This window comes from uncultured Paraglaciecola sp., assembly GCF_963977085.1.
In the GTDB taxonomy this organism is placed as follows: domain Bacteria; phylum Pseudomonadota; class Gammaproteobacteria; order Enterobacterales; family Alteromonadaceae; genus Paraglaciecola.
This window is the reverse complement of the sequence record NZ_CAXBNC010000002.1, coordinates 115,344-173,014: the sequence shown is the minus strand read 5'-3', so window position 1 is coordinate 173,014 and position 57,671 is coordinate 115,344. Positions and strand designations below refer to the sequence as shown.

General features: G+C 39.2%; 58 protein-coding genes (2 of these 58 cut by a window edge). 24 read left to right on the top strand and 34 right to left on the bottom strand.

Annotated features, from left to right (window positions below; genetic code table 11):
- The 5 genes from AAC000_RS03285 to AAC000_RS03265 form a co-directional block, all read right to left on the bottom strand.
- Positions 1–1,266, bottom strand: partial view of a hypothetical protein gene (locus AAC000_RS03285; RefSeq protein WP_339720074.1) — the 5' portion only. Its footprint begins 345 nt before the window's first position; 1,266 of the gene's 1,611 nt are visible here — the first part of the coding sequence; the start codon lies at positions 1,264–1,266; its stop codon lies off the left edge, out of view.
- Positions 1,267–1,750: 484 nt separating this feature from the next.
- A complete protein-coding gene (locus tag AAC000_RS03280; protein ID WP_339720072.1) occupies positions 1,751–2,770 on the bottom strand; it encodes a sodium:calcium antiporter in 1,020 nt (339 codons plus the stop codon).
- Between the two features lie 100 nt (positions 2,771–2,870).
- Positions 2,871–4,250, bottom strand: a complete 1,380-nt coding sequence (locus AAC000_RS03275; protein WP_339720070.1) for a class II fumarate hydratase — start codon at positions 4,248–4,250, stop codon at positions 2,871–2,873.
- A 53-nt stretch (positions 4,251–4,303) separates the two neighbouring features.
- The gene (locus AAC000_RS03270) at positions 4,304–5,692 is read right to left on the bottom strand and encodes a CorA family divalent cation transporter (protein ID WP_339720068.1); all 1,389 of its coding nucleotides are present in this window, start codon (positions 5,690–5,692) and stop codon (positions 4,304–4,306) included.
- A gap of 158 nt (positions 5,693–5,850) precedes the next feature.
- Complete coding sequence (locus tag AAC000_RS03265) at positions 5,851–6,999, bottom strand: ATP-dependent 6-phosphofructokinase (protein WP_339720066.1); 1,149 nt, start codon at positions 6,997–6,999, stop codon at positions 5,851–5,853.
- A gap of 217 nt (positions 7,000–7,216) precedes the next feature.
- Between AAC000_RS03265 and AAC000_RS03260 the strand changes: the two genes are divergently transcribed.
- From AAC000_RS03260 to AAC000_RS03250, 3 genes are all read left to right on the top strand, one after another.
- Positions 7,217–8,620, top strand: a complete 1,404-nt coding sequence (locus AAC000_RS03260; protein ID WP_339720064.1) for an MBL fold metallo-hydrolase — start codon at positions 7,217–7,219, stop codon at positions 8,618–8,620.
- A gap of 209 nt (positions 8,621–8,829) precedes the next feature.
- Positions 8,830–9,354, top strand: coding sequence for a GNAT family N-acetyltransferase (locus AAC000_RS03255; RefSeq protein ID WP_339720062.1), 525 nt, complete (start codon positions 8,830–8,832; stop codon positions 9,352–9,354).
- A 20-nt stretch (positions 9,355–9,374) separates the two neighbouring features.
- Positions 9,375–9,653, top strand: coding sequence for a hypothetical protein (locus AAC000_RS03250; RefSeq protein ID WP_339720060.1), 279 nt, complete (start codon positions 9,375–9,377; stop codon positions 9,651–9,653).
- A 90-nt stretch (positions 9,654–9,743) separates the two neighbouring features.
- Here the strand turns inward: AAC000_RS03250 and AAC000_RS03245 are convergent, their stop codons facing one another.
- Positions 9,744–9,935 carry a LapA family protein gene (locus AAC000_RS03245; protein WP_339720058.1) on the bottom strand — a complete coding sequence of 64 codons (192 nt, stop codon included), beginning with the start codon at positions 9,933–9,935 and terminating at the stop codon, positions 9,744–9,746.
- A gap of 146 nt (positions 9,936–10,081) precedes the next feature.
- A complete protein-coding gene (rimK, locus tag AAC000_RS03240) occupies positions 10,082–10,987 on the bottom strand; it encodes a 30S ribosomal protein S6--L-glutamate ligase (RefSeq protein WP_339720056.1) in 906 nt (301 codons plus the stop codon).
- Positions 10,988–11,603: 616 nt separating this feature from the next.
- Between rimK and AAC000_RS03235 the strand changes: the two genes are divergently transcribed.
- Both AAC000_RS03235 and AAC000_RS03230 read left to right on the top strand, forming a co-directional pair.
- On the top strand, positions 11,604–13,058 hold the full coding sequence (locus tag AAC000_RS03235; protein ID WP_339720054.1) for a circularly permuted type 2 ATP-grasp protein: 1,455 nt from the start codon (positions 11,604–11,606) through the stop codon (positions 13,056–13,058).
- A 2-nt stretch (positions 13,059–13,060) separates the two neighbouring features.
- On the top strand, positions 13,061–13,981 hold the full coding sequence (locus AAC000_RS03230) for an alpha-E domain-containing protein (protein WP_339720052.1): 921 nt from the start codon (positions 13,061–13,063) through the stop codon (positions 13,979–13,981).
- A gap of 50 nt (positions 13,982–14,031) precedes the next feature.
- Here AAC000_RS03230 and AAC000_RS03225 read toward each other — a convergent pair whose 3' ends face one another.
- The 3 genes from AAC000_RS03225 to AAC000_RS03215 form a co-directional block, all read right to left on the bottom strand.
- Complete coding sequence (locus AAC000_RS03225) at positions 14,032–15,114, bottom strand: putative zinc-binding metallopeptidase (RefSeq protein WP_339720050.1); 1,083 nt, start codon at positions 15,112–15,114, stop codon at positions 14,032–14,034.
- A 176-nt stretch (positions 15,115–15,290) separates the two neighbouring features.
- On the bottom strand, positions 15,291–16,370 hold the full coding sequence (locus AAC000_RS03220) for a mechanosensitive ion channel family protein (RefSeq protein ID WP_339720048.1): 1,080 nt from the start codon (positions 16,368–16,370) through the stop codon (positions 15,291–15,293).
- A gap of 136 nt (positions 16,371–16,506) precedes the next feature.
- Positions 16,507–17,214 carry a transporter substrate-binding domain-containing protein gene (locus AAC000_RS03215; protein ID WP_339720047.1) on the bottom strand — a complete coding sequence of 236 codons (708 nt, stop codon included), beginning with the start codon at positions 17,212–17,214 and terminating at the stop codon, positions 16,507–16,509.
- Positions 17,215–17,542: 328 nt separating this feature from the next.
- On the opposite strand from AAC000_RS03215, the gene AAC000_RS03210 reads away from it, so the two are divergent.
- On the top strand, positions 17,543–18,508 hold the full coding sequence (locus AAC000_RS03210) for a calcium/sodium antiporter (protein ID WP_339720046.1): 966 nt from the start codon (positions 17,543–17,545) through the stop codon (positions 18,506–18,508).
- A gap of 46 nt (positions 18,509–18,554) precedes the next feature.
- On the opposite strand, the gene corA is transcribed toward AAC000_RS03210, so the two are convergent.
- From corA to tssI, 11 genes are all read right to left on the bottom strand, one after another.
- Entirely contained in the window at positions 18,555–19,622 is a 1,068-nt protein-coding gene (corA, locus tag AAC000_RS03205) for a magnesium/cobalt transporter CorA (protein ID WP_339720044.1), read from the bottom strand.
- 304 nt (positions 19,623–19,926) lie between these two features.
- Positions 19,927–20,946, bottom strand: coding sequence for a DUF2169 domain-containing protein (locus AAC000_RS03200; RefSeq protein WP_339720042.1), 1,020 nt, complete (start codon positions 20,944–20,946; stop codon positions 19,927–19,929).
- A gap of 35 nt (positions 20,947–20,981) precedes the next feature.
- Positions 20,982–22,331, bottom strand: a complete 1,350-nt coding sequence (locus AAC000_RS03195) for a hypothetical protein (RefSeq protein WP_339720040.1) — start codon at positions 22,329–22,331, stop codon at positions 20,982–20,984.
- 12 nt (positions 22,332–22,343) lie between these two features.
- Positions 22,344–22,505, bottom strand: a complete 162-nt coding sequence (locus AAC000_RS03190; protein WP_339720038.1) for a hypothetical protein — start codon at positions 22,503–22,505, stop codon at positions 22,344–22,346.
- Between the two features lie 2 nt (positions 22,506–22,507).
- The gene (locus AAC000_RS03185) at positions 22,508–23,272 is read right to left on the bottom strand and encodes an Imm49 family immunity protein (protein WP_339720037.1); all 765 of its coding nucleotides are present in this window, start codon (positions 23,270–23,272) and stop codon (positions 22,508–22,510) included.
- A 29-nt stretch (positions 23,273–23,301) separates the two neighbouring features.
- Positions 23,302–23,883: a DUF1629 domain-containing protein gene (locus AAC000_RS03180; protein WP_339720036.1), complete on the bottom strand. Its 582-nt coding sequence runs from the start codon at positions 23,881–23,883 to the stop codon at positions 23,302–23,304.
- Positions 23,884–23,911: 28 nt separating this feature from the next.
- On the bottom strand, positions 23,912–24,844 hold the full coding sequence (locus tag AAC000_RS03175; RefSeq protein ID WP_339720035.1) for a hypothetical protein: 933 nt from the start codon (positions 24,842–24,844) through the stop codon (positions 23,912–23,914).
- Positions 24,837–26,021: a hypothetical protein gene (locus tag AAC000_RS03170; protein WP_339720033.1), complete on the bottom strand. Its 1,185-nt coding sequence runs from the start codon at positions 26,019–26,021 to the stop codon at positions 24,837–24,839. Before AAC000_RS03170 ends, AAC000_RS03175 begins: the two co-directional genes overlap by 8 nt.
- A gap of 29 nt (positions 26,022–26,050) precedes the next feature.
- On the bottom strand, positions 26,051–26,509 hold the full coding sequence (locus AAC000_RS03165; RefSeq protein ID WP_339720032.1) for a DUF4150 domain-containing protein: 459 nt from the start codon (positions 26,507–26,509) through the stop codon (positions 26,051–26,053).
- Between the two features lie 65 nt (positions 26,510–26,574).
- Positions 26,575–27,042, bottom strand: a complete 468-nt coding sequence (locus AAC000_RS03160; protein ID WP_339720031.1) for a DUF6484 domain-containing protein — start codon at positions 27,040–27,042, stop codon at positions 26,575–26,577.
- A gap of 1 nt (position 27,043) precedes the next feature.
- On the bottom strand, positions 27,044–29,140 hold the full coding sequence (gene tssI, locus AAC000_RS03155) for a type VI secretion system tip protein TssI/VgrG (RefSeq protein WP_339720030.1): 2,097 nt from the start codon (positions 29,138–29,140) through the stop codon (positions 27,044–27,046).
- A gap of 550 nt (positions 29,141–29,690) precedes the next feature.
- On the opposite strand from tssI, the gene AAC000_RS03150 reads away from it, so the two are divergent.
- The 4 genes from AAC000_RS03150 to bfr (AAC000_RS03135) all read left to right on the top strand — a co-directional run bounded on the left by AAC000_RS03150 (position 29,691) and on the right by bfr (AAC000_RS03135) (position 32,812).
- Positions 29,691–30,056 carry a hypothetical protein gene (locus tag AAC000_RS03150; RefSeq protein ID WP_339720029.1) on the top strand — a complete coding sequence of 122 codons (366 nt, stop codon included), beginning with the start codon at positions 29,691–29,693 and terminating at the stop codon, positions 30,054–30,056.
- 103 nt (positions 30,057–30,159) lie between these two features.
- Positions 30,160–31,737, top strand: a complete 1,578-nt coding sequence (locus tag AAC000_RS03145; RefSeq protein ID WP_339720027.1) for a cation:proton antiporter family protein — start codon at positions 30,160–30,162, stop codon at positions 31,735–31,737.
- A gap of 132 nt (positions 31,738–31,869) precedes the next feature.
- The gene (bfr, locus tag AAC000_RS03140; RefSeq protein WP_339720026.1) at positions 31,870–32,343 is read left to right on the top strand and encodes a bacterioferritin; all 474 of its coding nucleotides are present in this window, start codon (positions 31,870–31,872) and stop codon (positions 32,341–32,343) included.
- 1 nt (position 32,344) lies between these two features.
- The gene (gene bfr / locus AAC000_RS03135) at positions 32,345–32,812 is read left to right on the top strand and encodes a bacterioferritin (protein WP_339720025.1); all 468 of its coding nucleotides are present in this window, start codon (positions 32,345–32,347) and stop codon (positions 32,810–32,812) included.
- 34 nt (positions 32,813–32,846) lie between these two features.
- Here bfr (AAC000_RS03135) and AAC000_RS03130 read toward each other — a convergent pair whose 3' ends face one another.
- Positions 32,847–33,248 (bottom strand): hypothetical protein, encoded by a 402-nt coding sequence (locus tag AAC000_RS03130; RefSeq protein ID WP_339720024.1) that lies wholly within the window; start codon positions 33,246–33,248, stop codon positions 32,847–32,849.
- Positions 33,249–33,552: 304 nt separating this feature from the next.
- Between AAC000_RS03130 and ccoN the strand changes: the two genes are divergently transcribed.
- From ccoN to uspE, 9 genes are all read left to right on the top strand, one after another.
- Entirely contained in the window at positions 33,553–34,986 is a 1,434-nt protein-coding gene (gene ccoN / locus AAC000_RS03125; protein ID WP_339720023.1) for a cytochrome-c oxidase, cbb3-type subunit I, read from the top strand.
- A 12-nt stretch (positions 34,987–34,998) separates the two neighbouring features.
- On the top strand, positions 34,999–35,604 hold the full coding sequence (gene ccoO, locus AAC000_RS03120) for a cytochrome-c oxidase, cbb3-type subunit II (protein WP_339720021.1): 606 nt from the start codon (positions 34,999–35,001) through the stop codon (positions 35,602–35,604).
- Between the two features lies 1 nt (position 35,605).
- On the top strand, positions 35,606–35,779 hold the full coding sequence (locus AAC000_RS03115) for a cbb3-type cytochrome c oxidase subunit 3 (RefSeq protein WP_339720019.1): 174 nt from the start codon (positions 35,606–35,608) through the stop codon (positions 35,777–35,779).
- On the top strand, positions 35,772–36,728 hold the full coding sequence (ccoP, locus tag AAC000_RS03110; RefSeq protein WP_339720017.1) for a cytochrome-c oxidase, cbb3-type subunit III: 957 nt from the start codon (positions 35,772–35,774) through the stop codon (positions 36,726–36,728). The genes AAC000_RS03115 and ccoP overlap by 8 nt, the downstream gene beginning before the upstream one ends.
- Positions 36,729–36,810: 82 nt before the next feature.
- The gene (locus AAC000_RS03105) at positions 36,811–37,302 is read left to right on the top strand and encodes a FixH family protein (RefSeq protein ID WP_339720015.1); all 492 of its coding nucleotides are present in this window, start codon (positions 36,811–36,813) and stop codon (positions 37,300–37,302) included.
- A 5-nt stretch (positions 37,303–37,307) separates the two neighbouring features.
- Positions 37,308–39,677, top strand: a complete 2,370-nt coding sequence (locus AAC000_RS03100; RefSeq protein ID WP_339720014.1) for a heavy metal translocating P-type ATPase — start codon at positions 37,308–37,310, stop codon at positions 39,675–39,677.
- A gap of 12 nt (positions 39,678–39,689) precedes the next feature.
- Positions 39,690–39,881 carry a cbb3-type cytochrome oxidase assembly protein CcoS gene (ccoS, locus tag AAC000_RS03095; protein ID WP_339720013.1) on the top strand — a complete coding sequence of 64 codons (192 nt, stop codon included), beginning with the start codon at positions 39,690–39,692 and terminating at the stop codon, positions 39,879–39,881.
- Positions 39,874–40,545: a sulfite exporter TauE/SafE family protein gene (locus tag AAC000_RS03090; protein WP_339720011.1), complete on the top strand. Its 672-nt coding sequence runs from the start codon at positions 39,874–39,876 to the stop codon at positions 40,543–40,545. Before ccoS ends, AAC000_RS03090 begins: the two co-directional genes overlap by 8 nt.
- A 103-nt stretch (positions 40,546–40,648) precedes the next feature.
- Positions 40,649–41,578, top strand: a complete 930-nt coding sequence (gene uspE / locus AAC000_RS03085) for a universal stress protein UspE (protein ID WP_339720009.1) — start codon at positions 40,649–40,651, stop codon at positions 41,576–41,578.
- A gap of 22 nt (positions 41,579–41,600) precedes the next feature.
- On the opposite strand, the gene AAC000_RS03080 is transcribed toward uspE, so the two are convergent.
- Both AAC000_RS03080 and AAC000_RS03075 read right to left on the bottom strand, forming a co-directional pair.
- The gene (locus AAC000_RS03080) at positions 41,601–42,833 is read right to left on the bottom strand and encodes an ABC transporter permease (protein ID WP_339720007.1); all 1,233 of its coding nucleotides are present in this window, start codon (positions 42,831–42,833) and stop codon (positions 41,601–41,603) included.
- A complete protein-coding gene (locus tag AAC000_RS03075; RefSeq protein WP_339720006.1) occupies positions 42,823–43,506 on the bottom strand; it encodes an ATP-binding cassette domain-containing protein in 684 nt (227 codons plus the stop codon). Before AAC000_RS03075 ends, AAC000_RS03080 begins: the two co-directional genes overlap by 11 nt.
- A 114-nt stretch (positions 43,507–43,620) precedes the next feature.
- Between AAC000_RS03075 and ttcA the strand changes: the two genes are divergently transcribed.
- The 3 genes from ttcA (at position 43,621) to AAC000_RS03060 (ending at position 46,173) form a co-directional block, all read left to right on the top strand.
- Positions 43,621–44,532 carry a tRNA 2-thiocytidine(32) synthetase TtcA gene (gene ttcA / locus AAC000_RS03070; protein WP_339720004.1) on the top strand — a complete coding sequence of 304 codons (912 nt, stop codon included), beginning with the start codon at positions 43,621–43,623 and terminating at the stop codon, positions 44,530–44,532.
- 18 nt (positions 44,533–44,550) lie between these two features.
- On the top strand, positions 44,551–45,561 hold the full coding sequence (locus AAC000_RS03065; protein WP_339720002.1) for a patatin-like phospholipase family protein: 1,011 nt from the start codon (positions 44,551–44,553) through the stop codon (positions 45,559–45,561).
- Positions 45,562–45,642: 81 nt separating this feature from the next.
- Positions 45,643–46,173, top strand: coding sequence for a DUF1232 domain-containing protein (locus AAC000_RS03060; protein WP_339720000.1), 531 nt, complete (start codon positions 45,643–45,645; stop codon positions 46,171–46,173).
- 49 nt (positions 46,174–46,222) lie between these two features.
- Here the strand turns inward: AAC000_RS03060 and AAC000_RS03055 are convergent, their stop codons facing one another.
- From AAC000_RS03055 to cobB, 5 genes are read right to left on the bottom strand one after another with little or no spacing between them, the layout of a single operon-like run.
- A complete protein-coding gene (locus AAC000_RS03055) occupies positions 46,223–46,858 on the bottom strand; it encodes a DUF2987 domain-containing protein (protein WP_339719998.1) in 636 nt (211 codons plus the stop codon).
- Positions 46,855–47,682 (bottom strand): glucosaminidase domain-containing protein, encoded by an 828-nt coding sequence (locus AAC000_RS03050; RefSeq protein ID WP_339719996.1) that lies wholly within the window; start codon positions 47,680–47,682, stop codon positions 46,855–46,857. Before AAC000_RS03050 ends, AAC000_RS03055 begins: the two co-directional genes overlap by 4 nt.
- Positions 47,675–48,442, bottom strand: coding sequence for a hypothetical protein (locus AAC000_RS03045; protein ID WP_339719994.1), 768 nt, complete (start codon positions 48,440–48,442; stop codon positions 47,675–47,677). The genes AAC000_RS03050 and AAC000_RS03045 overlap by 8 nt, the downstream gene beginning before the upstream one ends.
- A gap of 36 nt (positions 48,443–48,478) precedes the next feature.
- Positions 48,479–49,123: a LysE family translocator gene (locus tag AAC000_RS03040; RefSeq protein WP_339719993.1), complete on the bottom strand. Its 645-nt coding sequence runs from the start codon at positions 49,121–49,123 to the stop codon at positions 48,479–48,481.
- Complete coding sequence (gene cobB, locus AAC000_RS03035) at positions 49,116–49,862, bottom strand: Sir2 family NAD+-dependent deacetylase (RefSeq protein WP_339720375.1); 747 nt, start codon at positions 49,860–49,862, stop codon at positions 49,116–49,118. The genes AAC000_RS03040 and cobB overlap by 8 nt, the downstream gene beginning before the upstream one ends.
- Before the next feature lie 309 nt (positions 49,863–50,171).
- Here cobB and AAC000_RS03030 point away from each other — a divergent pair, with 309 nt between their 5' ends.
- Positions 50,172–50,996 (top strand): sulfite exporter TauE/SafE family protein, encoded by an 825-nt coding sequence (locus AAC000_RS03030; protein WP_339719992.1) that lies wholly within the window; start codon positions 50,172–50,174, stop codon positions 50,994–50,996.
- Between the two features lie 4 nt (positions 50,997–51,000).
- Here AAC000_RS03030 and AAC000_RS03025 read toward each other — a convergent pair whose 3' ends face one another.
- From AAC000_RS03025 to AAC000_RS03005, 5 genes are all read right to left on the bottom strand, one after another.
- Positions 51,001–51,648, bottom strand: a complete 648-nt coding sequence (locus tag AAC000_RS03025) for a TetR/AcrR family transcriptional regulator (RefSeq protein ID WP_339719990.1) — start codon at positions 51,646–51,648, stop codon at positions 51,001–51,003.
- Positions 51,648–53,846 (bottom strand): malate synthase G, encoded by a 2,199-nt coding sequence (locus AAC000_RS03020; protein WP_339719988.1) that lies wholly within the window; start codon positions 53,844–53,846, stop codon positions 51,648–51,650. Before AAC000_RS03020 ends, AAC000_RS03025 begins: the two co-directional genes overlap by 1 nt.
- A gap of 77 nt (positions 53,847–53,923) precedes the next feature.
- A complete protein-coding gene (locus AAC000_RS03015; protein WP_339719986.1) occupies positions 53,924–54,427 on the bottom strand; it encodes an ureidoglycolate lyase in 504 nt (167 codons plus the stop codon).
- 20 nt (positions 54,428–54,447) lie between these two features.
- The gene (gene alc / locus AAC000_RS03010; RefSeq protein WP_339719984.1) at positions 54,448–55,506 is read right to left on the bottom strand and encodes an allantoicase; all 1,059 of its coding nucleotides are present in this window, start codon (positions 55,504–55,506) and stop codon (positions 54,448–54,450) included.
- Positions 55,507–55,751: 245 nt separating this feature from the next.
- Positions 55,752–56,735 carry an NAD(P)H-quinone oxidoreductase gene (locus AAC000_RS03005; protein ID WP_339720373.1) on the bottom strand — a complete coding sequence of 328 codons (984 nt, stop codon included), beginning with the start codon at positions 56,733–56,735 and terminating at the stop codon, positions 55,752–55,754.
- 103 nt (positions 56,736–56,838) lie between these two features.
- Between AAC000_RS03005 and AAC000_RS03000 the strand changes: the two genes are divergently transcribed.
- Positions 56,839–57,671, top strand: partial view of a class I SAM-dependent methyltransferase gene (locus AAC000_RS03000; RefSeq protein WP_339719982.1) — the 5' portion only. The gene runs 355 nt beyond the window's last position; 833 of the gene's 1,188 nt are visible here — the first part of the coding sequence; its start codon is at positions 56,839–56,841; its stop codon lies beyond the right edge, outside the window.

The window sequence follows — 57,671 nt, the reverse complement described above, 5'->3', positions numbered from 1 at the left end:
AACGGGAGAGTCTAAAAATTGGTTTTCACTGAATTGATTTGTATTCTTAAAATATGAAGCCCAAGTATCATTAAACTTATAGAAATACTCGCTCTTAATGTTAAGTAGAAGTCTGTTTTTGTTCTCGTTATTAGTATAAAACTCTCCTTCAAATGAGGCATCAAAAAACAAATAGGCGTCATCAAATACGGCATAACCTCTTAATAAATGCGACTGCCAAATTAGTGCGGGTGAAGCCTGTTTGTTGCTGAAGTCAGACCCTATCTCAGCAGCTAGGCTCCAACCAAGGTTAAAGTCTTCAATCTGATTAATGACATTTAGGTTTGTGAGTTTTCTATATTCTTTTTGTATGTACTCTAAGGAAACAAAAGGGTAACTGAAGCTGCGATTTGTCGGTAAAACTGTGCTTGAAGTTATGGGAGTTAACTCAAACTCATCAGAATTAGAAAAAGCGTGTTTTTCTCCTGTATAGCCTATGCCAAATCTTAAGACCGCTGATTCTGAATTTTGATCTAGCCATTCCCAATGAGCAGTGAGGTAATTTTGTAAATGAATATACTGCTTGTTAACAACACCATTGTCATATGCGGTATCGATTTGATTAAAGTTATTAAAACCAATTTTATATGCGTTTTTGGTGTCAAAACTGACAAACTTCTTTTGTAAAAATACCGCTTCAGATGAGCCATCATCATTGTTAGTCAGGCGAATATTGGCATTAATATTATTCTTTAAATACAGTGGAAATTGAGTCTTTAACTTGTATCCAGTGCGTTGTTCGTTACTAAAATATTCGATTTCAGTATCGATGCCTAACCCTAGTAAATTTCTATCTCTGATACCTATGGCGAATCTATTTTTACCCCCCTTTCTGGCGAAATCTGCTGTGGGTAACAATGACCAATTATCCCAAGTTTGCACATCAATTTTGTGACTTTTGTTTGATGAGACTAAAGCGTCTCTTATGTATTTTTCGTTACGCAGATGGCGCTCGAGTTCTTGTAAATCCTCTTCTAGGGTTTGGCATTTTTTTAAGAAAAATGCGGACTCATTTATAAGGGTTTTTTGTTTGGTTTTAATATGCAGTAAGTTAGCCCAATGGTGCAGAAATATAGTGTCGCTATCGGTAAGGTTAAAAATGTCGTGAGTGACAAATTCAACGTTTTCTAGCTGATTACAATTTGGGTCTTGGTCAGCCCGAGCATTAGAAAATATAAACATAAGAACAAGGCTGATAGCAAAAATATAGCTAAAGTTTAATGTCATAAAAACACCTATTAATAAGTGTCTCTATGTTAATAAAGTAAACTTAAGATAGGCTTAGCCCAAACTGGTAGTTATCAGCTTAATATTTCATGATTAAGTATCAATGTTGAGAATACCCAAAAGACAAGCGGTTATTTTAGCGTTGTTATCTTAAGATTATTTATACTGAAACATCGGCGTAGGGGGGGGAGGCAGTTAATACATGCTTTATGTTAAACAGGTTTTTGCTGGTTCTAGGTGAGCTACATTTCATATCAGAATTTTGAAGGTTATTGTTTCGTCTTGCTCCAATTCTATTGATAATACAGCCCCAGTGTTGTCACAATAAAACCTAAATTAGATTACCAAACTTTTAAGCTTCTTCTTTGTGGAATTCAAATCTACAAAAATTAAGATTTGCTGATTTCATAATTTAGATAATGGTCTCACTTAGAAGCCATTATTGAAATAGTCAGCACATTCACTTAGTCATTTTTAAAGGTTATTAACTGGCGCTGATTGGCGTACCAGAGCCTATGTAAGCAATTCCCATCCAAACAATAAATCCACCATAGAGAAACAGTAAAACTTTACCATTATTATTGGTCAACTCGGAACCACTGCGGGCCAACACCAAAAATGCCACAGTAGCGAATAATAGGAACATCATCATTGGCATTATCCTAGGATAATGGAAGCCCACCGCACCAGCAACAATGACACCGGCAGGTAACACCACTAACAAGTCAAAGATATTACTGCCAAAAGCATTGGTAAGACTTGCGGTACTAAGTTTTCGTTTTGCTGCTTTAACACTCACAAAAAGGTCAGGGATGCTGGTCGCTGCGGCCAAGATTGTTGCGCCCCAAAAATAGCTTGGTGTACTGAACATCTCGCCAAGCTTGATAACCATTTGGATCAATACTTCTACTGCAAATGTTACCAACAACATGGAAACTATAAGCTTACCCCAACTCCTAATTACTGTAGTTTCAAGATCTCTATTATCTGATTTGTGGTCGTGGACTTCTTGATATTGGATGTAGATGTACAGTGAATAAAACAATAGCGGCAAAATCATCATTGATATAGTTAAAGTTCCGCTCATAGGATTGCCTGGCACCGGGTGGTAAATCACCGCAAATGACAGCATCAATATCACAATCAGTACACTAATAAGGTAAAACTGCGCTTCTCGAAAAATTACGTCTCGACCAGCGTGAAGAGTACCTTTGCGGAATAGAACGGATGCTGCTGGAATAACCAAAATATTGAATACTGCGGAACCAATAATGGTTGCCAAACCTAGCTCAAAGTCTCTATGAATACCTGCGGCAAGAATAATAGTGACCAATTCTGGAAAACTTGAACTGATCGCCATCACGGTAGAACCTTTAACCGAATCTGGGAGCCCATAATACAGTGAAAGCTCGTGGCACGCGTCTTCTAAGTAGTTGCATGCTTTCCATACTACGGCTGTAGCAATAGCCATGAAAAATATAAGAGTGGCGAGTTCAGCTAACACTGGGCTCCTTATTGATATTGGTTTTTGTGGGTTGCTTTGGTATCGGATACCAAATTGACAGTTGTCAAAAGTTATTCCTTTTAGGGCATAATCAGGGGGTTTAGCTGTTTGAATGGCCTATCATGGTTTTAGGATCTAACTTAGCAATCAGCTCGGTTTCACTCATATTAGTCAATTCTTTGGCAACATCTAGTACGGTTCTACTTTCTGCATAGGCTTTTTTGGCAATCTCTGCACTTTTGTCGTAACCAATGATACTGGTTAATGCCGTGGCTAATATAGGGTTTCGCAGTATATTTTGTTTGATTTTTGCCTGGTTTACTTCCATGCCTTTTATTACTTTATCTGCAAGTGCAGTGCTGCTGTTAGTCAATAATTGAATACTTTGCACTAATGTGTGCCCAATAAGAGGCAACATAGTGTTCAACTGAAAATTTCCTGATTGACCTGCCAAGGTGACAGTGGTGTCATTGCCGATCACTTGGGTACAGGCCATTAATATCGCTTCAGGTATCACAGGATTGACTTTCCCAGGCATGATACTGCTACCTTTTTGAAGTTCGGGTAAGTGTATTTCATTTAGGCCATTTAATGGACCACTACTAAGCCAACGAATATCATTGCTGATTTTACTCAAACTAACCGCCGCAGTTTTAAGGTTCCCACTTACGTTAACGGCTATATCTTGGGCACTAATGCCACGAAAATAATTGTCGGCCGGTGTAAAGGTTAGCTCACTGTTTTCAGATAATAATCGAGTCACAACAGCAGCAAACTTAGGGTGGGTGTTAATTCCAGTTCCTACCGCTGTGCCTCCAATAGCAAGCTTACACAAACCTTGTAAACTGTGTTGGAGTTGGCTGTGGGCGAATTCAATTTGTTCACGCCAAGCACTGACTTCCTGGGAGAAACTTAGCGGCATCGCGTCCATAAGGTGAGTTCTACCTGTTTTGATGGTATTGAGATGTGCTTTAGCTTTCTCATCCAAAGTGTGACTTAGGTGTAGCAGGGCAGGTAACAGTTCTTTGTATATTAAGGTTGCAGCGCTAAAATGAATACATGAAGGTATAACGTCATTAGAGCTTTGCCCCAAATTTACGTCATCCAAAGGATGCACACTAATTTGCCCTTCGGTTTGTAAACTAACAAGGGAGCTGATCACTTCATTGGCGTTCATATTGGTGCTAGTGCCAGAACCTGTTTGAAAAACATCAACTGGAAATTGTTCATCATAAAAGCCATTAGCCACACTTTGTGCGGCATCCTGAATAGCCTTGGCTTTGTTGGCGTCAAGCAATCCAAGCTGCATATTGGCAAGTGCGGCGGCACCTTTTAGCGTGCCTAGTGCCCAAAGAAACGCTCGGGGCATCTTAGTACCGCTAATCGTAAAATTCGCCACAGCTTTGGCGGTTTCAGCACCATATAAAATCTTACGAACAGGTTTTAGGTTATCAGAGTTAGGGGGTTTAATTGTATGCATGAATTTACCTCAATTCTATGTCCTTAAAAATACTGCCGCTAGCCGAAAAAATCTCACCGTAACCAACCTTTGATAGCGAAAATATACAAGCTCAACGACATGCCCACACCTACTCCAAAAGCTATCTGGGCCAAAGTACCCGGCCAAGGAGCATCGGTGATATTCATACCCAGTAAACCACCCACAGTGGCAGGTAGCAACGCCAATGCCGTAAGCAAAGCAAGTAAGCGCATGACACGGTTCATTTGAAATGAGGAAACGTTAAGCCTAAGGTCAACTAAACCTTGCAGTGATTCACGTAACTCATCTATATCTTCATACAGGTCATTGGCATCATCAGCTAGAAAGCGGAAGGGATCTCTATCACTAGCACTTGAACCGGCAATCATCACTTTGCCACTAAATAAATCCCTGATCACACTTTTAAGATGTTTCAGGCTGGCCCGGGCTTTTAAAATATCCGCTCTAAGAGTAAATGTACGGGCTAAAAACACTTCATCACCTAATTTGCTCTGAACCATTTCGAGTTCTGTTAGTGACACTTCGATAGTTTCAGCTACATGAGTATAAGCCGACATGATTTCGCTGACTAAGGCAAGGGTGGCACGCACCATTTTTGGTGTGTTAGCGTCAATGCTAGCGAGTCGCAATTGAACCTTCTTCTCTAAGTCTGTGTGATCGCGACTCAAGACCACAACATTTTCTGCCGTACCAACCAGTAATATTGGAGTGCGCAGCAAGCGTCCTCCAACGGCCATCTGCAAGGGATAACGAACAAAGAAAGTTGAGAAGTGGGCAAGGGTATCAAAGCCTGGACTGGTCGACTGAAACAGTCCTTTAACAGCAGTTTCGGGTACGCGTAACGCTTCAGTGATAGCCGTGAGCCTCGATTCATCTAGGCCTGAAATAAAAAGCCAGTCTGGTTCCCCATTACTTATACGCTTGAGTCCTAGTTCCCAGCTAATCGATTCAAATTGTGTACCTGATGAGCCCAGTATCAGTATTTTTAGATCGACAGTTGCCTTATTAGAGATATCCTCTTTGTTAGTGTTGTCATATTTAAGAGCAAAACTTGATCTTGCGCCTAACAAGGCTATGCGGCCAACTCGCAACAGTCTAAGGACAGGTGAATGTCTAAGAATATCAGGTACAAATGGAATAAAGGCAATCAGTGCACTGACGATAATGAATATATCAATAAGGCGCCTGGGATCGATTAAAAATTCCCGTTTATTATGACTCAACAATAAAGCACTGACATATTCAAATACAAACAACAACACTATGGCGGCTTCTAAAGCCGCTACAAACACATTCGCAAATTCATTAAATTCAAAAACAAGAGGCGCAATAAATAAAAACAGTGACAGCAGAGCGAAAAAACCGAGTACAGCATCATTCAAATAACGTTCAATCAATTGCTTGTAGACTAAATTTTTCAAAATAAGTCCCCCTTGTTGGAAGTCACTGCATTCCATAATAGCCTAAACACATTGGCGTGCTGGCATACCACCAATATATAGAATGGGTTAGCAATTCAACATAGGTTTTTAAAGCTAAACCTATTTAATGTCTTTTTGTGGCGAAGTCAGTCTAAGGCTTATGCTTTGGCCCTTGGCCAATGAGCATCTCCACCGCCACTAACTTTTTGTTTTAGATTGGGTAGCTTTGCGCTCAAGTGAGTATTTCCAAAACATATACCCATTGATAATGCGCTGGCTAATTCAGGGGTTTCAGTGGTCACAAGTTTACTTTTATTGGCCACTTGCTTAAGAGAGGTACAAGATAGTTGATTGTCTTTTAATACCACAACGGTACCAAATTGTTTGTTTGCTACAAGTGAGGCAGCATAACAGCCTAGATTCGTCGCAAAAATGCGATCAAATGCAGATGGAGTGCCGCCCCTTTGTATATACCCTAAGGTGGTGGCGCGGATCTCAGCATCTATTTTGGGTTCAAGTTGCAATTTTAAAATATTAGCAATCCCTCCTAGTCTGATTGGATCTGTACTGAATTCCTTAGTTTCGCGAACGGTTAGTTCTCCCCCTATTGGTTTGGCGCCTTCTGCCACTACAACTATTGAATAGTGCTGGTCACTCATACGCATCATGCAGGCTTTGGCGACAACATCAATATCATAATCAAACTCTGGTATCAGAATAACATCAGCACCACCTGCTATACCGGCATGTAACGCAATCCACCCAGCATATCTTCCCATGGTTTCTAGTATCATCACTCTTTTGTGAGATTGTCCTGTGGTGCGCAGTCTATCAAGTGCGTCAGTCACTATGCCAATAGCGGTATCAAAGCCAAAAGTGCGATCTGTTCCCATAAGGTCATTGTCGATAGTCTTGGGAATACCTACTATATTCATACCCAATTTCGACAATTCATAAGCAATAGAAAGGCTGCCATCACCTCCTATTACAACAATTCCATCTAACTCTAAACTAAAGTAATAATCCATTACCTTGGCGGATAGGTCTTCGCCCTTAAAATTAAAAGGATTAGCACTATTATTGGTACCCAATATTGTTCCACCAGTAGATAAAATACCACTACAATCAGCATAATTTAAGGGCGTCACTCTGGATTCAATCAGCCCTAAAAAACCATCTTGGATCCCAACAATTTGTGCCGAACAATTTATCATCAAACTTTTAGAAACTGCACGAATCGCAGCGTTTAGACCAGGACAATCTCCGCCCCCAGTCATTACACCAATACGTAATGCTTTTGTTTTCATAGAGTGACTCTTACTTTTATTACGAATAATCTAAAACACTATAAGAAAAACTAAGTCCGCTACATTGATAGTGATCAAGCTTGTTCCATTCTGATTCTATGAATAGAGCCTAAAAGTCAATTAAACGAATGTCGCCCTTAGTGTTGACTCAGATCAACTTGAATCACACATTTTTGTGCTGCAATAGGTCTCATACTCACTATTTAGCTAATACACTATGGCGACAGTAAAATTTTTAGGAGCTGCACAAGAAGTCACTGGATCATGTCATATGTTTGAGGCGCCAGCATTTGGGCGTATCTTATTTGATTGTGGAATGCATCAAGGAGGTAATCCAGTAGAAAGGGAGCCAAAAGAAACATTTCTTTTTGATCCCAACACAATCGATGCCGTCATCCTATCCCACGCCCACTTAGATCACAGTGGCATGTTACCCAAACTCGTACATGACGGTTATAACGGTCCAATTCACTGCGCAGACGCTACTGCGGATTTATTAGGTGTCATGTTATTAGATTCCGTGAATATTTATTTAGGTGACTTACAACATGAAAACCGCCGCAGGGCACGTAAAGGAAAACCCACTCTAGAGCCTGAATATACTAAAGAAGACGTTTTAAAAACCCTGTCTTTATGCCAAACCCATAATTACAAAACTGAGTTTGCGATATCCCGCAGCGCCAATGTGAAATTTTACGATGCAGGGCATATTTTAGGCTCAGCGATAATTGAACTTTCATTTAATGATAAAGGTAAACATAAGACAGTCGTTTTTTCTGGAGATTTAGGTAATAAAAATGCCGTGTTAATGAATGCTCCAACCCTACTAACTAAGGCTGATTTGGTTTTAATGGAAGGCACCTATGGTGATCGCAACCATCGCCCTATCGAAGACACTGTAACTCAGTTAAAAGAGATATTAGCTGAGACACAAACCCGCGGGGGAAATATCATGATCCCAGCCTTTGCAGTGGGGCGTACCCAAGAATTACTGTTTTATCTAGGTCAGTTGCATCGGGAAGGTTTGTTAGATAATTGGCAAGTGATACTCGATAGCCCCATGGCAATAGAAGTAACCAAAGTATATGACCGCTGGTTTAAGTCTCTTGATAACCGCGAAATAGAAGAGGTGACACCAGCAGCACATTCTATTATTAGGGATTTTATCCCTCGTTTATTTTTGTCGATTACCACTGAAAATTCCATGGCAATAAACAATATAAGCAAGGGCGCGCTCATTATAGCTGGCAGCGGAATGTGTACTGGTGGTCGTATTCGACATCACTTTAAACAACGCATTTGGGATCGACGTAACACCATTATATTTTGTGGTTTTCAAGCTAAAGGTACCTTAGGTCGCTTATTGGTTGATGGCAAAGAGACGATTAAAATGTTCAATGAGAGTTATTCTGTGAAATCCCAAATTGAAACTTTAGGAGGGTTTTCCGCCCATGCCGGGCAACAAGAGCTCATAGATTGGGTTGCGAACTTTAATTCTTCAGCAAGAGTTGTTTTGGTGCACGGTGATCCAGAAGCATTAGAGGCGCTATCACAAAGGTTATGGAAAGAAAAACAGATTGCCACCGACATTCCAGCGGTAGGTCATTGTATCGCAATTTAGCTTAAACAGCTTACAACAGAAGAGACAAGGTACAGCTCAATGATACCTTTGTTACTGAAGTGTCTTTGCAATGAAAGTTTGATTTAGGTCAACGCTGCTGCATCTGAAAAACTTATACTGGCAAACTACAAAGATACCAAAGTTTAATACTTAAACCCCTTTGTAATAGCGCCATGTATGCGAATCTACAATTTTAGAGGTCTCATCGAATGCAAACAGAAAAAGCGAAGAATGATAGTGAATTTGAATTGGATGGCATACCGATAACCATTCGTCCTATTAACCTTCAAGATATGCCCCTTGAACGCGACTTCATCGATCGCCTATCCCCAGAGACTAAACATTATCGATTTTTTGGTGCGATTAAAAACGTATCAGATAAAGTATTAAAAAGCTTCTGTGATATTGATGGCAAGGATTCAATGGCATTCATTGCCACTGAAGAAGTGAATGGTAAAGAAATTGAAATTGGTGTTTGCCGCTATGCTATAAGTGACGCCCCAGATATTCATGAGATGGCTCTGACAATAGCAGATAAATGGCAACACAAAGGGTTGGGCAAACTGCTCATAAAGCAGTTGATGTCCTACGCCAAAAGTCACGGGATCAAGACTTTATATTCTGTAGAGCTGGCAGAAAATCCACATATGCATGGGTTGTCAAAAGAACTAGGAATGCTGGCAAGGAGGGACCCTGAGGATCCCCATCAAGTTATTTATTCATTGGCTCTGTAACATAAACCTAAGGCAATATTATGAAAAACGAAATAGCGCAAAGTGCAAAAAAAGAAGTCGAAAAAATGCTTGAACAAGCTAAGCAGGAAAGAGACGAGATAGTGCTTAAAGCACATTTACTAAAGGCTGATGCAAAAGACGAATGGCAAAAAGTGGATAAGCAATGGGAGCATTTCAAATCTAAGGCAGGGCAGGTGAGTAAAGAAGCCAAAGGAGCATCAGAGGATGTGTCTGCAGCCGCTAAATTATTGGGCGAAGAATTAATCAAAAGTTTTCAACGAATTCGCAAAACCCTTTAGGATTTTTAAAGGCTAGACAATACCGCATTTAACAATTTGTGCAGTGAAGGAAGCTCAATATCCTTCACTACACAAAAAAATTTTAGTGAGTCATTTATCTGAAGAACGATGTCCTTTGTGGATAATAAATCCAAGTACGATACCAATGAGTAAAGTCAGACTTAATAATACTGCACGGGGCAGTGATATTTCCCAAAAAAGCAAATCAACAGTCACGATTTCCATATTTTGCAGCACAATCACCAGTACCAAAATCACACTGGTTATACTGATATAGGTCATTATTTTCCTGAGTGTGATTTTCATAGCAAGGCCTTGTCTTATTTAGTGCATTTAGGGGGCTTTTGAACGCCAGAAATTTACTGGCGGCTTTGCAAAACTTAGCGCAAGTATTGGCTGCTTAGCTTTGTCTAAGCAGCCCGTGAGTATTAACCTTTGCCTTGTGTACGGTTTTTATTAGGTTTAGCATTTTTTTCAATAAATTGAATAATCATGTCTGCCACATCTTTTTTAGTGGCCGTTTCAATACCTTCTAAACCGGGTGATGAGTTGACTTCCATAACCACAGGTCCTCGCTCGGCCCTTAATAAATCAACACCACAAACATTTAATCCCATGATATTTGCCGCGGCGACAGCCGTCGCTCTTTCTTTTGGCGTTAGCTTAACTAAAACGGCAGAACCGCCTCGGTGTAAGTTTGACCTAAATTCACCTTCAGCACCTTGGCGTTTCATTGCTGCAACAACGCGATCACCTACCACAAAACATCGAATATCTGCTCCACCTGCTTCTTTAATAAATTCTTGAATTAAAATGTCGGCATTTAAGCCCATAAAAGCTTCAACTATTGCTTCTGCAGTTTTTGATGTTTCGGCAAGCACTACGCCTATCCCTTGCGTCCCTTCAAGCAACTTAATGACACAAGGTGCGCCCCCCACGTTTTTGATTAAATCTTTAATATTATCAGGACGATTTGCAAACCCAGTTCGAGGCAAACCAATACCTTTTCTCGACAATAACTGGGTAGAGCGTAATTTGTCTCTAGAGCGACTAATGGCGACTGACTCATTGACACAAAAGCTGCCAGTCATTTCAAACTGCCTGACAACAGCAGTACCGTAAAATGAAATAGAAGCACCTATCCGAGGAATAATTGCATCATATTGAGGGAGTTCATTACCTTTATATCTAACAACAGGCCTGTTACTGGTTATATCCATATAACAGTGCAGGGTATCAATAATATCCACTTCATGGCCTCGCGCTTCACCCGCTTCTTTTAATCGCCGAGTGGAATACAACTTTTTATTTCTAGATAGGATCGCTATTTTCATTTTGAATACCTTTTCGATTGGTTTCTTTAGTGTAGACGACCATGTGCTGGAAAGGTCACGAAGTAAACATATATTTAGCTAAGTGTTGATAGCAGATGATTTATAGCTGCATGCAATTCAGTTAATTGAATTCTCAAGGTTACAATACATCTAAAACTACAGACTAATAAGCTTTGAGCCACGGCCATAAAAAAGCGCACTGGATAACTAGGACTGTTTAATTTAACGATCTATAGTGTCCTTAAACAGAGGCATTTTTAGAAGGGGTAAACTGTATTGCCTTATTCCAGTGCGCTAAAACTTTTAATCAGTCATCCTAACTAAATGGGCTCGATAATTTAGACAACATTGCACACAAAAAGGTCACATCTAAAACTAATATTTATATTGATATAAAAGTGAGGTCTAAAACAAGATTAGTTTTTTAACGCTAATGACTGGATTAAACTGACATGGATGCTCGGTCTGAAGCCTTTAGTAATAATTATTCTTGTGTTGTGACCTAATTCATATTTGCGTAGTCTATAGAACGGCACAAAATTTGAATGTGATCAATTCATGTTTTTATTATTTTGCGGTAGACATCTACTAAAACCTGCAAACAGGAAGGTTCGATATGGCAATACGATGGGGTAGTTACAAAGTTGCAAACTTGTATGATGAACTGCTTGAAAAGGCCGGTAAGCCGCGGGAGCACGCGAGTCATTTATGCGAATATCTTCGAGCGCTGTCTGATAAAGACATTAACGAATTAAAAGCGGCATCCGATTCAGCCATTCATACTATGGGTGTTACCTTTAGGGTATATCATCAAGAAGAGGGTTCCATAGATAGAGCTTGGCCTTTCGACATTGTGCCAAGGCTTATCGACGCAAATGAATGGTCGGGTATAGAAAAAGGCTTAAAACAACGCATCAAAGCCTTGAATATGTTTATTGACGACCTTTATAACGATCAAAATATTATCAAAGACGGCGTGTTTCCTGCCAGCATGCTAAAAAAATCAAAGAATTTTCTAGAAGAATGTCGTGGATTTAGCCCTGCCAATGGTGTGTGGGCGAACATTTGTGGCTCAGATTTAGTGCGAGACAATCAGGGTAAGGTGTATGTACTAGAAGATAACTTAAGGGTCCCTTCAGGTGTTTCTTACATGCTCGAAAATCGTCAGGTAATGAAACGGGTTTTTCCTGAAATGTTTCAAAAATACAACATCTTACCTGTTGATGATTACCCTTCACATCTTTATGACATGCTTGCAGAAATGTCACCTCGCAAAATTGAAGAGCCTGAAATAGTGGTATTGACCCCCGGTATTTACAATTCGGCATACTTTGAACATGCCTACCTTGCCCAACAAATGGGGGCAGAGTTAGTTGAAGGGTCAGATTTGGTGGTCGAAGATGATGATTGTGTGTATATGCGCACCATTAATGGCCTAGCACGAGTTGATGTCATTTATAGACGTATAGACGATTGGTTTATTGATCCTGAGGTGTTTGCCGAAGATTCGTTGTTGGGTGTACCAGGGCTAATCCGAGCTTGGAAAGCTGGAAATGTAGGTTTGGCCAATGCGCCAGGTTCGGGGGTCGCTGATGACAAGGTGGTTTACGCTTACGTACCAAAAATCATAGAGTACTACCTTAAAGAAGAAGCCATACTGGCAAACGTGCCTACCTACAAATGTAACGAGAAATCTGAGCGAGAATACGTACTCGAAAACATTGCAAATATGGTCGTAAAACCAGCCAATGAATCCGGTGGATATGGCATGTTAATTGGGCCACATGCAAGCGAGGCTGAACACGAAAAATTTAGGAAACTCATCAAAGCAGATCCCCGCAACTATGTAGCGCAACCTATGTTGACGCTGTCAACAGCGCCTACTATGGTGAACACACGTGTAGAGCCACGACATTTAGATTTAAGACCTTTCATTTTGTCTGGTAAAGATATCAAAGTCACTATGGGCGGACTCACACGGGTGGCATTAGAAAAAGGCTCTATGGTGGTGAATTCATCACAAGGTGGTGGCAGCAAAGACACCTGGATTGTAGACATGGAGGAGCAATAATTATGTTATCAAGAGTCGCAAATAATCTTTATTGGTTAGCTAGGTATCTTGAACGTGTAGAGAACACAGCTAGATTAATCAATGTTAATTCTCACTTGTTATTGGATTTGCCTTCTAAAGTAAAACTAGGGTGGGAGCCTATTATTGATATTTTGTCTTTTAGGGATAAGTTTTATGAAACCTATAAAGTTGTAGATGAAAAAAGTGTCATTAATTTTATGGTGGTGGATATCAATAACCCAGGTGCCATTCTCACATCTCTAAAATCTGCAAGAGAAAATGCTCGAACCATAAAAGAAATTATCCCTAGAGAAGCATGGGAACAAATAAATGCGCTCTATTTGTTTGTAAATGAAAACCAAAAAGACGCGTTTACACGGCGCTCACGCTACGCCTATTTGAATAAAATAATTTTAGCTAACCAAACCATCACAGGATTATTAGCTGGCACCATGTCTCACGACGAAGCATATGCCTTTGTGCGCCTCGGCAGAAACCTTGAGAGAGCAGATATGTCTACTCGTATCATCGATGTGAGATCTGCCACTTTACTGTCTGAAATTGAGAGTGAGCTACCCGCTTTTAGCAATATTCAATGGATGGGTGTGCTTAAATCGATGACCGCTTACCAAATGTATCGTCGGGAAGTGAGAGTGCGTATTAATCGTGAAGACGTCTTAGCATTTTTATTAACTAATCCGCGCTTTCCTCGTTCACTTGTTCATGCCATTGAACAAATTGAACGTGCGGTCACTGAATTGCCTAACAGTAAAGATACAGTGGAGAAAACCAGTCGCGTTAAGAGTTATATACTCAATGCAAAACCGGCCACCTTAAAACAAGAAAAATTGCATGAGTTTATCGATGATATACAGCTAGGACTTATTGATATAGATAAGCAAATCGAAGAGAGTTATTTTTAAACTATTACCTAATAGGTGTGACTAGCAAGTGACACCCATTAGGTCTGTATTTAAGTTAGATGATCTAAGATTGTATGGTGCACAAATCTTAATTTCTTCAAAGCAGAAAGTGAAATAACAAAAGGGTAGGCGTCATCCATTCCCATACTACGATTGAGTGCATTGAGTACTTGGGTAAGGGCACACCAGTCATCAAATAATTGTGTAAAACTCTTCTCAACGGCCAATACCGAGTGCTCGTCACCAGCCAAATAGGGACTCTTAGTATTTTTGTGAGATATACTCAAATCAAAGTCGTTTGCGGTTTCGAGGGTATCGACCATATGTAAATAATGCGCCCAAGTTTCAGCCCAATCTTCCCATGGATGCATGGAGGCGTAAGCACTAATCCACACCTCTTGCCAAATTTGCGCTGGGCCATTGGCATAATAATTTGCCATGGCAGTTTGGTAATCAAGACGCTCATCTCCAAATATTTCTCTGAACTCCACTAACCTATCAGAATTACGAATTAGTCGATCCCAATAGTAGTGGCCTGATTCATGTCTAAAATGTCCAATTAGGGTCCGATATTTTTCATTCATCTTTTCGCGCATATCGATACGCGAAGAGTCTTTGGCTTCATTAATATTTAGTGTGATAAGCCCGTTACTATGACCTGTAGTGACATAATTTTTAATGAATAATTCATTGCCGTAACTGTCTTCAGTTTGATTTTGCAAAAAGTCAAACCCTAGGCCGTTTTCAGGATCTTGTTTTTTATTGGTAATGGGAAGATTGAGATTCATTGCCGAATACAAGAATCGCCGTTTTGCTTGTTCTAACAAAAACCACAATTTTATATTTTCAGGCTCATCTAAATTTGGCGTGGTTTCCGTTAATCGGCATGAAACACACAACTCATTAGGATCATTTTGTTCCACCATCCAATTACAAACATCGTAAACAGTATAGTTTTTACAAGCTCGATAAAGTTTACCGTTATTTGATGCTAACAAGTCGCCATTAGCAGTATTGGTTAATGCGCTGAGTTGCCGCTCATCTGGGAGAAATCCTACTTTTAATCCACACTTTACGCAGTGCGTATTCGCAAAATGAAGGCTGTTACCGCATTGACAGCTAAATGTTCTCAAACAAAATCCTCTTCCAAACAATAACGAACATAAATCAGCACAATACAAATAACACTACAATCAACATTTGCAACATGCCTTGTTTCCAATTTGTACAGGTACATAATGGGCAAGCATAATAGCTAAGATTCTTACTAATAACACCTGTATTTTTAAGGTGTTTTAGCGATGTGAATTTATCCTTTTGTTGGCATCTCTTTTATATACAAGTCGTGTTTGGAATAGGGGATTTCAATGTTGTTTTCTTTAAATTGTTTGTATATTTGAGAATTCAAAATATCGATAAGGCGGCCTTTCAATTCAGGCTTGTCAATCCAAACCAACAATTCAAAATCCAGTGCGGAACCGCTAAATCTTCGAAACCTAACCCTTGGTTCAGGGTCAACACACACCATTTCTTGCGTCGTTGCGATTCCCATTAATATCGTTCGGACCAAGTCTATATCTGTATTGTAGGACACGCCAATTGGAATACGACAGCGGGATCTTTCATTAGGGCCACCTGATTCATTTATTATCTTGGAATTTCCCATAACTGAATTAGGAATGGTAATCTCAATGTGATCTCGGGTAAACATTCGTGTGCTTCGTATCCCAATATGGGTGATCTCACCACGCTCACCAGAATCTAATACAACATAGTCACCGACTTTATAGGGGGCATCGGCCATAATAAACACACCAGAAAATAAGTTAGCTAAGGTATCCTTTGCCGCAAAACCAACCGCTATACCAATAATTCCAGCTGAGGCCAGCCAAGCCGTCATGTCTACATTCCAAATCGAAAATATTAAATAAACGGCAAAAACAATAATAAAAATATTAAGAATATTCTGAAACAGCGGCAACGTTTTAGTATTAAAAGTAGTAAAACGGGTAGGGTGCAGCACCAAACTATTCAACAGTTCTTTGTTTGCTTTTAGCAAAAATGCGGTCCAGATCAACATGCCAATGGACTTTAATATCGAAGACATAATGAAAAGAGAAAGGGGTTTAGGCATTAATATTAATAACGCGCTTGATAAACCTATCAACAAAACACTGTAATAAATTGGCGCATGCAACAAGTCCAAAAAACCACTTCCAAGCTTAATGTGTGAACGGGTCATTAACCTTTTTAATCCCAAAATAATGATGTATTTGAAGACTGAAGCGATGACAAAAGACACAAGTATTACAATTGACGCTTGCATAATAGGGCTGTCGCCAAACAACTCTAGGAGTGATGTGATATAGGTCTGAAATTGCTCTAACATAAACGTTTTCTGTTGCTAGGAATAATAATGATTGTATCAGGGAATCCCGTTATTCCTATTAGACATTAGATCTTTGTTCTCAAAATAGACTTTGAAACAGGGACAATGAAGCCAACCCAAAGCATTATTGAGGTCGTTAATGGCCAGCTACAATCATTGACATGAATTGGTTTATGTCATGTTTTTCCGCAAATGGACGTGAAAATGCCATAAAAGACGGAGGTGAAACTTCATGCATTGGCAATAAAATAAACCGATTTTCAAGCCTAAGTTGTTTAATGGCACTTAATGCGATATCACCATCACTTGCGACTAAATCAACTTTCCCTTGTAACATCATAAATAAGGCTTGTTCGAGTTTGTTGGTTTCATATATTGATAATTTTCCTTGTTTAACTAACTTATCAAAGTCTTGATCAAGCAACATCGAACGTGTTTTACCAATTATTTTTTGTGCGTTGATAGTGTGTAAGTTAGTAAAAGTAAAATTATCTTCTACTCGCTTGATTAAGACACTTTGACTAAAAGTAAAAAAGGGAAGAGTGGGATACGCCATATATTCTGAGCGCTCTTTTGACCATAATGCGGGCAAGATCGCGTCCATCTTACCTTTTTTTACTTCATTGACGGCACGGGCCCAAGGCATCACAAAAATATGTATTTTGATTTTTGTGTTTTTCTGAAATTCGTTAAGTTTATCAATAAACAAACCTTCAATTTGTTTGTTTTGACTAACGGTAACATAGGGGGGGATTTCAGCAGTAGCAAGAGTGAACTCTTTTGGTAGCTCTTTTGCTTGTTGTGAAAAACCGATTAAAAGAAAAATGTAGAGTAATTTGTGCATTTTGTTTCATTAATTAATGCTTTGCTCCTAAGTGCCGTAAACTAGTCACTTGAAAAACTAAACATGAGTTGTTTAAAACAGATAAGGTCTGTCAGTATCAATTTACCAAACTAAATAGCAGATTTAGCAGTGGATTTTATATGCATTGAATCTAAAAAACAAAACTATCGGAGAATGTGTTTTTTGGATCCAGAAGTAGATTTTTATACCTCTGAATGACTTAAAACCTTACCCTTTGATACTTTAAATCAAAATTATCAAATCTTATAAAGCTAAGTACTTTCAAAGCACCTACTATTAGACAAGATTAAACTGACAGGAGTAGAGAATGATTTGGCCTACTTTAGCCGTTGTAATTGGATTACCTATTCTTATTTGGAGTGCGGAACGTTTTATCCATGGCGCCGCTTTTACCGCTAATTATTATGGTATTTCCCCCTTATTTGTTGGCATGTTTATTATAGGATTTGGTACCTCTGCTCCTGAAATCATAGTCTCAATTTTTGCGGCACTCCAAGGGAGTGGGGGACTTGCCTTAGGAAATGCATTTGGTTCGAACATTACTAATATTACACTAGTAGTGGGCGTTACGGCTTTGCTCAGCCCCATAATGGTAAAGTCTGATATTGTGCGAAAAGAGTTGCCAATTTTACTTGGGGTGACCTTTTTTGTGGTGTGGCAATTATTGGATCTCGAACTTTCACATGACGATGCCTTCGCATTGCTGGGTATATTTGTATTATTAATTTCATGGAGTAGCTGGCAAGCCCTTAAACTTCCAAAAGATCAGCTCGGTGAAGAGGTAGCAAATGAACTTACAAGCAGTCATTCTGAACTCAAACCCCATTTAATTTGGTTAGTAGTTGGGCTAGTGATATTGATAGTGAGTTCCAAAATTTTGGTTTGGGGTGCAGTAGAAGTCGCGCAATATTTTAATGTCAGTGATGTCATTATTGGACTAACAATAGTGGGAATTGGCACATCACTTCCAGAATTAATGTCTTCAATAATTGCGGTTAGGAAAAACGAACATGAGTTGGCCATTGGCAATGTTGTTGGCTCTAATCTTTTTAATAGCCTAGCGGTTATAGGAATTGCAGGTATCATTCAACCAGTTCAGCTTGATGCAACGTTTTTGTATAGAGATGCACTAATAATGTTAGCTGTAACCATTGCATTATTAATATTCTGTTTAGGCATCAAAGGGCCGGGCAAAATTAGTAGATTTGAAGGCTTAGCTTTAGTTTTATGCTTCTTGGGCTACAACTTATATTTGGTTTCCAGCCAATTTTAGCTAGAAACAAAGGCTGTTTAGAATATCCTCAGTTATGAAGTCTATTTCATATCCATTTGTGTTTTTTAAACAGCGCCAACATTCCACTTATTAACAAGACTATGACGCACCACACGGCTATGTAGCCGTACTTCCATTGTAATTCTGGCATATTCAAGGTGCTGAGCTGAGGGTCAAAATTCATTCCATATACTCCCACTATAAAAGTTGGGGGAATAAATAATGTGGCAATAATGGTTAATACTTTCATCACATCATTCAACTTTAAACTCACACTAGTCATATACAGTTCCATTAGGCCAGACGTCATCTCATGATAGGTTTCCAATAATTCCATAATAGAGATCACATGATCATGACAATCCCGAAAATGCAGCTTAGTTTCAGGTGTAATTTGGTTGTTTTCTTCATCTCGTAATATTTCGTTTATTACCTCACGTTGCGGCCACAAACGTCTTCTGAGTAACAATAATTCTCTGCGTAATTTGTGAACTTGGTTTAATACATTTTTGTCTGCTGTGTTTAGCAGTTCATCTTCGATTTCTTGAATACGCTCAGAATAAGATTCTAGTAAAGGAAAGCCGTAATCAATGACCGTATCTATTAGGTTGTAAAAGAGATAATCCGCTTTGCGGCGTCGTAATTTGCCTACAACACCTTGTAATCGAATCACAATTTCTTGAAAAGGATTAAATTCACCAGAACAAAAGGACACAACGGTATTTTGTGTCAAAAATATACTGACTTGCTCAATATGAACTTGATTATTGTTAAGTACAGGTAAGCTTAAGATAACAAACAATTGTTCATCATTTATTTCGACCTTAGGTCTTTGCCCCGAATTCACCACGTCTTCAACATACAAATCATGAATATCAAGACCTTTAGCGAGAGTCAGTAAGGCATCATGGGTAGGATCACCTTGAACATGGATCCACGTCACATTCCCATTGTTAATAAATGCTCGGCAATCATGTACATCAATCTGGTTTTTTACACTAATGGAAGTGGCGTCGTAATCCAGTAAATCAAGTGAAAATATATCACTGACAGGCTCTGCTAGTTCACCAGGACGAGTGCCTGGCTGATGATAGCGTTTATGAAAAAGTTTCATTCAATTAATACCCATAAAAAGATGTCATTTAAAACATAGAAGCCAAGTAAAAGATAACGTTTTAAGGAAGACGTTAACAGAGAATTTTAAAGTAACAAATAAATAGAAAAGTAGACACTTATCGAAGTATTGAATCCAGTGGAGCTCTTAGATTGGTTAAATACAATTGTTAAATAAAAATCCATTTGGTTTGATTATAAGGGCGTTGGCCGTTGATTAGGTTTTTGTAGCAGCTGTAAATAACTAACCATCTGAGTTCCTATAATGTATATTATGTTAAATTAGATATATTGTGAGGAATGCATTAGTCCACAGCAATTACAGAAATATCATGCGCCCCACGCGTTAAAGTGTGTCTGCATCGAAAATGCAGAAAAAGCAGCATGTCATCTGTATTCACTACCACTGTGTCTAAAACGGTCAGTAGTTTTATTTGCTTACCATTTTTGAGTGTCACAGTAATACTTGGTGCGTTGATGCCAGGAAGTGAAAACTTTAACTTTGGCCAAGGGGAAGCATTATAAACCTGTACTGGCTCGTTACCCTGAAGATAACCTTTTGCCATCAATTTTTGTGGAGACGCGTTGTAAAATAGTGGATTAAAATCAAGGGCTAATTTAGGTGAACGGTGATCTTCCCATTTCTTATCATATGTTCCGGCTAGTAGTCGCCTAGGTAACCAATTTGGTGATGTAAAACCAAAACCAATAGGTGTAGGACAATCCGTATAGTGGGTAATGAGATGATTAGGATCTTCAATATTGGGTAACGGCGCATTTTCAATACAATTACGACTATTCTTATGGTATCCCTTTCCCACAGGATTTTTTTGTTCAAATGGGTGTCCGTGTTTTGTTTCCACACTAGTATCGACACCACCAAATGCATTTTCGTAAATAAGTGGCACCTTAGTCACTACTTCAGGCTCTGACATAGTCATGCCTAACTTAGTTTTATGCCAAAACCTATCTCCAAAAATTCGCGCAAGTTGCAGGCAGTCCCCTACCCTGAAACCACAATCGAATTGTGTCATATTTGGAGTTGGCGCTCTTGCAGTGCCAATTAGTACGGTATCTGTATTTGGCTTAAACGGCACACATTCGGGTTCATATTTATAGCTACTTTTTTCTGGCTCACCGTACTTTTCACCCGCAAGTACGGGGGCTATCTGTTCTTTCATTGGAATAACCGGACCCATTGAGTCGGGTTGAATTCTAAAAGCCGCCTTGACTAATCCTACAAATAGAGGCTGCATTTCTTCGTCCTGAAGAAATAGTGGCTCAAAATGAAAAGCTGTGGTGTTTTTAACTTTGGGATGACCCATTATTATTCCTATTGGTTTGCCTGAGCAATGTGCTTTTACTGCTTATTCCCAGAGAAATACCATTCTCCTTCATCATATTTCTCTTCAACTGTTTGGGCCCATTGGTTAAGCACTATCATGGATTTTTGCTGAGCTTGAATACAATCTTGGGTAGAGAAAAACTGACTGGCTTTGTAACGTATGATTAATTCTTGGTATGACAATTCTCGAATAAGGTTATCTGCATTCAAGGTGCTAACAAGTGACACTGGAGAGATCAATAATCCAAGCCTATAACGTTTACCACTCACATAGTGCCCATGATTTAGCTCCCACCATTTTAGCCATCCCTCTACAGAAGACGTTAATTTCTCAACCTCTTCACCAAAAGGACGGCCATCGGTTCTTTGAGGCATCACTCCTTTTTCGAAGGCTTCAATTTCATCTTCAAACAAATCTTCTTTATCCCAAGAATCTTCTTGGAAAACGTTTTCTAGTAAGGTTGCGCCTGTGATTATAAATAGCGCTTTGGCGGCAAACTCTGCATTCTCCTCATCCTTAAGAAGTTTTATGAGTTCTGGAATAAACTCTGCCAAACCGCCTATTGCGAGACAAAGAATTCGCGTTTCATTCCAGCTTACTTGGTCATTGGCTATCAAATCTTCAAAAAAAGTGTGTGAAGCGCCAGTGGCTATGCTCAATAAGGGTAATTCATGATGGGCGATACTAGGCATTATCTGATCAACTAGAAGTTTTCGTCCTAGACGAAACGCTGAAAATACCGCTGCGTTTTTCTCTTCTGCGCAGCCGTTGATCATAAAGTGTTGTAAAAACTCATTGCTGTGCAACTCAGAGAAATTCGCCGTAGCTTGAATAAATGGGACGCGATCTATCTGCTCATCAGAAAAAGTGCCATCAACTAATCTATTAAAGGCAATGTTGCTAGGAACTTGACTAAACTTTATCAGCACAGGTAAAAATAATGACAGCAGTATGAGTTGTTGATTGGCAACCTTTTGAAGACATGAATCTATCCATGGCAACGGCATTCGATGAAGTAGCGCTAACTGAATAGCTTGGGTTACTTCGGGGTCGTCTAAATCAAATTCATTTATGGCATCTAAACATTTGTCAGCTTGATCCAGCTGACAATATAGACTTAACAAAGTGTAGATTGCACCAACATCGCCTTCCAAGGCCATTTCTTGGGCCTTTGATAATGCCCGTTGACCTCCAATTATTAATCCATCTAGGTGGGCTTCCAGTTTAAGTTCTTCAGAATAATAGGAGAACCATGGCAATTCCTGATCAACGTAAAACGCTAATCGTTGTTCATAAAGAAATGATGCCTCTTCAACATGCTCTTCATACACTTCATCAATAAATTGTCGGTAACTGCTTGCCATAGTAATTCCTTTTTAATTGATCAGTATCCAATTGACTGAAGCAACAATGATGAATATTACGGCAATCTTAAGCCAAGTTTTACGTGCTAATTGTTTTTCAGGCTTGTTTTTAGTCACAACGACCAAAATCAATAATATTGTGGAGATAGCATACAATACTAAAATGGCATTCACTGTTATTCTCCGGGAAATGGCGCTGTCATAGCAACCAAGCTATTTGCTGGGCAAAACTGATAATGTGTGGTGATCTTTATTCCGTGGATTTTGGCAAGATTAATCAGAGCAATACCTTCAATAAAGACCTTTCGATGAGCCAGCACTTCTGGTGTATCCAACTGTCCTCGTTTTATATTTTTTTCTATTAACTCTTCTTGTTCAACGATCAGTGCTTCAAACGCGTCTTCAAAATTATTGGCATCTTTTTGCAAAATCCCTCGTATAACATCTGTTCTAACACTTTCACCAGTTAACTCATCGTGCCTAGCAATTAAGGATTCTATCTGTATTGCATTAAGGTGTTGTGCGACCAAATGGTATAGTAATTGTGCATAACAATAGTCTTCTTCGTACTCCATTGTATTTTGAAAATCTGTAGGTGTAAGTTGCACTAGGTCTCTGGCGAGGTGAAAATCCTGTGCTGCTACAGCACTGATAAAACCGTGAATTCGCCCAGAACATTGATGATAAACTTGGGTTTTGTCTGCCGCTAATAGTTCCGATAAAAAACGCTTTCTAATTAAAGCGGCTCTAATCAAATTATGAATAAAAATGTCACTATTTCCTCGCACCAATAAAACCATAATAGCCAAGGCTTGAGTTTGATCGATTAATTTATTAACTAAATCCCCTTTCTCATGTTGTGGCATTTCAGGGTTATCAAGGCCCTGCTTAAAAAATGCAATTTCATAGGAAAGTGCTTCACCTACTTGTTCAAAATCCATGTTTTTACCTGAGTGTTATTGCGCAATGATTAACAACTATAAGCGGAGATTTCTTTCCAAGAGATCCCAGTAAACCCATTATCATCAATCTCTTTAGCAAGCGCCTTACTGATGCAAGTGACATCGTATAAACCTTTCACCTTAAAAATTTGAATATCTGAAGGTACACTTTCATCCATTAAGGTTAAATCATCTACCGAATCATACATTTCGTCATTTAAATCATCTACTTCCAAGTCTGTTTCATCTTTATCTATGGCATCAATCACTTCTGTTGAGTGTAATAGAAAATATTGGGCTATCACTCTTCCTTTATGATCCAACATATCCACTGGTATAAATTCGAGATTAGGTATGTTTTTTTCATCAAGAAACGCTTTGAGCTTTGGCGATATAGGAATAACACTTTGAGTATTACCGAAACTGTCTAACATAAGCAGATCATTGGGGTAATCAGGATCAGCGCTAAACTGAAGATTATTTGGCATATCCTCAGCAAGAGAAACACCCATTAAAAGACGCAGCATTTTTTCCATATTCAACAGTTTTTTGGGTACATATGCATTAGGAACATCTTTAAAACGCCAGATAGTAAATCTGTCATTCATCATACTCTATCTCCTTGATTGTTATTTTTGACTAACTAGGCATCCACATTGAGCGGGCAAGATCTTCTATCTTTTTGGCCATAGAACCACTGACTTTTCCTAATGGGAAAGTCATCTTAGGGGGCTCGTCTGCCATAGAAAAGTTCTGATACCATTTACTACTATTTGAATCTTCATCCACCCCTTTCATGCCCCCTTTCCAAGCTTCGTGGGTACTATTGTACACTCTAGATGTAGCCCGTTTTTTTAAGGTTTTTTTCATCTTTTTAGAAAGGCTCTCTAGTTTTCCTTTTATACTGTCTATCTTATCGGTGTCATGGGCTTCTTGAGCGGCTTCAATATTCAAAGCAATTCTTTCAAGCTTTTGAATGACTTCCTGATTGTAACCTGTGTCCGCACTTCTCCCAGTATGACTGTAGTTGTGTTGCGGAAGATCTTTAAAAGGCGGTGCTGTATCTCCAGCATCTGAAAGTTGGCTAGACAATTGTCTTTTAGCCTCGGCCGAAAGCTTTGATAGTGCTTTGTTTCCCACTGAGCTTTCATTTTTAGACACTATTTCAGCTAAAACTTCTTCTGATACCTCAGAAAAACAATCTGTATACCACATAATAGTATGTCCCCACATTGGCATGGCAATCATGTTGTCTTTGGTATTAATGCACCATTTAGTGCCAGAAATAACACTAGGACTAGTATTCGCTTTTTCATCCCATGCCTGTATAACTTCAGAAATACAGGCAACTGGCAATGCATGATGCGCTTCAAAAGAACGTTGATTTTTGCGCAAACTTTCAATTAGCCTTGTAGATGCATTTCTAACAGAAAACTTTTGTGGATAACTGCCCCAATCAGAAGCCTCACCTTTACAAACTTTCACATAATCATTGCCGCAGCTGCACCCGCCTGCGGCTGCCACTGAACAGAAATTATTAGTGGTACTGCCTCTTCTGTGTTTATTAGACATGATTTTGCCCTACATTTTCTAAAGTAACCGTCATTCCACTTCTCAAAAAATTATCTGCTGAGGCCATGACACAAGCATAACTATTAGGTGCGTAACCTCTTCTAAATGCCTCACAAATTAAAACCATGGCGATGGCACCATAGGCAGCTTCTGTATAACCAAAAGAAATCACTGGATACCAAGTATCCCTTACCTGGATATTTGGTTTATGTTTCTTTAAAAAATGTAACGCACCACCCCATTCCGCAGCCCTAGTATCTTCACCGTTATGATCAGAAATAATCCAGGCTTGATAGACAGTGTCTTCATCGATTACAGGCAATACTCGATCTAAAATAGTAGCTAACACTTTACCGTCTGATATTTGCGCTTTTAATTGACTTGTTGGACTGCTTTCATTAATACACTGCTGTATAAAACCTTGGGACTTTAATCCGAGTTTGTTCGCCACCTTAGTGGTGCAAACTGTAAATGCAGCACCAGCTTCTCCAGGCTGCACTCCCACTGGGTTATCCGCATGCTTTAGTCGATTGCAGCTATGTAACCACTTAAGTTCTTTAATGGAAACTAATGAATCTACCCCTACAATTATAGATAACACCCCTTGCTCAGCCTTTGAACTATTTTCATTTTCGTCCGCTATGCTCGCAGTAACCGCATTAATGCATTCTGATACACCTGTGCTGCCGGAAAAAAACACATTTTTAAGATTCGGGGCGACTGGCCATGGCAAGGCGTTAAGACATGGGTTAATAGTGGCACTATATAAGCTTTCATCGGGTTCTTCCGAATCCAGTAATGCCTCTAATTCAGACTCCTGAGCACTGGGCTCATCTGTTTGTAAAGCTAGACCTTGGTTGGTTCTGTGAGGATGAGGTAAGGAAACATAGATGTCTAAAGGAATATTAACGTTGTCACGATTGAGTTGTTCACATAGATCACTAAGGGTCTTCTTCAAAATAACAGCTAATCTTGCCTGATCTTGAAACGCCGCAGTAATAAAAGGTAGTGGATGAATGATTGCGGACTCTACTTCATCCATCGCAGGTTTACTTATTGGGTAATTATCAGCTTCTTGGCTTCTTACAAGCCCTGCCCTAGCACTGGCTGCACTGGTTTGATAATCTAATCCCAGCGAAGTGTTTAACGCTGTATGCAAGATAGCTAAAGCCTTCATAATCTATACTCAAAACCCTATTAAATGTTTTATAACGGCTTATTACAGATATCACATTCTTCTTTAATAATAGCCACACCAATGATTGGAGGCTGTAATACTGGAAACGGGGGAGTATTTTTATCATTGTGCAGCATTAAATCAAAGGCTCTGGCAACGTTTTTCCCTTCAAACTTCACATCAAATGAAAAATTAATGAACTCTGCTTTGCCTTTTGTTTTACTGGATACAATGCCACCGCCAGCAGTGCCCGCTTCGTCACCAGTACTAGTTTTAAAGTTTGAATCTTTTACACAAACAGGATTACCATCACATTTTACTTTTTTAGTGCCTTTGGCAGTATCAGAAGACATGGCAATGTTAGGATAAGGAATAGGAATAGGGCCTGCCGGTGATGGGGTTTTGCAAACATCAGGAAAAGCAATAGTGATCCCGTTACTACCTTTATGCACCACAGACATAAAATTGACGCCAACACTAACGCTCATTAGCTGATCCTCTTTGTATACATTTATTCGTCATCCTTTTGAGCCTTAATTAAGCAATTCCAACACTAGTTCACTTGAACGTTGGCACCTTTTATTTTGTTTGCACCCGAAGAACGAGTCGTGATATTTGTGCCTTTAATTGTCACTTTGCCGTTCCTGGCTAATGAAAGAGAGCTTTTACCGCATTTTAATACCACTTCATTTTGTGCTTGTAGATTGATCTTTTTTCCATCTATATGGAGTGAAGATGTTAATACATCCCCTAACAAGCCCGATGATGATTGATGTTCAGGACGTAATGTATCTGCAATGAATCCCATAATAATAGGTATCTCGCTTCCCATAAACAGTATTACATTATTTCCTGATAGCAATAGCGGATCATCCTTAATAGTAACAATTGCTTGAGCAACAACGGGGTGGATATGACTAGGGGAAGTGATCAAAGGTCTTTGTTGTTCATCCAGCCCAATGAATTGACCGACTATAAGATCATTATCAGGTACAACGGCCAATGAGTGTAATGCAGACAATTTAATTCTCCTTAATCTTGCTACCTTTAATGGTAACGTCACCACTTCCATTCACGGTTATTTTTTTACCTTTAAGGGTGATATCACCGTTCTTTTTCATAGTTATCATTGCCTTTCCAGCTTTAAAAGATATTTCATCATCAGCGATAAGTTGAATTTTTTTAGCATTGATAGTTAATTCTTTTTCAACGTTGATAGCACTTTTGCCTTTTATCGCTTCATTGTTATCTTTTCCTACCGACAATGACCGATTCGTACCAATAGTATCAGTGAGATCTTTCGAAACGTTAAGAGTACGATTTTTTCCAACACTTTCAGATTTATCACCGCCTGTTGACTCTGACTTATTGCCACCTACAGATTCTGTTTTCTGGGCCCCCACGGTTTCAGCATAAAAGCCTCCCACCGTTAATTCCATTGACACACCCACTGTTTCAGCCACGTTTACCAAAACCGTTTCAGTTAAGCTCCCCCCCACTGTAACTTGCATATTAGCGCCAATAGTTTCCGAGTGACTAGCGCCTACATTAGTGGTTTTATTATTTCCTATTGTTTCGCTAAGGCAATTTTCAATCATACTGTTGTAATCTTTTTCTGCATGAATGTAGAGTTCTTCATTACCTTTTTCATCTTCAAAGCGTAACTCATTAAAATTGCTTGCGTTACCGCCTTTGGTGCTTCGGGTTTTTATGCCACTTTGAGTTGCGTTGGCTGGCAGGTCGTATGGAGGCATAGTTGAACCATTATATACACTACCAACAATAATAGGTCTGTCTGGGTCTCCTCCTAAAAAATCCACTAGTACTTCTTGTCCAATACGGGGAATTTGAATTTGCCCCCAGTTTTTGCCAGCCCAGTTTTGAGCAACACGTATCCAGCAAGAACTTTGTTCATCACTGTTTCCATATCTATCCCAATGAAAATGCACTTTTACTCGGCCATATTTATCTGTCCAAATTTCTTCACCAGCTTTACCTACAACCATAGCCGTTTGTGGTCCAATCATTTTAGGTTTAATTGCACTGAGTTGTGGGCGATAAGCTACAGTAGAGGGAATTGCAGTAAACTCACTGGCAAATATTTCAGAACTGTCTTGATTTGAATTTGTTATGTAATCGTCAGATAGCAAATTACAACGGTATTGTGTAATAAGATATTGGCTATTTTGATCGTCCCTATGGTGATCTTTTAAAGTGAAATTACTACCGGTAAATAAGTGTCTGACATTACTTTTGGCAATTTTAGTTTCGTAAGCCACATTTTCTTTTTCCATTAGCAAACGCACATATTCAGTGCCCTTGCCTCTGTCCTTATATTTGCCTGGGTAATTGTATTTTTCTAATGATGAGAGTAATCCTGTTTTTGGATCTGTGGAGACAAACTCTAAGTCCTTTGAGGGTGTTTCAAAATCAAAGTCCGATAATCGAATACCACCTGTTACTAATTGCCTATAGTTTTCCCACATACTTATACATTCAATTTCAATGACATTATTCACTTCTTTGTGTTGATAAAAAGTGACATCTCCACTGTCTGGCAAGACTGTATTGTCATCAGCCATAATAAAAGTATGTTTGCCATCTGTATGTTCAAAATAGTAATAAATGCCCTCTTGCTCCATTAATCGAGTAACAAAATTAAAGTTACTTTCATTAAATTGAACAACATATTCTTGAGGTTGATAGGTCCCGGTTAATTTGATTTCATAATCTGAAAATCCTAACTCGTCAAAAATAACTGATATGATATCTGGGTAGCTTTTTTCTTGGAATATACGACAATTTTCGCTTAGATTCAGAAACCAAAACCAAGGTCGGATGGTGGCGCCATAGCGACTATATCTGTCATTATTAGGTAATTGATGAAACTCTGTTACAAATCCATTAAAGAAACGCACATTATCTGCCGTATTTAAACGAACAGTCACATTTTGTCCCATAATATCGTCCAGTGAAATATTGTCATTTTCACTGACCAACTCGACCTTTATTGAAAAAGGTTTCGCGAGATCTTCTACAATCTCTGCTTTATAAAGGGCTAATTCGTTTTCGCCCAATGGAGTAGAGATAGCAATTAAACGATTTTCTTGTGCAAGCATCCTTTCATTTCCCATTGCCCTGTTAAAATTCAAAATACATATGAAGAAAAATCATAAATAGGTTCAATAATGATTCTGCTTTGTATTCGTTGCAGTAACTGGTTATTACAATATAGAGTAAACTATAACGTTATCAACGATTTTCACATAGCTAAATTTAATTGCGATTTTTAATAAAGCGCTAAAAATGTAGCTAAGTTTTCACACCTATTCTTAATCGAATAAGCCTTATTTCAATAACTACCACTACAATAAAAATCAGCGAATCTATCTAAGACATACTATCCCCATAGCTGCAGTAGCTTTTCACCCTGTATGTCATTACTATTAGAGAATAGTTCTACAGTAAATTGAATCATCAACCTTGACGAAAGGTTACAGCAACCACTTACATATCGCATATCGGATAATAATTCACGTTGTGAAATATTTTAACATATCAGTAAGTCGTTTTTATTAAAGGTACGTACGTGTATGGCAGGTTTAGAATACATTTCACTGAACATCTTCGCTGATGATAAACAACCTAGCTAAGGCAATTAGTAAACCTATGTTTGATGACAAATCTCGTTCTGAAAAAGTAGAAACGATTAAAAATTTGATCCGCGCCAATAATTATAAAAATGCGACTAAAATTTATGAACAATGTATGCATGTGGGCATAAGTGTTAATCTCACTTCTTTGACGCGTTTCACTGAAAAGCTTGAGTTACTAGACAGAACAGACCGTTCCAAGCGTATAAAGCAGTTGAACCAAGAAAAAAGTCAATTATCTAATAAGCTCACATACGACCAGGTTAAAAAAAGAGAAACTGAAATCACTTTCGAGTTAGGAAAGCTTAAAATCCAAGAAAATAGACTCATGATTGAACTCAATCAATTATCCAAATTGTTAGACACCAAACAATTTAACTAAATCCAATTGATATACCTCTCTAAGCTGGCGTTTAACGGTTCACCTAGCTTTCCTAAAAAAAATTGTTACCATATTCATACTTTAAAATAGTCAAAGAGTTCGTATGGAATTCGCTTTTATTCTCATAGCATTCATTTGTGGCCTAGGCCTTAAGTTAGTTGGAATGCCACCATTAATAGGTTATTTGATAGCGGGTTTCGCGTTGAATTATCTGGGTTTCCAGTCAACAGATTCATTACAAACAATTGCTAATTTAGGTATAACCTTGATGTTATTTAGCATTGGCTTAAAACTCAATGTGCGGGATTTATATAAAAAGGAAGTATGGTTAGGCAGTATTTTACATACTGTGATTTGGGTGACCCTGATTAATCTACTTTTATTGGCTGTAACTTGGTTAGGGTTAAGTGCTTTTGCTGATTTAGACTGGACAACTCAAGCCCTACTCGCTTTCTCATTAAGTTTCAGCAGCACAGTGTGTATCGTTAAAATACTTGAAGAAAGTGGTGAAATCAAAACTCGCCATGGAAAATTAGCAATTGGCGTGTTGATAATGCAAGACATTATCGCGGTGTTGTTTTTAGTAATAGCCACTGGAAAAGTTCCTTCAGTTTGGGCATTGCTGCTATTGTTACTGTTTTTTGCCAAACCCATATGGAAGGCCATTTTGGAGCGTGTTGGCCACGGTGAATTATTAATATTGTCTGGCTTTATCTTCGCTTTTGGTGGTTATGAACTCTTTTCATTTGTAGGCATTAAAGGTGATCTCGGTGCTTTGATTGTTGGAATGATTATCGCAACACATGTTAAATCCACGGAAATGTCTAAAGCTCTTATGAACTTTAAAGACATTTTTCTTGTTGGTTTTTTTCTAACCATAGGTTTTAGTGCGCTGCCTACCCTTGATTTAACACTTACCGCTTTGTTGCTTTGTTTATTTATACCTATTAAGTTTTTATTGTTCTTTGGCTTATTTACACTTTTAAAATTAAGGGCACGTACCAGTTACTTAGCTAGCTTGGTATTGTCTAATTACAGTGAATTTGGCTTAATTGTTGTGGCTTTATTGGTCAGTGTAGGTTGGCTAAGCGCTCAGTGGCTAGTGGTACTGGCGTTAGCCGTTTCGTTTTCTTTTATAGTAACTGGGTTGGTTTATAAAACGTCACACTATCAATACACCAAATTTAAAGACCGACTTAAATCCTTTGAAAGTACTAATCGACTACCTGAGGATGTATACGTACAACCTGTAGGAGCAAAAATAGTTGTAATTGGACTAGGGCGAGTTGGCAAAGGTGCCTATATTTCCCTAAATAACATGGTGGGTAAAGAGGTATGGGGCATGGATGCGGATCCGACTCGTGTAAGGTCTTTACAAAAATTTGGCTACCAAGCCATGGTGGGAGATGGTGAAGATGCAGATTTATGGGAAAATATGGATTTAAGTCAAATACAACTCATTTTAATGGCATTACCTTCAATCGAAGATATCTGTAACATCACTGAACAATTACAATATGCTAACTATTCAGGAAAAATTGCATCTATAGCCCGATATGAGGACCAAATTCAACCTTTACTCGAAGCGGGTTCAGATAAGGTATTTAACTTTTTTACAGAAGCCGGCACGGGGTTCGCTGAGGAAAGTCTGCGACTGTTGCCAGAGCATTCAAAGGCTTAATAGAGATCAAAACGATAATAGTTATCATTGTCTATCGCTTTGTTTTATAAGATGTTTTTATAGGTTTTTGTGGTTTTGTGAGGCACATGCGACTATACTTCGGCTAATTAGTTTTAACATGGAACGCATACAATGAAGGGTGACAAACAAGTACTAGCCGTACTTAACGAAATTCTTACTTTTGAACTTACATCAATTAATCAGTATTTTTTACATGCTCGTATGTTCAAAAACTGGGGATTTGAAAAATTGAATAATACTGCTTATAAAAAATCCATCAAAGATATGAAACAAGCAGATCAATTAATTGAACGTATTCTATTTTTAGAAGGTTTACCTAACTTGCAAATGTTAGGTAAGTTAATGATTGGTGAGGAAACCAGTGAAATGCTAGAGTGTGATATGGCGTTTCAGACATCTCAAATTCCATTGTTAAAAAATGCCATTACATTATGTGAAGAGTTACAAGATTTTGTTTCTCGTGATTTACTTGAGTCCATTTTGAATTATGAAGAAGATCATATTGATTGGATAGAAACCCAGCAATATCAGATTACACATTTAGGTCTAGAAAACTATTTACAAAGCCAAGTAGAGGAGGATTAACATGCAAGGTAAAAAAGTCGTCATTGACCAACTAAACGCCCTACTCGCTTATGAATTAGCTGCAATGGATCAATATTTCATTCATTCTCAAATGTATCAAGACTGGGGTTTGAATAAACTCTATGAACGTATCTCACATGAATTTGATGATGAAAAAGGCCATGCAACAAAATTGATCGAACGTATGCTGTTTTTAGAAGGCACCCCAAATATGGTCGACAGAGACGGTCTGATGATAGGTACTGACGTACCTTCCATGCTTGAAAGTGATTTGCGTGTGGAATATGCCGTTGCTCAAGCATTGAAAGATACCATTAGTATTTGTGAGTCTGAGCAAGATTATGTCACTAGGGATATGTTGTTAGTATTATTAGATGACACTGAAATGGACCATGCCTATTGGCTTGAACAACAATTAGGTTTAATCAAACGTTTAGGTTTGTCTAATTATTTACAATCACAAATGTAAAATATCCTTAAAAAGCTGAATGCTTCCCGCTCATTCAGCTTTTTTTGTTTCTATCTGTAGAAAAATTAAAAAACCAAGACTGCTTGTTACCAGTCTCATCAATTGTTTGAATAATAAACTGCCATTTCATCAATGGCTCACTGCAGGCACCTAAAAATATTCGTGCGTTGTAGACTTTTTGATCATCATCTAAGGAAATGTTGTCAGTTAATACTGCACTTTTCCCCATATACATATTGATACCTTGCACCCACATTTTCTCTATGTTGGATTTATTTGGCACTGCGATAGTGAGCAATAATTCTTCTTCAACCTCAATCTGTTGTAAAAATCGAACAGATATTTGTTGGTTATTTTCAAAAACAGTACATTCTTGCGTTAGATCAATATTGCATTGTTTTGTGCTTCCTACAGTTGTTGAATCTGTATAATTCAAAAAAATGCCAATAAATGCCGCAAAAACGAGCAAAGGAAGTAATATTTTAGTAAAAAAAGTAGGATTCAAAATGGCACAAGCGTTAAACTAAACTACTGTTCAGTGTGATAAAAAAAAAGATAACTAGCAAGTGTGTTTTTGTCTTTCTTTTTCGTGGTTATAACCTTAAAATAATTAAGGTTTTAGGTCATATTTTTTTTAATATCAGTTGCTTAGCTATCAACATTAAATAACCAATGTGAGTTATGTATTGTTTGTAACAAGCCTGTAAATTTATCGTTAACAAGAGTGGAAGATTCATTAAATGAGTGAAGCTATTCAAGTACATCCCGAATATAACTACAAAGTAATTCGGCAATTTGCGGTCATGACCGTAGTCTGGGGAATTGTGGGTATGGCTGTAGGGGTGTTAATTGCCGCTCAACTGTATTGGCCAGCGTTAAACTTCGATACTCCTTGGTTAACCTTTTCAAGGTTACGTCCCCTGCATACTAATGCGGTTATTTTTGCCTTTGGTGGATGTGCCTTATTTGCTACCTCATTATATGTTGTTCAACGAACATCTAATGTGAGATTGTTCAGCGATAAATTAGCTTCATTTACGTTTTGGGGTTGGCAACTGGTTATTGTACTTGCAATCATCACATTGCCTATGGGATTAACCAGTACAAAAGAATACGGTGAGCTTGAATGGCCAATTGATATATTAATCACCATTGTATGGTTGTCTTATGTGATTAACTTTTTTGGTACCATGATTATCAGAAAGGTTTCCCATATCTATGTGGCCAACTGGTTTTTTGGTGCCTTTATGTTAACGATTGCGGTATTACATATCGCAAATAGCATGGCGGTTCCTGTTTCTCTTACCAAGTCTTATTCTATATATGCTGGCGCTGTTGATGCGATGATCCAGTGGTGGTACGGCCATAATGCAGTAGGCTTTTTCTTAACTGCAGGTTTTTTGGGCATGATGTATTATTTTGTACCTAAACAAGCTGGACGCCCTGTCTATTCTTACCGTTTGTCGGTAGTGCATTTTTGGGCGCTAATTTCTCTGTATATTTGGGCGGGTCCTCACCACCTTCATTACACTGCCCTACCGGATTGGACTCAATCTTTAGGTATGGTGATGTCTATCATCTTATTCGTCCCCTCTTGGGGCGGCATGATCAACGGTATCATGACGTTATCTGGCGCATGGCATAAATTGCGTACCGATCCAATCTTACGTTTCCTTGTTGTGTCATTATCCTTTTATGGAATGTCGACCTTCGAAGGTCCAATGATGGCAATCAAAACCGTTAACGCATTGTCCCATTATACTGACTGGACTATTGGTCATGTTCATTCAGGTGCGTTGGGCTGGGTTGCTATGGTTTCTATAGGTTCTATTTATCATCTTATTCCTGTGTTGTTTGACAAGCCTAGAATGCATAGCATTTACCTTATCAATGTGCATTTTTGGTTGGCTACTATTGGTACGGTTTTATATATAGTTGCCATGTGGATGTCTGGTGTTCTACAAGGTTTGATGTGGCGAGCAATTAATGCGGATGGCACCTTAACTTATAGTTTTGTTGAATCTCTAGAAGCCTCTAAACCCTTTTACTTAGTGAGATTTATAGGTGGCATGTTATTTTTAACTGGTATGTTAATCATGGCTTATAACGTCTATAAAACGATTAGAAGTGAAAGTGATGAAGAAGCAATAGAACCAGAAGCACAACCGGCTTAAGGAGGACAGACTATGAAAAATGTACATGAGTTAATTGAAAAAAACGTTGGTCTATTGACTGTTCTTATCCTTATAGCCATTAGTTTGGGTGGTATGGCGCAAATTACGCCTTTGATGTACCAACAACAAACAATGGAACCAGTTGACGGTTTGAAACCCTATACTGCGTTGCAAATGGAAGGCAGAGATATTTTTATCCGTGAAGGCTGTGTGGGTTGTCACAGCCAAATGATCCGTCCTTTCCGATCTGAGACAGAACGTTATGGACATTACTCAGTGGCTGGCGAATCAGTCTGGGAACATCCATTTTTATGGGGTTCTAAACGTACAGGACCAGACTTGGCGCGCGTAGGTGGCAGATACAGCGACGATTGGCACAGAATTCACCTCATAAACCCTAGAGATTTAGTGCCTGAGTCGAATATGCCTGGCTTCCCATGGTTAATGGAAAATACCCTAGACGGCGAACTCACTGCTAAAAAACTATCTGTTTTTAGAGACTTTGGTGTGCCTTACACAGATGAAGATATTGCAGGCGCTAAAGATGCGGTTAAAGGTAAGACTGAAATGGTGGCGTTAATAGCTTATCTGCAGTCTCTTGGCACGGCGTTGAAATAATATGGATTATGCAATAAGTGGCAGTATCTATACGGTAATAGTGTTTGTGTGTTTTATTGGAATTGTGTTGTGGGCCTACAGTAACAAGTCAAAAGCGAGTTTTGACGAGGCCGAAAAGCTTATCTTTGATGATGAGCCACAGCAAGATAAGCGGGAGTCTAAAGTAGATGAGTAGTTTTTGGAGTATCTGGATCTCTGTCATTACACTGGGGTCAATATTAGGGTGTTATTTATTATTACGCTGGTGTTTAGGCAATCATACTGGTGTTAAAGAAGGTGATGATATGCACCATGAGTTTGATGGTATTGTCGAACTCAATAACCAATTACCTAGATGGTGGACAATTTTATTTTACATTTGTATCGTTTGGGGGCTTATTTATTTAGTTTTGTATCCTGGATTAGGCAATTATAAGGGTCTATGGAATTGGCAAAGTTCAAATCAAACTATTAAATCACTGGCTGAGTCTAGAGCGGCAGTTGCAGCTAATAAAACTAATGGTGTGATTAATCAATATGATAGAGAAGTCGAGTTCGCGAATGAACTTTTTGCTCCTATTTTTGATGGTTATTACCAGCAACCTATCACTGAATTAGCCAAAGATTCAGAGGCCTTAAAAATTGGGCAACGTTTGTTTAGTCAGAATTGTTCACAGTGCCATGGTTCTGATGCACGTGGTCAAAGAGGTTTTCCTAATCTAACTGATGATGATTGGTTGTACGGTGGCACTCCTGAAAAAATTACTGAAACCTTAATCAATGGCCGTCAAGCAATGATGCCTGCCCAACTAGATGCTATGGGTGAAAAAGGTATTGAAGAATTAGTGGCTTACGTTTTAAGTTTAAGTAATAGACCAGATTTAGTGCAAGCTAAGGTTGATGCGGGTCAAGCAAGGTTTGCTATCTGTGCAGCCTGCCACGGTCAAGATGGTAAAGGCAACCAACTGTTAGGTGCCCCTAACTTGACTGACCAAATTTGGCTTTACGGCGGTACAGAAAAATCGATTACTGAGACCCTGACACATGGTCGAAACGGGGTGATGCCTTCGTTCAAGACAACTTTAGGTGAAAAGAAGATCCATTTGGTCGCTGCTTACGTTTACAGTTTATCGCAAGACAATTAACAACGAAGTGATATACTAAAAGCCCCGTCTTTACGGGGCTTTTTTATTTTTTAGTTCTTTTAACCTTGAGTAGTTTCTTTACATGCAATCTGACCTTCCAAAAATCTGGTACAAACAATTCTGGCCTTGGTTTCTAATAGTAGTGCCACTGTCCTCTATGGTCCTTAGCTTTACTATGATGAATTTTGCTTTTAATAGTGAGGACAGCATGGTTATTGACGATTATTACAAAGAAGGCAGAGGGATCAATCTACAAATCCAAAAACTGCAGCAAGCTAAAACGTTAGATATATCCACCAAGACTCAGGTATTTGCAGATTTTGTGGAAGTCACTTTTATCAGTGGTTCACCTAAAGACGGTGAAGCCTTAAACTTAGATTTTTTTCACTCTACTCAAAAATTTAAAGATTTTTCAGTTACCTTGTTACGTGATGCCAATGGCGTATACCGCGCCCCTCTGAGTAATGATGTTTCAGGTAAGTGGCAGTTGAGCTTACATCCCTTTGATGAAAGTTGGAAAATTCAAAAAGTGATTGCTTTGCCGCAAACAAACGCATTCGATTTAAAGCCTTAAGTCCTATGTCAGACAATTGTTTTCATTGTGGTTTGCAGGTTACTCCACAGTTTACTTATCGCACTCAGGTTATGGGTAAGCAGCAAGTCTTTTGTTGTCCAGGATGTTGTGCGGTAGCCGAAGCAATAGTCAACAATGGCTTGGAAGATTATTATCATTATCGCAGTGAGTTTGCAGAAAAAGCGTCGGAAAATGAAGATAATTTACTGGATAAGCTCAAGGTATTTGATGATGATAATATCTTGCAAGAGTTTATTGAAGCTAACGATAATGCCAGAGAAATTCAACTAACAATTAGCGGTATTAATTGTGCTGCTTGTGGTTGGTTAATCGAGAAACAACTCGCTAAGATACAGGGAATAATGAAGGTAGGTGTCAATGTATCTGCCAGACGGGCCACAGTATCTTGGGATAACCAACAGATAAAATTCAGTCAAATATTAAGCCATATAGAAAAAATTGGCTATCACGCCAAACCGTTTCAGGCGGAGCAACATGAAGCAACATTTAGACAAGAAAACAAAGACTTTTTAAAACGTCTTGGCCTAGCGGGCCTCATGACAATGCAAGTTATGATGCTGAATATAGGGGTGTTTTTTGATTTATTTGGGCATATAGATGCACAAACAAAGCAGTATTTTAATTGGATTAGTTTGTTTTTAACCACACCTGTAATTCTCTATTCAGCATCAGAATTCTATTCAAGTGCCTGGCGAGCACTTCGTTCAAAAATGGTCAATATGGATGTGCCTATTACACTGGCATTAAGCTTAACTTATGTGTCAGGGGTATTCGCCACTGTACAAAATAATGGGCAAACCTATTTTGAATCCTTGTGTATGTTTGTGTTTTTCTTGCTGACTAGCCGCTACCTAGAACACAGTGCACGATACAAAGCCTCACAACTTTCTGCCAACATGTTGGAATACATGCCAACAACAGCAACCTTAATAGCAGGGGATAAATTAACCCCCGTATTAGCAAAATCCTTAGTTGCCGAGCAACTCGTCTTGGTTAAATCCGGAGAAATGGTGCCGGTTGATGGTGAAATAATTGAAGGTCAAGGGCAACTAGATGAAGCCATGCTGACAGGTGAATTCGATTTGGTCAGTAAAACTATTGGCGAAACCGTTTTTGCTGGTACTGTTAACCAGTTAGGTACGTTAACCATTAAGGTCAACAAATCCTTAAAACACTCTATGCTTAACCAAATCAATATGTTGCAAAATAAAGCGCTATTGAATAAGCCTAAAATTGCCACCTTAGCCGATCAGTTTTCTCAATATTTTGTCATGGCTGTATTAGTGATCTCTTTATGCAGTTATATTATTTGGTTGCAAATAGACGCCTCTCAAGCCCTTTGGATCACCATTTCTATTCTTATTGCCACCTGCCCCTGCGCCTTAGGGTTAGCCACTCCCTCAGCCCTATCCTGTGCAATGGCGCATTTAAACAGTAAAGGCGTTTTACTTAAACGTGCTGATTCTTTAGAGCAAATATCACAAGTCGATTGGGTTGCCTTAGACAAAACCGGTACTTTGACTGAAGGGAAATTTACCCTAGCTGAATGTATTTGTGCTGAAAATCAAGATAAAGAACGATGTTTAGAATTGGCCGCTAGTTTAGAACAATTTTCATCTCACCCCATCGCCAAAGCGTTTCGTGAGATAGCCCACGCATATCCCGTAACAGACTTTTCAGCCCAAATAGGCCAAGGAGTGACAGGAAATATTGATGGTGATAGTTATAAATTAGGGTCATTACATTATATTGATGTGGAAGTACCGACACAGATGCAAAGTTGCAACGTCTTCCTTGCATGCCAAGGTAAAGTGCTTTGTGGATTTTTGTTAACTGATAAGGTTCGCTCAACCAGTGTAGCGCTAATAAACGATATAAAAGCGAAACACCTAGTCTTACTTAGTGGTGATATTCCTGCTGTTGTCGAAGATGTTGCCAAGACACTGAATATTCCTCATTGGTTAGCTCAACAAACTCCAGAAGATAAGTTAAGTGTCATTAAACAAGCTCAGACCGATAAACATGTTGTACTAATGGTAGGCGATGGTATTAATGATGGACCTGTTTTAGCCCAAGCAGATGTATCTGTTACTTTAGGCGCAGGATCAGATTTAGCAAAATCCTCAGCCGACGTCATTTTGTTAGACAACTCTTTGGAAAAAATCAGCTTAGTGTTTGCCATTGCCAAACGCTGTAAAGTTAAGATCATCCAAAATATGAGTTGGGCACTAGGCTATAATCTTTTGGTATTGCCATTGGCCGTTTGTGGGTTATTAAGCCCTTGGATGGCGGTTGTGGGTATGTCTTTAAGTTCCTTTATAGTGGTGGTTAACTCCATTAGGCTTTTAAAATAATCAGGAGTCATTTTGAGTATTATTTATGTGTTAATTCCCATTGCAATGATATTGGTGTTTATTGCTGTTGCAGTGTTTTTTTGGGCCGTTAAGTCTAATCAGTTTGAAGATCTAGAACGTCACGGTAGCAGTATTTTATTCGATGATGACCTGCCTAAAAAAAACAACCAGAAGCAAGCAAGTCCCGACAAAACCAATGAATGACTTAAGTTTTGTTTCCGCATTACTTATCGGTTTAGCGGGAGGTGTACATTGTGTGGGCATGTGCGGCGGAATTGTAGGTGCTTTTGCTTATGCCGTGCCAAAAAACGCTCCCCTGCTTCCCTATACATTGGCTTACAATCTTGGACGAATAACCAGTTATACCCTAGCAGGTGCTATCACAGGATGGGCAGGCTTACTGTTCGCGCAGCAAATCAATAAGGGTATTGTCATTTTACAGTTTGTTAGTGGTGTTTTTTTATTGCTATTAGGACTGTATATTGCGGGTTGGTGGCAAGGCCTTACCAAAATAGAAAAGCTTGGTAGCAAGTTTTGGCAAGTTATACACCCTTGGTCAAAAACCTTTATACCTTTTAAGAGCCCCTTACAGGCCATACCCTATGGCATGATTTGGGGGTGGTTGCCATGTGGATTAGTGTATTCAGTGCTTACGTGGTCATTAGCGAGTGGTTCAGCAGTACAAGGGGCAATCATTATGGCCGGCTTTGGCTTAGGTACCTTGCCAGTTATGATACTAATGGCAACTGGCTTCAACAAAATTCAAACTCTTATCCAGAAACCAAAAGCAAAAATTTTAATGGGGCTGTTATTACTGGTGTTCGCCACAATGCAACTATTGCAAGCCATATCTGGATCGGTTCAATAATCACAATCATTTTTTGAAGCAATTGTATTTCAACTGGTAAAACCTTAAATAGTTTCATAAGCTTAGGTCAGTTCTTCTTCGTTATTTATTATACAGGTCGGATATGAATTACCAGAAAATATTAGCCGTTATTGAGCCAGAACTTTCCTCTCAGAAATCTCTTGCAAGAGCAATTGAAATAGCCCGAATGAACGGTGCCAGCATTACTGCATTTTTAACTATTTATGACTTTTCATACGAAATGACCACTATGTTATCCATGGACGAACGAGAAAATATGCGTCAGGCGGTAATAGATGATCGAACTGAGTGGCTCGTTAATTTAGTGTCGGACAAGTTCAGTAACCCAGACGTTAGCATTGATGTCAAAATCGTTTGGCACAATCGACCTTATGAAAGCATTATTTATGAAGTAATAGACAAGGGCTACGATTTAATTGTTAAAGGTACTAAGCAGCACGATTCTTTAAAATCCGTTATTTTCACACCTACTGATTGGCATATAATGCGTAAAGCACCTGTTCCAGTATTGCTGGTAAAAGAGCATGATTGGCCAATAGGCGGACAAATTATCGCTGCTATTAATGTAGGCGTGGATGTTGAAGAACATTTATCTTTAAATGAAGAAATAACCAAACAAGCATTACATTTTGCCAAGTTATTGTCTTCAAACGTTCATTTGGTTAATTCTTATCCCGGTACTCCCGCCAACATTGTCATCGAAATCCCCGAGTTTGACCCAACTACTTATGATGAGTCAGCAAGGCAACACCATGAACGCAGTATGCAAATTCACAGTGATAAACATCATATAAGTAAAGAATACTGCCATGTTCATATTGGTTTACCAGAAGATGTTATTCCCAAATATGCTGAACAATTAGACGCAGAATTAGTGGTACTTGGCACAGTTGGTAGACAAGGCATTTCTGCGGCGCTAATAGGGAATACCGCAGAACACGTAATAGACAAGCTTAACTGCGACGTATTGGCAATCAAACCAGCAGGGTTTGTTTCCCCAGTGAAGTGTTAGCCCATCAGTGATATCGGTTACTTTATTGTTTTAAACCGCTAAGCAAAGAGTTTTTGTAAGCCAAAACAGCGGGAATAAAGGACAATAACACCGCTGCCACAGCGGCAATCACAAAGAAGCGCCCTACAGCCGCTAGGTCAACCATTGGGCTGATGTAGAGAGCGAAGTGTTGTTCGAGTATAGGCTGACCTAACAACAATCCCACTGTCACTAATAAATAACCAGCAAAGGATCCAAATAGAGTTAGCATTAATGCCTCAGCACCAATCAGCAGCATAATAATATGTGCTTTCGCCCCCAATGCTCTTAACACAGCTAATTCTCTTTCACGCTCTTTCATAGAGGCTAACAGCATAGTGGTCATACAAATAAGCGCCGTCGCTAAAATGAGCCATGAAATGATCCTTAGACTAATTTCTACAGCACCCACAATTTTCCACAGCTCTCGTAATGCTAAGGCCGGTAAAATGGCGCTAAGAGGCTCTTGTTTAAATTGATTTATATCTCGCTGCAATCGTAAAACACCAATTTTGCTTTTACTACCTAGCAAAAATGCACTTAATTCAGGTTGAAATGCCTCACCTAAAGGAACTTCTGTTAACCATTCATCATGGATAGGCTGCTTTTGATGGAGGATATCGATGCTTTGTAGGGGAATATACAAAGATTGATCTGCCGGTGTGCCTGTAGGGGCTAATATACCCACCACCTTAAAGGGGTGATCATCATGATGAGTAAAACTGACTTGCCCGGTGCCATGGGACATAACTAAGGATTGATTAAGGTGATAAGCTAACTTCTTGGCTATATCTGCCCCTAACACTACCTCATATAGACGTTTAAAGGGCTCACCTTGAGCAAAGGTAATAGGTTGTTTATTTCCAAATTTAAAATATTCAAAATAGTCATCTGTAGTGCCTATTACAGAAAATCCTTGATGAGAATCTCCCATTGAAAGTGGAACTGACCAAGCCACTTGGTTTTTGTTCTTAATATCTATGTAAGTTTTCCATTGGATGTTGTTACTTGGGTTGCCTATTTTAAACACAGAAAACAATAATAAATTAACCCCACTGGTGCGGCTTCCTACAATCAAATCAACCCCAGAAACGGTACGCTCAAAATTATTCTTAACCTCTAACCGTAAATGTTCAACACCTATTAGTACAAATATACTGATGGCAATCGACGTGCAGGTCAGCATTGCCATCACCCTCCGCGACCATAAACTGGCCAGCACCAATTTAAACAACATCAGCATTTTTTCCTTGTTGTTGCAACTCAGCTAAGCTTTGTTGGCTATCAAAATGTGACGCTAAAGACCTATCATGACTAACAAAAATAACGGTTGAAGACTGTGCACTGTCTAAAAGTAAACGGATAAATTGATCTCGGGTTTGTGTATCTAATGCCGAAGTGGGTTCATCTGCAATAATAAGTGACGGCGCCCCATATAAAGCGCGAGCAACCGCTACCCGTTGTTGTTGCCCGACACTCAGCTCTAGGGCTTTTTGTTGCAATAGTTTACTGCTCAACTCTAAACGATCACATATAGAGACTAAGGTTTCGGGTTGAGGTCTATGCTCGGCGCTTCTAAACCGTTGTGCCAACACAATATTTTGATATGCAGATAGGTAAGGTAATAAATTGAACTGCTGAAATATGATGCCAATATTATTGGCTCTAAACACATCTTTTTGCCTTTGCTCTAATTTCCCCAAGTCTTGCCCTAACACTTGAATGCTGCCGCTATAATTATTTTGAATACCAGAAATTAAATTCAATAAAGTAGATTTACCTTCACCAGAACGCCCATATAAAAACACCTTTTTTCCTGCTTCTACCTGCCAAGAAGGGATACGAAGAGTAAAGTCGCTGTTTTTGGACCAAGTAAAAATCAGGTCTTTTATCGATAAACTGTGGGGCATAGTAACAACATATTTAATAAACCAATGTTTAGTTTAGAAAGGTGAGGGTTTTCCAGTATAATTGCCCCATAACCGGAAGCAACCTTTTTAGCCGACAATATATAAGCCGTATTCATGAATCAATTATCCAGCGTTAAACAAAAATCTATATCAAGCTTCAATAAACTACAAAAACGTATTAGGCATAACACAGGTAAGGCCATAGCTGACTTTAATATGATTGAAGATGGCGACAAAGTTATGGTGTGTTTATCTGGAGGCAAAGATAGCTACACTATGTTGGATGTGTTACTGCATATGCAAAAAGTAGCGCCCATAACTTTTAGTATTATTGCAGTGAATCTCGATCAAAAACAACCCGGCTTTCCAGAACATGTTTTGCCAGAATACCTGACACAACTTGGTGTTGATTTTGAAGTGGTTGAGGAAGACACCTATTCAATAGTGATAGATAAAATACCTGAAGGTAAGACAACTTGCTCTCTTTGTTCACGCCTGCGCAGAGGAATTTTATACAAAACAGCAACGCGTTTACAAGCCACTAAAATTGCTCTGGGTCATCATAGAGATGACATGATCGAGACTCTTTTCCTTAATATGTTTAATGGCGGTCAACTCAAATCCATGCCCCCTAAATTAGTCAGTGATGACGGTAAACAAATGGTTATTCGACCTTTAGCCTATTGCGCGGAACAAGATATTGCCAGCTATTCTCAACATCTAGCTTTCCCCATCATCCCTTGCAACCTTTGTGGCTCCCAAGAAAATTTACAAAGAAAGGTCATAAAAGGCATGTTGCAAGATTGGCAGCAACGATTCCCAGGGAGAATTGAATCCATGGCCAAAGCATTGCAAAATGTGGTGCCTTCACACTTAGCAGATAGCAGCCAATTTGATTTTATGGGTTTAAAAACCCAATCAAAGCCCTTTGAAAATGGTGATATTGGCTTTGATCCTCCAGAATTGCCATCTCAAGACTTGGCACACAATCATGAAGCAACTGCAGTTGTTATCACCAACCTTTAGAATTTAGCGAATACACATATGAAAATCGGATTAGCACTAGGAAGCGGCGCAGCGCGTGGATGGGCCCATATTGGGGTAATCCAAGCGTTAGAAGAAATGGGAATTGAAATAGACATAGTATCGGGATGCTCTATTGGGTCTTACGTAGGTGCGGCATACGCATCGGGTAAATTACCAGAATTAGCCGAATGGGTAACTAGTCTCACAGAATGGCAAGTTTTCGCGTTAATGGGAGTGGGTTTTCATAAAGGAGGCTTAGTTAGTGGTCTCAAGGTATTTAAAGCACTACAAGAAAACTTTAGTTACGATTCCTTTGAACAATTACATAAACCTTTTGCCGCTGTTGCAACCGATTTATACAGTGGCCGTGAAGTTAATTTCACCAGTGGTTCGGTAGTTGAAGCAGTAAAAGCCTCTTGCGCTATTCCAGGTTTGTTTCCACCACTTTTGTTTAATAATCGATGGTTAGTTGATGGTGGCGTGGTTAACCCTGTTCCAGTAAACATGTGTAGAATGTTAGGCGCGGATATTGTCATTGCAGTTAACCTAAGTGCAGACTTTAGACCACAATCTATTGTGAATAATCAAATAGACCATGGCAATAATCAAAAGAAAACCTCAGAGTTTTTCAAGCGTAGTCAACAGCAGATTAAACAATGGTTTAAGAAAGACGATGTCTCTAATCAAGAGCCAGCCGAACACGACTCAGTTGCAGACCAAGAGTTTCTAGAGATACTTGAACCTACTGATATAGAAAATCCAAAAACAGAGGATTTGCAGACTACCACAGATGCAATTGTGCCTCCTGCCCCCTCTATTATTAACGCCATGACAGGTTCGCTGGATATCTTGTCAGCAAGGGTAACCCGTTCGCGATTAGCTGGCGACCCCCCTGACATTCTCATTGAACCGCAGCTTCGTGATTTTGGGATGATGGAGTTTTATCGAGCCACTGAACTCATTCAGCATGGCCGAGCGAGTGTACACAGAATTGCTGAACAAATTAAGTATCAATTAAGCGCTGAATAGGCGATATTTGAAGAGTATAATTGACAGCGTCTCGGCTGCTCTTTAAGGTATATAACTAAAATAAAATAAGGATTGAGAACCATGCCCATTCAAATTAGTTTTGAACTATCTGATAGTGACTTAGATCATTTTCGTACAATGATGAAAGCTGCTATGAACAAAGCCAGTGAATACCCACCGGCCGAAGTATTAGAAAAAGCCCGCTTAGTATGCGCCGATATGGAAAAGGCTAATTTGCCAGATTTTGTAAAGAATAGAATGGAATCGTTAGAGACCCTTATTTCTGCTTTAGAAGATCCTGAATGGCAAATGCCAGAAGATGAAAAAACTGAAATCTTAACTTCTCTGGCTTATTTTAGTGAGCCAAATGATTTAGTACCAGACAACATCCCAGGTCTAGGTTATGTTGATGATGCCATCATGATTGAATTAGTGATTCAGGAGTTGTCACAAGATTTGTCTGCTTATAGACAGTTTTGTAGTTTTAGAACCACTGAAGAAAGTCGTAGAGGCTCTGAAGCGAATATCAACCGAGACAGTTGGTTGTCTGCAAAAAGAACTGAACTGCGTTCAAATATGCGCCGCAGTCGTCGTTTATTCTCCAGAAGATAGAAAACATAATGACCTAGTGTAGGGAGTAAGAAAACCCCCTACACTAGTATTAGTTGTCAATCATTGCCGTTATGCGTAACGGTTTGCTGGGTAATTTTAGGTCTTTTTGTTGCGACAACCATTGGTTATTCAAAATTAACACACCGTTTTTATCAGTTAAGACTTGTAACTTATTGGGTAATTGCACCTCACCATTAAAATGAAATAATAGTCCTTTCGCTGAAGGCATCATAAAAGATAAAAAACCGCCCATTTCATCAAAAAATGCCTGATATTGATTAAACAATACTAGCAACTCTTTGTGACTGTATTCGGTTTGCAAAAAACTCGGTTTAGTTTCTAACTGCACAGACATATCGCACTGATTAGCTTGATCTTCAAGCTCTACAACCACCCTCGCCTTAGCCATTTTAAGGATTTTGTCTGTGGGTACAGTAAAACGATTATTGTTTTCAACGCTCAAAGGCAGGGTTTGTTTTTGCGTGATAATTTGCGCGCTGCTAATGTGGCAAAGTCGCGACTGGACGACGTGTTGAAATCCAAACGCAAAGCGTAAAGCGTCAGTACTGGGATCATCGAGTTTCTTAACATGGCTATAAAAACTTGAGTATTCCACTTCTAAGGTATCGGCATGTGCCTGAGTACTTAAAAGTAGCGGTGCTAAAATCAATAAAATAATCTTCAACCTGCTGTATCCATATGTTTTCTGTTCACTCGTAACATGCTTAATAATTCGTCTATGTATTCTTGGCCGCGTTCAGAATAGCTTGAAAGGCCAGCGGCTAGCGCCCTTGCTGTAACAGGTTTATCTTGTTGTCTTAGATTTTGTCTAATGACTCGCAATTCTTTATAAGCATAATGGCGGTTAAGGTTTCGTATATAGGTCATCACAGCATGGGATAAATCTCTAAACTTGGCGACTTCATGGGCTGCTTCATCTTTTCGTAATTTAGGTATAAAACCACAGCCTTCTTTAAAACACCAAAGGCCGAAAAAATTATATCCTTTTTGTGCAAACCTTGACGACCCCCACCCAGATTCATTTGCCGCCTGAACCAAAATAAGCGCCTCAGGAATAGTGTCGACTCTTCTTATTAACGATTCAAATGTTTGTTCTACATTCAGAGGTTTATCACCAGTAAAGTGATATTTTTTGGCTAACAAATCAAATACTTTCTGTTGGTGTTTATTAAATTGTTGTTTTTGCAGATAAACTTCTTGTAGGGCAAACACCATCTCTCGTTCTTTTGAGACTATTTCATTTTGTCTTTGAATTTCTGGTTGTAAATAGGCAAAAAAAGCGCGTTTTCTCTCAGTAACATCAAAATAAGTTGAAAAGTCAGGGACCGGCTGGCTACTACTGTCTATAGGTGCAACGTGCAAACCATCAAGACTAATAATGCTCTCAGCGTCATCTTTGCTACTAAACTGCTGCACAAAAACGATTAAAAAAAGCGTACCAAAAGCGATAACAATAGTGGTAGCAAAGACTTTCATTAAATTACGCATGGAATATTGTCTCACTTTGGTTAGATGGGTCCTTAACACTCAGCACTTTTACTCCAAATAGCTCTCTATATAAGATCCCCTTCATATTGATAAAAAAAGGAATAATCCAGATATACGCAAAACCTAAGGAAAGCGCGCCTATGAATAGACAACAATAGTAGACAATATAAAACAAGGAAAGTGGCATCCAATATTTATGAAAAACCATTAAAGACTGGATCACACATTGGCTTGGCGCTAGCCTTTTCTCAACCAACAACATGATTGAAAAACCAGTCGCAAGATTGACATAAAATAATAAGACTAAACCTAACAACACACTAATTTGTGCGCCAATAAAGGATCCTACATCTGACATGGCAGCTAACAATAGCGCCAATAAAATCACCAAAACAGAGCCCATTACATTTTTCAGAATGGTGATAAACCTTGGTTTTATGCCAACGCTATGTGAAATACCTAACAAAAACATGGCTGCAATTATAGGAGTGGTGACTATCACTCCCGCAACTTTTAAACCCATCATCATTGACTGTGGCATAACATTTAAATCGGTAATACCAAATAATGACTGTAACGCCCATGCAAATAAAATAGCAATAAAAAATAACAGCAACACACCATGTAACACTGCGGTTTTGGTGTTTCTGGATAAATCCCAAGCTTCTTTTGCAATTGCCTTTAAATCGAGCTGGGTTTCACCCTTTAGGGATTTTTCGAGGCTACCGCCTTGTATTTCAAACTGTTGTTGTTCTTCCACTTATATTCCTAACTGAACGGACTCAATTGCAGCGCACTATACAGGCATAACTAGTTTTATCGCCAATAAAATCAGTACCACTCCCATTACTCTGTCAAACCAGTAGCCTTTTTTGCCAATAAATTGTGTGACTTTTTTAGAACTCAAGAACAAAGACAACACACAAAACCACACACCAGTAGCAATGGCTAGATACACCCCATACCCGAGTTTAATAATATTTGGGGTTTCAGGTGATACTGCTACGGCAAATACAGATAAAAAGAACAATGTCGCTTTAGGGTTTAGACCATTGGTTAAAAATCCCACTACGAACGCTTTTTTATCGGAAATGACTAAACTCGACTTTTCGACTTCATTTGCGCTGGTTTTATCTGGCGCAGGACTTCTTATCGCCCCCCAGCCTAAATACAATAAATACGCGGCAGCGACATAACTAAACACTTGGAAAAGCACTGGTGTGGTTTTGATCAAAATGCCTATTCCTAATAACGAATAAGCAACATGAATGAGAATCGCCGTTCCAACACCAATACTGGTAATAATGGCGGCTCTGCGTCCAAAACTAATGCTGTGTTTTAATACAATGGCGAAGTCTGGCCCTGGACTAGCAACAGCTAACAAATGCACACTGGCTATGGTTAAAAATTCCAACCAATATTGGTTTACATATTCAATCAAGTTTAAAGCCTTCTTGTAAAGAATTGACAAATTTAGTCACAATTTCAGTTGCCGGACCATAATGCTTTTCAGCAAACTCATTTTGACCAGAACTGGGTTCCATATTAAGTTCAACTGTATGTGCACCAGATTGATTCGCTATATGCACAAAACCCGCGGCCGGATACACTGTACCTGAGGTGCCTATAGATACAAAAATGTCAGCTTGACTTAATGTTTTCTCAATTTGTTGCATATATTTTGGCATTTCACCAAACCAGACGATATCGGGACGCAAAGGATGACTTGGATGACAGCAATCACATTGATTGCTGTCATCTAAATCGATGAATATAGGGCTGTTAATTTCTGATCCTACACATCGAGCGGATAATAAACTACCATGCATATGTAATACATTTTTGTTACCCGCTCTTTGATGTAAATTGTCCACATTTTGAGTAATTAAAGTGAAGTTATCTCCCAAACTATCTTCCAACTTTGCCAATGCTAGATGGGCTTTGTTAGGTTTAACCTCAGGACTGAGCAACTGCCGTCTTCTTTGATTATAAAATCGATACACTAACTTAGGGTTACGCAAAAATCCTTCGGGAGTCGCCACCTCTTCAATACTATGATTTTCCCATAAACCATTATTATCTCTAAAGGTTTTTAATCCAGACTCTGCTGAAATTCCTGCACCAGTGAGCACAACAACCTTAAGTTGCTGCAAATTATTGTTAACTAAACTATCTAACATCATTCAAACGGCTAGGGTTGATATTACAATAGTGAGTTAGCATTTTTAACAGAAGAATCATTTGCATTTGTAGTGAATTGTTTAGGACGTTATGCTATCAAAAATTGCGATTATTCATTGGGTTATTTTGGCTTAAAATATGATTTAAAATATAAAAAACATTTCTAAACTGAAGCCAATTAAATGAGCAAACCTTGGTGGCGCAACTCCGATAAGTACCAAGCATACTAACTCTGCAAATACCTCTCGCAACGATTGCAATAAACTTCGCTATCGCCTTGGCAATCATATTTATTACAAGAGATCATTATGGATGTTGTACTAGGTAATTTACCGACTATTTTAGCACTAGTTGCAACGGTTTTTTTTGCTGGATTGTTAGCGGGTTTGTTAGGCGTAGGTGGTGGCATAATAATAGTGCCTGTACTGTTTTTTGTATTTCAAAGTTTTGATGTATCTATGCAAAGTGCCATGTTAATTGCAACTGCCACTTCCCTCGCCACAATTGTGCCAACTTCAATTAGTTCACTCAAGTCCCATCATAATAAAGGTAATGTTGATTTTATTTTACTTAAATCATGGAGCCTGTTTATTTTAATTGGAGTCGTGATAGGTAGCATCTTGGTAACACAATATGGTGGCCAATGGCTCAGTTCTGTTTTTGCAGTGATTGCCTGTTTATCCGCATTAAATATGTTGTTTAGATCCGCTAAGGCAAGGATTGCAGACACTTTGCCTGGGCTTATAGGTCAACGTATGATTGCCAGTTGTATTGGATTTTTCAGTGCTATGGTAGGAATTGGTGGTGGCACCCTTAGTGTACCTATTCTTACGTCTTTTAATTATCCTGCCCACAAAGCAGTGGGATCTGCCGCTGGCATAGGTTTAATTATTTCTTTGCCTGGAGCCATCACTATGTTGGTATTTGGTGTCACTCCTAGTGATGCGCCTGTTGGCACTTATGGTTTAGTGAACCTTATAGGGTTTATTTGTATTGTCCCCCTGACGGTTATTTTTGCGCCACTAGGTGCTAAGTTAGCCAACAAAATGAACCCTAACGTGCTCAAAAAAGTGTTTGCAACAGTTTTACTTTTTACGGGGTTGCGAATGTTAGGGCAGCTTTTTAATTCATAGCATGTTAATCGGCTTTCACGCCGCAACCTTTTAAAACGATAGTAGTGATGGAGTCAACTATGGCTTCATAACTCTGTTCATCCATTTCTTGCTTATCCATTGCTGCCAAAGTTTGTACATTAAAATCGGCATAATGTTGTGTCGCCCCCCAAATTAAAAACAATAAATGGTAAGGATTGATATCATCAATCAACTCTTGCTTAATCCAACTTTGAATGACTTGTACTTTGGTTTGTACCCAGACTTTAAAATCCGTGGACAGATAATCGTTTAATACGGGTGCACCATGTATTATTTCACTTGCAAAAATACGGGAAGCGTCGGGATCTTCGCGAGAGTACATAACTTTAGAACGAATATAAGCTGAAAGCGCGGTTTTAGGATCATCTTCCACTTTTAGCGAGTCAAACTTAGAGTTCCAAATACTCACAATATTGCTCAACAGCTCTTGGTACAACTCCATCTTGTTGTCAAAATAGTAATGAATATTGGCACGAGGTATCTTTGCTCTCTCCGCGATGCGTTTTATCGACGCTCCTTTATAACCGAAGGTGACAAATTCTTTTTTAGCAGCATTGAGAATAAGGGCTTTATTCTTTTTACGAATATCGCCCTCCTCTGATTTTTTATTCGCCAGCATTTTTTTTGACATTAACTGGCTAAACTGCGTTTCAATTGTTTACGCATTTTATGCAATAAGGGCTCAGTGTAACCACTGGGTTGTGTTTCACCTTCAAATATAAGACCAAGTGCCGCCTGAAAAGCAATGCTGGAGTCAAAGTTTGGCGCCATAGGAATGTAACTACTGTCCCCTTCATTTTGCGCATCCACAATGACTGCCATACGTTTTAAGGTATCCTTGACTTGATCATCACTCAACATTCCATGATGCAACCAGTTACAGATATGCTGACTGGAAATACGCAAGGTGGCTCTGTCTTCCATACGCCCCACATCGTTGATATCCGGCACTTTAGAGCACCCCACTCCTTGGTTAACCCAGCGCACCACATAACCCAATAACCCTTGCACATTGTTGTCCAGTTCTTCTTGTCTAGCTTGTTCAGACAACTCATCAATGTTTTTAAGTAAAGGAATAGTTAACAGTGCCTCTAGTTGAGAATTATCAGCACTGAAATTGGTCTCTGACAACATTTGTTCCTGTACAGCTGACACATTCACCTGATGATAATGCATCACATGTAAAGTGGCAGCGGTTGGCGAAGGCACCCAAGCACAGGACGCTCCTGATTTAGGATGGCCTATTTTGGCTTTAAGCATTGCCGCCATTTCATCGGGCGTGGCCCACATGCCCTTACCGATTTGTGCTTTACCTTTAAGGCCAGCTTTTAAACCAATAAGTACATTTCTGTTTTCATAAGCTGAGATCCACTTTTCATTTTTCATCAGTTCTTTACGGGCCATTGGCCCCGCCAACATACTGGTATGGATCTCATCACCAGTTCTATCCAAAAACCCAGTGTTGATAAAGGCTACTCTAGCACTTGCGGCGCGAATACATTCTTTTAAGTTAGCTGAGGTTCTGCGCTCTTCATCCATAATCCCCATCTTAATAGTGTTTTCACTAAGCCCAAGGCTCTTTTCTACTTTGTTAAATAAGTCATTGGTAAATTGTACTTCTTCGGGACCATGCATTTTAGGTTTAACAATATAAATGCTGCCTTGTTTTGAGTTCACATATTTGGACGCGCCAGTTAAATCATGGAGCGCAATTAAGGAGGTAATCAAGGCATCAACAATGCCCTCAGGCACTTCTTCATCATTCGCCGTTAAGATGGCGTCTGTGGTCATTAAATGTCCTACATTACGAATAAACTGTAGGCTTCTTCCCGGTAAACTCATGGGTTCACCGGCAGCCGTTAGGTAACTGCGATCTGGATTAAGGGTTCTGGTGCTTTGTTTACCACCTTTGTGAATGGTTTCTGCCAAATCTCCTTTCATCAGACCTAACCAATTGGCATAAACGGCGGTTTTGTCAGCAGCATCAACAGCAGCAATGGAATCTTCGCAATCTTGTATAGTACTTAAAGCGGACTCTAACACGACGTCTTTTACCCCTGCCGCATCCGTTTTACCAATTACATGGTTTACATCAATTTGAATCTCGATATGTAAGCCATTGTGGATACATAAAATTGCCTCGGGTGCCTCTGTAGCACCATTAAAACCAACAAATTGGCTCACATCCTTTAAGTTTACGAGCTCGCCATTTTTTAATTCAATGCTCAGCTGTTGCTTCTCGACTGTATATTTCACAGCATCATGGTGACTGCCTTGGGAAAGCGGTAAAGACTCATCCAAAAAGTTACGGGCAAAACGTTGCACTTTTTGACCTCGAATAGGGTTGTAACCAGTCGCAACCTGTTCGTCACTTGCATCATCCATAATCACGTCAGAGCCATAAAGCGCATCATATAGGCTGCCCCACCTTGCGTTGGCAGCATTCAGTGCAAATCGTGCATTCATCAAGGGCACCACTAACTGCGGGCCAGCGATCAAGGCTACTTCTGGGTCGACATTTTCAGTGGTGATGTGAAAATCACCCTGTTCAGGTACTAAATACCCAATATCAGTCAGAAACTCTTGGTATTTTTGTTGGGAGAAAGGCAGGTTAATGTTATCTAGATGCCACTTATCAATCTGGGATTGCAAAGAATCTCGGGTAGTTAACAACGCCTTATTTCTAGGAATAAACTCATTCAGAACTTCTGCCACTGCAAACCAAAAATCTTGCTGGTTAATGGTTAATCCTGGCAGTACATCATTGTTGACTAATCGATGCAGAGAATCGGAAATTTTGTAGCCATGCTCATTAATTCGTTTACTCATTGTATATCCTTTAACTTGTCAAAAAAGTCCCACTAAAATTGGGCCCTATTCTATGGAAGGTTGTTTTACTGTGAAATTTAGCTCTTCGCTATCACTAGTGAGCCATCTAATGTAATAACATCGCAGTTTTGCCCTGCGCCACCGCGATCAACAACAATAAAGTCACTCACTTGGTGTAATGCTAAACAGTAATGATGCCAAGTACCCTTATGATAATTTACCCCTTGATCTGGAGAGGCTAAAAACACTTCAATTTTAGCAATATCTAATTCGCCTTTAGGAGCAACCACCACTAAATAAGGTTGTTGCCCCATAGGAATAAAAGCTTGGCTCGACAAGGGATGTCGCTCCATCATCTTAATGCTAACAGGTTGTGCTAAAGGAGTTGAGCGAAAGATATTAATCAAGGTTCGACCATTTTCTTCAGTAACATCGACCTCTGCTAAATCATGATAACGCTGGGTAAAACCATCATTAATACTGAAGTTTTTAGCCTTATCATTTACTTCTATCACGTCACCAAACTTAACAAAATTTTCCCGTGTAAGGGTTTTGGGTATGATTTGCTGTGTAGTGGTCATTAAACGTTTATCCCTTTCAATTAAAGCTTGATCGTAGGTTTACCAAAAATACGCATTCTGGAAATTCCGCCATCTGGATAAATACTTAATTTAACATGGCTAAATTGTTGTAACTTGTCTGTCATTATTTCGCTAATAAACAGATGTTCGCGATGAGCATACAATTTAGTTTGAGGAATAATCGTTTGCCAATCGAGTTCTTCATTAGCAGCGCTAAAATCGTCATTGTTAGTGTTTATACCTTCTAGCTTAAAGGTGTCGGGGAAATTTCCCTTGAAGTGACAAGTATCCACAATCACTTTTTCAACACTACCTAATGCCGCCAATTTAACAATTGACCAATCTGGACCGGGATCACGACGACGTTTTGTTTCCCAACCATCTCCCATGTCTTTACCGCGACCAGGCATGATCAAATTGTTCTTGTCACTGAAAAACATATCGCTTACTAATAGGGCTTTTGCCCCATTCTTGATGGAAGCTAAATCAATTAATTCACCAGCAACAAAATCATTCCAATTCACGTCGGCTTCTCCGTAGACGCGAAAGCGCGCTATACCGCCATCAGGGAACATATTTAGTCGAACATGAGTCCAGGATTGAGAATTCGAGATTTCAAAAATGTTTTGACTATGGGCAGCCACTTCACTTTTATCTAACACTGTATGCCAAACCGTGTCTTCGTTGGGTTGTTGCACACTGACACAGGCTTCAACTGAAACGATTTGAGGAGCATTGCCACGAAAATAATTGGTGTCAATATCAAAACCACGAATAACACCACTGATACCTAATCGGATAATACACCAATCAAATTCTCTGCCATTATCTCTGCCATAACTTCTGCGGGATTCCCAGCCGTCCATCCATTTACCACGTTCCGTATATTTATCATCAATAAAAACACCTCGGCCAGGTTTAAGAAGATTTTCCATTTCAGCAAAAAAATCATCACTGCAACTTAAGGTTTCACCACCTACTCGTTCACTCGCTAAATCGACAAAATAAGTTTTTAACTTCAACGCCAACTCAGCTTCTTTACCTGAGAGTTTGTTTTGTTCTTGGGTATTCTCAATCATCTAACTTTCCTATTTTCATCACGGTGAAGGGTTTCAATTTGGCGAGCGTTGGTACAATGGTCATTGCTAACACCCTTTGCTGACGTAAAACCTGACACAACTGTCAGGTTATTATTGTAATGGAATAGCAAGGCTATGCATAGGGAGATTAGTAAAATAATGCGAATCGATTATCCAAGGATTGCATGACTAAAGAGATTCAGTTAAACAAATTCATGACAATTATTAATAGACTGAAAAACTCTTCACCAACAACCAATCAACTTGCCCATAGTGTCGTTACTCTCGAGACGTTGATGGGCCTTGCCTATATCTTTGGCAGCAAACTTAGAATCGATGTTAGGAAATAATTTCCCATTATCAAAATCAGCTAAACAAGCCTGACTAAATGCACTTATAAGGTGGGTTTTATATTGATCACTGCGATTACGTAAAGTTGAAGCTTTGACGGTAGCCCGTTTTCCCAACATCAACGCCATATCGAGTTTATCCGCATAACGACCGGCTAACATCGCTAAATAGAGTACATTGCCATCAATATTCAGCAGTTTAAGGTTTCTATTCAGATAATCACCTGCAACAAAATCTATTATCAGATCACAGCCTTTCCAATGTTTAGCAATCTCTACAGCAAAGTCTTGTTGTTGATAATTAATCACTAGGTCTGCACCTACTTGTTTGCATAAATCCAATTTACGCTGACTAGATGCAGTGACTGCCACGGAGCAGCCATGGCGTTTCGCTAACTGAATGGCTGCAAGCCCCACCCCACTGGCACCTGCATGGATCAAAACATGTTGGTTGGGTTGTAGGTTATTTTCGATAAAAAGTGCTTGGTAAGCAGTAAGAAAACATTCCGCTATGCCAGCAACTTGTGCCATATCCATCTTTGCTGGCGCTGGCATAAGATGCTGGGTATTCACTGCTACATATTCAGCGTAGCCACCTCCAGCCACTAAACCAAACACTTTATCTCCGAATTTAAATACATCATGAGTAGTTTGTTGAGGGTGAATTTGCTCGATAGTACCGCTCACCTCTAAACCTAAAATATCACTTTCCCCAGGTGGCGCTGGATATTTCCCCTGCCTTTGTAAGGTATCGGCGCGATTTAAACCAAAACACGCCACCTTCACTAACACTTGATTAGCTGCAAGCTCTGGAATAGTGGTCTGATTAATGTCTAGTGCCTCAGGCGCACAACCATTCTGGTGTTTTATATACTGCATCGACGTGTTCAAAGTGTTATTTCCTTTCTTGAAGCTGAAATTCTGTTTAGCAAAGCCCTACCCTCATGTACAATTGCGGCAAATTTTTTATAAAAGTTATCCTATGTCATCTAGCGTTATTTTGCAGCCCGGTCGTGAAAAGTCTTTATTACGGAAACACCCTTGGATTTTTTCTCGTGCCATAGAAAAAACCATAGGAAGAACAAAGATGGGAGACACGGTAGATGTGTTATCCCATGATGGCGATTTTTTAGGAAGAGGTGCTTGGTCACCAGAGTCACAAATTCAAGTTAGGATTTGGACCTTTGAAAAAGATGAAAGTATCGACAACGGTTTCTTTCAAAGACGTATTGCCACAGCTCAAGCGTCACGAGAAGATTTAATCAAACGTCACGGATTAACTGGTTATCGCCTTATCGCGGCTGAATCAGACGGACTCCCTGGCGTGACTATTGATAGATATGCCAATGTGTTGGTATGCCAGTTATTGTCAGCCGGAGCAGAAAAACATCGCGATAAAATTGTTTGGGCCTTAAGAAAAGAGTTTCCAGAATGTTCAATTTATGAGCGCAGTGATGTTGCCATTCGTAAAAAAGAAGGGTTAGAGCAGATTACCCAAGTACTCCATGGCGACGTACCTGAAGAAGTGGTGATTGAGGAAAACGGCATCAAAATACTAGTCAATGTGAAAGAAGGACATAAAACTGGCTTCTATCTTGACCAAAGAGACAATCGCGCCATTGCGGCAAAATATGTAAAAGACAAAACCTTACTCAATTGTTTTTGTTATACCGGTACCTTCGGCAGTTATGCCTTGGCGGCTGGAGCTAAGTCAGTGACCAATATAGACGTGTCAGACTTAGCCTTAACCACAGCAAAAAGAAATGTTGAAATAAATGACTTAGACACAGATAAATGTGAGTTTGTAAACGCTGA

What these genes read in the sequence shown, in the direction of transcription:
- tssI (WP_339720030.1), bottom strand. Translation starts at nt 29,140, where the DNA reads ATGCTTGCACAAGAAAATCGTTTAATTGCTATCTCTACTCCATTGGGC.
- AAC000_RS03200 (WP_339720042.1), bottom strand. Translation starts at nt 20,946, where the DNA reads ATGGGTCATCCCAAAGTTAAAAACACCACAGCTTTTCATTTTGAGCCA.
- AAC000_RS03235 (WP_339720054.1), top strand. Translation starts at nt 11,604, where the DNA reads ATGGCAATACGATGGGGTAGTTACAAAGTTGCAAACTTGTATGATGAA.
- AAC000_RS03230 (WP_339720052.1), top strand. Translation starts at nt 13,061, where the DNA reads ATGTTATCAAGAGTCGCAAATAATCTTTATTGGTTAGCTAGGTATCTT.
- alc (WP_339719984.1), bottom strand. Translation starts at nt 55,506, where the DNA reads ATGATTGAGAATACCCAAGAACAAAACAAACTCTCAGGTAAAGAAGCT.
- AAC000_RS03170 (WP_339720033.1), bottom strand. Translation starts at nt 26,021, where the DNA reads ATGAAGGCTTTAGCTATCTTGCATACAGCGTTAAACACTTCGCTGGGA.
- AAC000_RS03220 (WP_339720048.1), bottom strand. Translation starts at nt 16,370, where the DNA reads ATGTTAGAGCAATTTCAGACCTATATCACATCACTCCTAGAGTTGTTT.
- ccoN (WP_339720023.1), top strand. Translation starts at nt 33,553, where the DNA reads ATGAGTGAAGCTATTCAAGTACATCCCGAATATAACTACAAAGTAATT.
- ccoP (WP_339720017.1), top strand. Translation starts at nt 35,772, where the DNA reads ATGAGTAGTTTTTGGAGTATCTGGATCTCTGTCATTACACTGGGGTCA.
- AAC000_RS03175 (WP_339720035.1), bottom strand. Translation starts at nt 24,844, where the DNA reads ATGTCTAATAAACACAGAAGAGGCAGTACCACTAATAATTTCTGTTCA.
- AAC000_RS03185 (WP_339720037.1), bottom strand. Translation starts at nt 23,272, where the DNA reads ATGGATTTTGAACAAGTAGGTGAAGCACTTTCCTATGAAATTGCATTT.
- AAC000_RS03005 (WP_339720373.1), bottom strand. Translation starts at nt 56,735, where the DNA reads ATGCAGTATATAAAACACCAGAATGGTTGTGCGCCTGAGGCACTAGAC.
- AAC000_RS03210 (WP_339720046.1), top strand. Translation starts at nt 17,543, where the DNA reads ATGATTTGGCCTACTTTAGCCGTTGTAATTGGATTACCTATTCTTATT.
- uspE (WP_339720009.1), top strand. Translation starts at nt 40,649, where the DNA reads ATGAATTACCAGAAAATATTAGCCGTTATTGAGCCAGAACTTTCCTCT.
- AAC000_RS03090 (WP_339720011.1), top strand. Translation starts at nt 39,874, where the DNA reads ATGAATGACTTAAGTTTTGTTTCCGCATTACTTATCGGTTTAGCGGGA.
- AAC000_RS03245 (WP_339720058.1), bottom strand. Translation starts at nt 9,935, where the DNA reads ATGACCTATATCAGTATAACCAGTGTGATTTTGGTACTGGTGATTGTG.
- AAC000_RS03075 (WP_339720006.1), bottom strand. Translation starts at nt 43,506, where the DNA reads ATGCCCCACAGTTTATCGATAAAAGACCTGATTTTTACTTGGTCCAAA.
- AAC000_RS03260 (WP_339720064.1), top strand. Translation starts at nt 7,217, where the DNA reads ATGGCGACAGTAAAATTTTTAGGAGCTGCACAAGAAGTCACTGGATCA.
- AAC000_RS03150 (WP_339720029.1), top strand. Translation starts at nt 29,691, where the DNA reads ATGTTTGATGACAAATCTCGTTCTGAAAAAGTAGAAACGATTAAAAAT.
- AAC000_RS03215 (WP_339720047.1), bottom strand. Translation starts at nt 17,214, where the DNA reads ATGCACAAATTACTCTACATTTTTCTTTTAATCGGTTTTTCACAACAA.
- ttcA (WP_339720004.1), top strand. Translation starts at nt 43,621, where the DNA reads ATGAATCAATTATCCAGCGTTAAACAAAAATCTATATCAAGCTTCAAT.
- AAC000_RS03250 (WP_339720060.1), top strand. Translation starts at nt 9,375, where the DNA reads ATGAAAAACGAAATAGCGCAAAGTGCAAAAAAAGAAGTCGAAAAAATG.
- AAC000_RS03195 (WP_339720040.1), bottom strand. Translation starts at nt 22,331, where the DNA reads ATGGCAAGCAGTTACCGACAATTTATTGATGAAGTGTATGAAGAGCAT.
- AAC000_RS03145 (WP_339720027.1), top strand. Translation starts at nt 30,160, where the DNA reads ATGGAATTCGCTTTTATTCTCATAGCATTCATTTGTGGCCTAGGCCTT.
- AAC000_RS03115 (WP_339720019.1), top strand. Translation starts at nt 35,606, where the DNA reads ATGGATTATGCAATAAGTGGCAGTATCTATACGGTAATAGTGTTTGTG.
- AAC000_RS03025 (WP_339719990.1), bottom strand. Translation starts at nt 51,648, where the DNA reads ATGTCAAAAAAAATGCTGGCGAATAAAAAATCAGAGGAGGGCGATATT.
- AAC000_RS03030 (WP_339719992.1), top strand. Translation starts at nt 50,172, where the DNA reads ATGGATGTTGTACTAGGTAATTTACCGACTATTTTAGCACTAGTTGCA.
- AAC000_RS03105 (WP_339720015.1), top strand. Translation starts at nt 36,811, where the DNA reads ATGCAATCTGACCTTCCAAAAATCTGGTACAAACAATTCTGGCCTTGG.
- AAC000_RS03080 (WP_339720007.1), bottom strand. Translation starts at nt 42,833, where the DNA reads ATGTTGTTTAAATTGGTGCTGGCCAGTTTATGGTCGCGGAGGGTGATG.
- AAC000_RS03275 (WP_339720070.1), bottom strand. Translation starts at nt 4,250, where the DNA reads ATGCATACAATTAAACCCCCTAACTCTGATAACCTAAAACCTGTTCGT.
- AAC000_RS03165 (WP_339720032.1), bottom strand. Translation starts at nt 26,509, where the DNA reads ATGAGCGTTAGTGTTGGCGTCAATTTTATGTCTGTGGTGCATAAAGGT.
- AAC000_RS03060 (WP_339720000.1), top strand. Translation starts at nt 45,643, where the DNA reads ATGCCCATTCAAATTAGTTTTGAACTATCTGATAGTGACTTAGATCAT.
- AAC000_RS03180 (WP_339720036.1), bottom strand. Translation starts at nt 23,883, where the DNA reads ATGATGAATGACAGATTTACTATCTGGCGTTTTAAAGATGTTCCTAAT.
- ccoO (WP_339720021.1), top strand. Translation starts at nt 34,999, where the DNA reads ATGAAAAATGTACATGAGTTAATTGAAAAAAACGTTGGTCTATTGACT.
- AAC000_RS03050 (WP_339719996.1), bottom strand. Translation starts at nt 47,682, where the DNA reads ATGCGTAATTTAATGAAAGTCTTTGCTACCACTATTGTTATCGCTTTT.
- AAC000_RS03065 (WP_339720002.1), top strand. Translation starts at nt 44,551, where the DNA reads ATGAAAATCGGATTAGCACTAGGAAGCGGCGCAGCGCGTGGATGGGCC.
- rimK (WP_339720056.1), bottom strand. Translation starts at nt 10,987, where the DNA reads ATGAAAATAGCGATCCTATCTAGAAATAAAAAGTTGTATTCCACTCGG.
- bfr (WP_339720025.1), top strand. Translation starts at nt 32,345, where the DNA reads ATGCAAGGTAAAAAAGTCGTCATTGACCAACTAAACGCCCTACTCGCT.
- AAC000_RS03020 (WP_339719988.1), bottom strand. Translation starts at nt 53,846, where the DNA reads ATGAGTAAACGAATTAATGAGCATGGCTACAAAATTTCCGATTCTCTG.
- bfr (WP_339720026.1), top strand. Translation starts at nt 31,870, where the DNA reads ATGAAGGGTGACAAACAAGTACTAGCCGTACTTAACGAAATTCTTACT.
- AAC000_RS03015 (WP_339719986.1), bottom strand. Translation starts at nt 54,427, where the DNA reads ATGACCACTACACAGCAAATCATACCCAAAACCCTTACACGGGAAAAT.
- AAC000_RS03255 (WP_339720062.1), top strand. Translation starts at nt 8,830, where the DNA reads ATGCAAACAGAAAAAGCGAAGAATGATAGTGAATTTGAATTGGATGGC.
- AAC000_RS03100 (WP_339720014.1), top strand. Translation starts at nt 37,308, where the DNA reads ATGTCAGACAATTGTTTTCATTGTGGTTTGCAGGTTACTCCACAGTTT.
- cobB (WP_339720375.1), bottom strand. Translation starts at nt 49,862, where the DNA reads ATGTTAGATAGTTTAGTTAACAATAATTTGCAGCAACTTAAGGTTGTT.
- corA (WP_339720044.1), bottom strand. Translation starts at nt 19,622, where the DNA reads ATGAAACTTTTTCATAAACGCTATCATCAGCCAGGCACTCGTCCTGGT.
- AAC000_RS03265 (WP_339720066.1), bottom strand. Translation starts at nt 6,999, where the DNA reads ATGAAAACAAAAGCATTACGTATTGGTGTAATGACTGGGGGCGGAGAT.